This window comes from Saccharicrinis sp. GN24d3 (genome assembly GCF_052400645.1).
In the GTDB taxonomy this organism is placed as follows: domain Bacteria; phylum Bacteroidota; class Bacteroidia; order Bacteroidales; family Marinilabiliaceae; genus Saccharicrinis.
Genome location: NZ_JBQTGI010000016.1, coordinates 1 through 57671, shown reverse-complemented (window position 1 = coordinate 57671; position 57671 = coordinate 1). Strand labels below are relative to the sequence as shown.

Annotated in this window: 37 protein-coding genes (1 of these 37 running past the window's edge); 16 read left to right on the top strand and 21 right to left on the bottom strand. The window is 40.3% G+C overall.

The features are described 5' to 3' along the window. On the bottom strand, positions 1-875 hold the 5' portion of the coding sequence (locus ACT29I_RS18275; RefSeq protein WP_444794081.1) for a glycosyltransferase family 4 protein. It extends 304 nt beyond the left edge of the window; 875 of the gene's 1179 nt are visible here — the first part of the coding sequence; its start codon is at positions 873-875; the stop codon falls past the left edge of the window. A 76-nt stretch (positions 876-951) separates the two neighbouring features. Next, positions 952-2127 (bottom strand): glycosyltransferase family 4 protein, encoded by a 1176-nt coding sequence (locus ACT29I_RS18270; RefSeq protein WP_444794080.1) that lies wholly within the window; start codon positions 2125-2127, stop codon positions 952-954. Positions 2128-3751: 1624 nt separating this feature from the next. On the opposite strand from ACT29I_RS18270, the gene ACT29I_RS18265 reads away from it, so the two are divergent. Continuing rightward, positions 3752-4858, top strand: a complete 1107-nt coding sequence (locus tag ACT29I_RS18265) for a nucleotidyltransferase family protein (RefSeq protein ID WP_444794079.1) — start codon at positions 3752-3754, stop codon at positions 4856-4858. A gap of 2641 nt (positions 4859-7499) precedes the next feature. Beyond that, positions 7500-8468: an ROK family protein gene (locus ACT29I_RS18260; RefSeq protein WP_430937276.1), complete on the top strand. Its 969-nt coding sequence runs from the start codon at positions 7500-7502 to the stop codon at positions 8466-8468. A 601-nt stretch (positions 8469-9069) separates the two neighbouring features. On the opposite strand, the gene uvrB is transcribed toward ACT29I_RS18260, so the two are convergent. Further along, positions 9070-11073 carry an excinuclease ABC subunit UvrB gene (gene uvrB / locus ACT29I_RS18255; RefSeq protein WP_430937278.1) on the bottom strand — a complete coding sequence of 668 codons (2004 nt, stop codon included), beginning with the start codon at positions 11071-11073 and terminating at the stop codon, positions 9070-9072. Positions 11074-12225: 1152 nt separating this feature from the next. Here uvrB and ACT29I_RS18250 point away from each other — a divergent pair. Then, positions 12226-12609, top strand: coding sequence for an endonuclease domain-containing protein (locus tag ACT29I_RS18250; RefSeq protein WP_444794078.1), 384 nt, complete (start codon positions 12226-12228; stop codon positions 12607-12609). A 1453-nt stretch (positions 12610-14062) separates the two neighbouring features. Here ACT29I_RS18250 and ACT29I_RS18245 read toward each other — a convergent pair. Further along, positions 14063-14866 carry an outer membrane beta-barrel protein gene (locus ACT29I_RS18245; protein WP_444794077.1) on the bottom strand — a complete coding sequence of 268 codons (804 nt, stop codon included), beginning with the start codon at positions 14864-14866 and terminating at the stop codon, positions 14063-14065. Between the two features lie 450 nt (positions 14867-15316). Next, entirely contained in the window at positions 15317-17206 is a 1890-nt protein-coding gene (locus tag ACT29I_RS18240) for an AMP-dependent synthetase/ligase (protein ID WP_444794076.1), read from the bottom strand. A 389-nt stretch (positions 17207-17595) separates the two neighbouring features. Here ACT29I_RS18240 and ACT29I_RS18235 point away from each other — a divergent pair, with 389 nt between their 5' ends. After that, complete coding sequence (locus ACT29I_RS18235; RefSeq protein ID WP_444794075.1) at positions 17596-18936, top strand: tetratricopeptide repeat protein; 1341 nt, start codon at positions 17596-17598, stop codon at positions 18934-18936. Between the two features lie 458 nt (positions 18937-19394). Here ACT29I_RS18235 and rbr read toward each other — a convergent pair whose 3' ends face one another. Then, the gene (gene rbr, locus ACT29I_RS18230) at positions 19395-19970 is read right to left on the bottom strand and encodes a rubrerythrin (RefSeq protein ID WP_430936150.1); all 576 of its coding nucleotides are present in this window, start codon (positions 19968-19970) and stop codon (positions 19395-19397) included. A gap of 553 nt (positions 19971-20523) precedes the next feature. Next, the gene (locus tag ACT29I_RS18225) at positions 20524-22779 is read right to left on the bottom strand and encodes an inorganic phosphate transporter (protein WP_430936148.1); all 2256 of its coding nucleotides are present in this window, start codon (positions 22777-22779) and stop codon (positions 20524-20526) included. A 597-nt stretch (positions 22780-23376) separates the two neighbouring features. Between ACT29I_RS18225 and ACT29I_RS18220 the strand changes: the two genes are divergently transcribed. Next, the gene (locus tag ACT29I_RS18220) at positions 23377-24015 is read left to right on the top strand and encodes a LysE family translocator (RefSeq protein WP_430936146.1); all 639 of its coding nucleotides are present in this window, start codon (positions 23377-23379) and stop codon (positions 24013-24015) included. Positions 24016-24188: 173 nt separating this feature from the next. On the opposite strand, the gene ACT29I_RS18215 is transcribed toward ACT29I_RS18220, so the two are convergent. The 5 genes from ACT29I_RS18215 to ACT29I_RS18195 form a co-directional block, all read right to left on the bottom strand. Then, positions 24189-24998, bottom strand: coding sequence for an SDR family oxidoreductase (locus ACT29I_RS18215; RefSeq protein WP_430936144.1), 810 nt, complete (start codon positions 24996-24998; stop codon positions 24189-24191). Positions 24999-25170: 172 nt separating this feature from the next. Beyond that, positions 25171-26568, bottom strand: coding sequence for a D-xylose transporter XylE (gene xylE / locus ACT29I_RS18210; RefSeq protein ID WP_430936158.1), 1398 nt, complete (start codon positions 26566-26568; stop codon positions 25171-25173). Positions 26569-26662: 94 nt separating this feature from the next. After that, positions 26663-27988 (bottom strand): xylose isomerase, encoded by a 1326-nt coding sequence (xylA, locus tag ACT29I_RS18205; protein WP_430936142.1) that lies wholly within the window; start codon positions 27986-27988, stop codon positions 26663-26665. 127 nt (positions 27989-28115) lie between these two features. After that, entirely contained in the window at positions 28116-29594 is a 1479-nt protein-coding gene (locus ACT29I_RS18200) for a xylulokinase (protein ID WP_430936140.1), read from the bottom strand. 973 nt (positions 29595-30567) lie between these two features. Further along, a complete protein-coding gene (locus ACT29I_RS18195) occupies positions 30568-31803 on the bottom strand; it encodes a DEAD/DEAH box helicase (protein WP_430936138.1) in 1236 nt (411 codons plus the stop codon). Between the two features lie 277 nt (positions 31804-32080). On the opposite strand from ACT29I_RS18195, the gene ACT29I_RS18190 reads away from it, so the two are divergent. Next, positions 32081-32380, top strand: coding sequence for a hypothetical protein (locus ACT29I_RS18190; RefSeq protein ID WP_430936136.1), 300 nt, complete (start codon positions 32081-32083; stop codon positions 32378-32380). Between the two features lie 36 nt (positions 32381-32416). Here ACT29I_RS18190 and ACT29I_RS18185 read toward each other — a convergent pair whose 3' ends face one another. Beyond that, positions 32417-33865: a sensor histidine kinase gene (locus tag ACT29I_RS18185; protein ID WP_444794074.1), complete on the bottom strand. Its 1449-nt coding sequence runs from the start codon at positions 33863-33865 to the stop codon at positions 32417-32419. Between the two features lie 160 nt (positions 33866-34025). On the opposite strand from ACT29I_RS18185, the gene ACT29I_RS18180 reads away from it, so the two are divergent. Further along, positions 34026-34751 (top strand): YkgJ family cysteine cluster protein, encoded by a 726-nt coding sequence (locus ACT29I_RS18180; RefSeq protein ID WP_444794073.1) that lies wholly within the window; start codon positions 34026-34028, stop codon positions 34749-34751. Positions 34752-34968: 217 nt separating this feature from the next. Further along, positions 34969-36435, top strand: coding sequence for a sensor histidine kinase (locus ACT29I_RS18175; RefSeq protein WP_430936130.1), 1467 nt, complete (start codon positions 34969-34971; stop codon positions 36433-36435). A gap of 8 nt (positions 36436-36443) precedes the next feature. Here ACT29I_RS18175 and ACT29I_RS18170 read toward each other — a convergent pair whose 3' ends face one another. Genes ACT29I_RS18170 through ACT29I_RS18160 form a run of 3 tightly spaced genes read right to left on the bottom strand, consistent with a single transcriptional unit; the run spans position 36444 to position 40010 of the window. Then, complete coding sequence (locus ACT29I_RS18170) at positions 36444-36671, bottom strand: Imm17 family immunity protein (RefSeq protein ID WP_430936128.1); 228 nt, start codon at positions 36669-36671, stop codon at positions 36444-36446. Beyond that, positions 36671-38842, bottom strand: coding sequence for a DUF3352 domain-containing protein (locus ACT29I_RS18165; protein ID WP_444794072.1), 2172 nt, complete (start codon positions 38840-38842; stop codon positions 36671-36673). Before ACT29I_RS18165 ends, ACT29I_RS18170 begins: the two co-directional genes overlap by 1 nt. A gap of 46 nt (positions 38843-38888) precedes the next feature. After that, complete coding sequence (locus tag ACT29I_RS18160; protein WP_444794071.1) at positions 38889-40010, bottom strand: lactonase family protein; 1122 nt, start codon at positions 40008-40010, stop codon at positions 38889-38891. A gap of 249 nt (positions 40011-40259) precedes the next feature. Between ACT29I_RS18160 and ACT29I_RS18155 the strand changes: the two genes are divergently transcribed. After that, on the top strand, positions 40260-40775 hold the full coding sequence (locus ACT29I_RS18155) for a hypothetical protein (RefSeq protein WP_430936122.1): 516 nt from the start codon (positions 40260-40262) through the stop codon (positions 40773-40775). A 499-nt stretch (positions 40776-41274) separates the two neighbouring features. On the opposite strand, the gene ACT29I_RS18150 is transcribed toward ACT29I_RS18155, so the two are convergent. Further along, positions 41275-43125 carry a T9SS type A sorting domain-containing protein gene (locus ACT29I_RS18150; RefSeq protein WP_444794070.1) on the bottom strand — a complete coding sequence of 617 codons (1851 nt, stop codon included), beginning with the start codon at positions 43123-43125 and terminating at the stop codon, positions 41275-41277. 172 nt (positions 43126-43297) lie between these two features. Further along, complete coding sequence (locus ACT29I_RS18145) at positions 43298-44575, bottom strand: carbohydrate porin (protein ID WP_444794069.1); 1278 nt, start codon at positions 44573-44575, stop codon at positions 43298-43300. 1108 nt (positions 44576-45683) lie between these two features. Here ACT29I_RS18145 and ACT29I_RS18140 point away from each other — a divergent pair. Further along, the gene (locus ACT29I_RS18140) at positions 45684-46259 is read left to right on the top strand and encodes a hypothetical protein (RefSeq protein ID WP_444794068.1); all 576 of its coding nucleotides are present in this window, start codon (positions 45684-45686) and stop codon (positions 46257-46259) included. A 104-nt stretch (positions 46260-46363) separates the two neighbouring features. Here the strand turns inward: ACT29I_RS18140 and ACT29I_RS18135 are convergent, their stop codons facing one another. From ACT29I_RS18135 to ACT29I_RS18125, 3 genes are all read right to left on the bottom strand, one after another. Next, positions 46364-47647: a voltage-gated chloride channel family protein gene (locus tag ACT29I_RS18135; RefSeq protein WP_430936114.1), complete on the bottom strand. Its 1284-nt coding sequence runs from the start codon at positions 47645-47647 to the stop codon at positions 46364-46366. Positions 47648-47653: 6 nt separating this feature from the next. Beyond that, positions 47654-48133, bottom strand: a complete 480-nt coding sequence (locus tag ACT29I_RS18130; RefSeq protein WP_444794067.1) for a PaaI family thioesterase — start codon at positions 48131-48133, stop codon at positions 47654-47656. Positions 48134-48378: 245 nt separating this feature from the next. After that, positions 48379-48885, bottom strand: coding sequence for a ferritin (locus tag ACT29I_RS18125; RefSeq protein WP_444794066.1), 507 nt, complete (start codon positions 48883-48885; stop codon positions 48379-48381). 221 nt (positions 48886-49106) lie between these two features. On the opposite strand from ACT29I_RS18125, the gene accC reads away from it, so the two are divergent. From accC to ACT29I_RS18095, 6 genes are all read left to right on the top strand, one after another. Continuing rightward, complete coding sequence (gene accC, locus ACT29I_RS18120; protein ID WP_430936108.1) at positions 49107-50612, top strand: acetyl-CoA carboxylase biotin carboxylase subunit; 1506 nt, start codon at positions 49107-49109, stop codon at positions 50610-50612. A 95-nt stretch (positions 50613-50707) separates the two neighbouring features. After that, complete coding sequence (locus tag ACT29I_RS18115) at positions 50708-51226, top strand: biotin/lipoyl-containing protein (protein WP_444794065.1); 519 nt, start codon at positions 50708-50710, stop codon at positions 51224-51226. A gap of 46 nt (positions 51227-51272) precedes the next feature. Next, on the top strand, positions 51273-52808 hold the full coding sequence (locus tag ACT29I_RS18110; RefSeq protein WP_430936104.1) for an acyl-CoA carboxylase subunit beta: 1536 nt from the start codon (positions 51273-51275) through the stop codon (positions 52806-52808). A 33-nt stretch (positions 52809-52841) separates the two neighbouring features. Next, entirely contained in the window at positions 52842-53804 is a 963-nt protein-coding gene (gene tal, locus ACT29I_RS18105; protein WP_444794064.1) for a transaldolase, read from the top strand. 870 nt (positions 53805-54674) lie between these two features. Further along, complete coding sequence (locus tag ACT29I_RS18100) at positions 54675-55352, top strand: haloacid dehalogenase type II (RefSeq protein ID WP_444794063.1); 678 nt, start codon at positions 54675-54677, stop codon at positions 55350-55352. Between the two features lie 178 nt (positions 55353-55530). Further along, positions 55531-57648: a polysaccharide lyase family 8 super-sandwich domain-containing protein gene (locus ACT29I_RS18095; RefSeq protein ID WP_444794062.1), complete on the top strand. Its 2118-nt coding sequence runs from the start codon at positions 55531-55533 to the stop codon at positions 57646-57648. Positions 57649-57671 lie beyond the last annotated feature (23 nt).

The following is a 57671-nucleotide window of genomic DNA, read 5'->3' as shown; positions in this document are numbered from 1 at the left end:
TCGCATCGCCTGTAAGCATCCAAAATTTCCTCGTAAGGAACCTGTACCAGGTTTTCAACTTCAAGTTTGTATTTATCCACCAATGCCTGCTGCTGTTCAGTCATCTTTCCAACAATAATTAGGCGGATGGACGAAGGCTTGTGGCAAGTTGCTTGTGGCTCGTTTTCACTATTGACCAATGACTGCTGACTACCTTCCCTTCGATCATTAAGTGATTCTTTTGCGACGGGATGTTGAGCGAAGTGAAATCCCGATTCTTTCGAGTATATTTGGCTTCGGGGTCGCTTCTCTGTCAGTCCGACAGACGGGGCTCCAACTGCCTCCAATATCCCCTCCACATTTTTATTGGGCTTTGTCCCCATGATTAGAATGGTTGGCTTTTCTTTATTAAACGCTTTGGGAGAATAGGTAATTTCATCCGGCAATGGATTTGGGATAACCACAATCTTAGAAGAATCACAGTCTGTCCATTTTACTAATTGTTCTTTGGTATGATAGGATATAGCAGTAACTACCCGTGCTCTCTTAACCGGAATTGTCACCCACAAATACTTTAAAATTTTAAACCGCCATCCCTTATAGTCAGCCAAGGATTCCAGGTCGTGATAAGTAACAATAAGTCCTTTTTTAGGCAGAGCCAATGCAATAAAAGTTATATCTCCTGTAATGTGGTTGATGTCACCTTTGTTTTTTCTGGCTTCAAAAAGAGCTTTCAATCTACCGAGCCAACCAGATGTTCCATTTTTAAGTTTATAAATAGTAGGTTCTACCTGCTCCGGTAAGTGAGCGATGACTTGTTCAAACACTTTTTCGATACTAAAGTATTGTGCTTGTGGTTTACGAAAGAAGAAGGTGACTTTTGTTTTGTTAGGCATTGTTTTCCCCGTTTAGTTTTGTTTATCCCCTACTCACCCTGACAGCGTCAGAGACCGGTTAGCGCAGGTAAAAAGTTTAGATATTAAACAACCGATCATACGATTTAACCAATCCCGGATCATGGATAAACCTTTCTGCCCTCTTCCTGGCACCCTCGCACCACCCTTCAAACTCCTCTTGTTCCATCTCCTTCAACAAATTCAACACACCCTCCCAACTGTTTCCTTGACTTTCGACTTTCGACCTTCGACTTTCAACTAACGAAATATCCCAGCCTGCTTTACGACCAGTTAGTCCTCTCCACGGTGTCTGGTCACTGATTAAAACAGGCCGGCCGGCCATCAGGCTTTCCAATATCACATGGCCAAAATTCTCACCTCTGGAGGGCAAAAACAGGGCATGGTAATTTTGAATGGTATCCCCTACCCGATCAGCTTCAACAGTACCTTTATGGGTAACTTTAATGTTTTCGGGTAATTTAACAATAACGCTTTTGCATTCTTCCCAATACTGTTGGTTATAGACCTGTCCGTACAAATCAAAGGAGATCCTGCCTTCCACTTTTCCCAGCTCCAACAAACATTCAATGGCAAACAAAGTATTTTTTTCCGGCGAAATACGGGCCAGGCTAACCAGTTTTAGTTCCCCGCCAACTTTATTTATACTTTTCTCTTCGGGCAACGTCTTCTTAGGTAAGTTATCCGCTACCTGAACCTTTAACCCTAGACCCAAAATCCCATTTATATCTTCCTTTTCCTTTTCGTTGGTGGCATGAAAAGTTACTCCCTTATATAAATTGAATAGTTTTACCAACTTCAAAAACAGCTTCTTCTTACCTCCCTTAACATCGATAGCACTCTGTGCCAACATACCCCTGGAAGCCACTACTTTTTTGCCCGAAAACTTTCTCAATGCAATCAATGGCATAATTGAAAATTTCCAGGAATAGATTCCATTTATGTAGGCAACATCAAATGTAGTAGATGAAATAATATTTTTAAATGTTGATAGGTTCTGGTTTTCAGCAGCGGCATAATATACTTTTACCCCCTCACTAAAGTCAGTCCATTGATTGGGCTCGATACCTTTGTAGGGCATAATTTCCGTATAATCCGTATTCCTGGTAACAATATAAAACGCATATTCATCTCTTAGATACTCCACCATATTGGCCATGGATCGTACCGGCCCGCCGGCCTTATACCCCGGCAGAAACCAGTCGATAAAAATCAGGATCTTCTTCTTTTGCATGAAATTTACTTTAGGCTTTAAAGATAGAGAATAAGTTGAAAGAATATAAAGTTTGTAAAGTTGAAACGTCACAAAGCCGAAACCACCTGGGACTTCCCCTTTAGGGGCCAGGGGTGAACCATAGCATGTTACAAGGAAAAGGAAACCCGGATGAATTGCAACAAAGCAACATCGTACGGGAGATTGACATTTACTTCTCCATTACCAATCCCCCTGCAAGGCTATAATTGCAGCATGAAGTATTTACCGCCCCCTTTGCCAAGGGGGAGAATATTCCGAAACGCATTACCTACCTGTTGGAACGAAGTAGCCTGTCTGATACAAAAAAAATCGTTTAAACTTTGGCGGAAAATCGGCACATGGCACCCTCCGACCCTCACAGTGCAATGGACTTCCCCTTTAGGGGCCAGGGGTGAACGGTGGCATGTTACATGAAAAAAGATGACCCGGATGAATTGAAGCAATGCAACATCGTACGGGCGATTGACATTAGATGGTATCCCTCCAGGGCCAATCCCCCTGCAAGGCTTTAATTGCAGCATGAATATTTACCACCCCCTTTGCTAAGGGGGAAATTATTCCTAAACCCATTACCTATCTGTTGAAACGAAGCAGCCAGTCTCGATACAAAAAAGATCGTTTAAACGTTGGCGGAAAATCGGCACATGGCACCCTCCGACCCTCACAGTGCAAAGGCTTCCCCTTTAGGGGCCAGGGGTGAAAGTGGTATGTTACATGGAAAAGGGAACCCAGATGAATTGCAACAATGCAGCATCGTACGGGAGATTGACATCAGTGGTATCCCTCCAGGGCCAATCCCCCTGCAAGGCTATAATTGCAGCATGAATATTTACCACCCCCTTTGCCAAGGGGGAGAATATTCCGAAACGCATTACCTACCTGTTGGATCGAAGTAGCCTGTCCCGATACAAAAAAGATGGTTTAAACGTTGGCGGAAAATCGGCACATGGCACCCTCCGACCCTCACAGTGCAATGGACTTCCCCTTTAGGGGCCAGGGGTGAACGTGGCATGTTACATGAAAAAAGATGACCCGGATGAATTGAAGCAAAGCAACATCGAACGGGCGATTGACATTTACTTCTCCATGACCCATCCCCCTGCAAGGCTATAATTGCAGCATGAATATGTACCGCCCCCTTTGCTAAGGGGGTGATTAACCCTAAATTCATCAACTACCTGTTGGATCGAAGTAGCCTGTCCGATACAAAAAAGATGATTTAACCGTTGGCGGAAAATCGGCACATGGCACCCTCCGACCCTCACAGTGCAAAGGACTTCCCCTTTAGGAGCCAGGGGTGAACCGTGGCATGTTAGAATGAAAAGATGACCCGGATGAATTGCAACAATGCAAAATCGTACAGGGGATTGACATTAGATGGTATCCCTCCATGACCCATCCCCCTGCAAGGCTATAATTGCAGCATGAATATGTACCGCCCCCTTTGATAAGGGGGAGATTATTCCGAAACCCAATACGCAGCACAAGGGATGTAAACCACTTTTTGGCAGGCATGAAGAAGTTGAAATGTAAAAGCGAATTCCCTAATTACACAACGTAAATCTGTGGATAAAAGAAAAAATAGAATTATTTTGTGCCGACTATGACAAAACAGGGATACTTTACGAATGAAGAAATCATTCTCCTGGATTGGATCCAGGGAAAGATTACCCGACCCAACGAGGCATTTTCTATAGAGAAGGCACATTTGTTTGCCCTAAAAAATGGATTATCACCTTATCTTTTTCATCGCATCAAAGACAATAAAGAGATTATCCCCGATGAACTCTACCCGATTTTAAAAAAGGACTATTTTAACGCCCTGTTCCGAAACACGCGCATTCAAAATGTCTGGAAGGAAATTCAGGAATTGCTGAATGCACATCATCTTTCGTTTGTACCCTTAAAAGGTATTTTCCTCGCTCAATACATTTATCCGGATTTTAATACCCGCCCGATGAGCGATCTGGATATTCTAATTATGTACGGACAAGCGCAACAGGCTTTCGATTTACTCGTAAGCAAAGGAGCCCAACACTCAGGCGAAAAACAGGCAGCGCACGATAAAAAGACAGGTCATCATTTACCTGGAATTATTTTCAAAGGTGTCTTGATTGAATTACATACCAGCCTGTTTCCCCTGGACGTAGATTATCAAATTCCCAATGACCTTATCGAAAAGAGCCTGATCAAATACGACAATGTATTCACATTACCTCCCATGCTCAACTTTTGTTACCTGTGTATGCATGCATATTCAACCATGCGAAGAGGAGGGATTCGCTTAAGCTGGTTTCTGGATTTGGTATTGCTTTCTCAGTCAGAATATTTTAAAGCAGATAAGTTAGAGCTGACGAAGATCATCCAGCAGCTAAATATCCAAGTCCCTGTTTTGGATGTAATGAAGAAAGCCGAGTTTCTGTTCGACTATCGTTTTGAATTTGTTCCCAAAAGCCTTCAAGGCTCCTTGTCAACCACTGAATCATCTGTTTTTGTGCGGCTTATACAAGAATCCGGTCAGCAAAACACGGATTACAGTTACGCCATAGCATTTGAACGATTAAAGAATACCAAAGGACTGGGGAACAAATTACGGTTTATTAAAAGTGTCCTACTAAGGGGTGACAACACCAGGGTGACTTCTTTGATCAAAAGACTATGGACGGTTACTACAAGATCTTTTCGAATGTTTCTTTCAAAAAGCAGGTAATGCAGGCAAGGGTGTGACACTTCCCCTCCAACAATCGACAAAGCACAGTCCAGCCGGAAAGCGTTGCCAGTGCAGGCGATCGACATTCCCCCATGCAAACCTGCACCAATATTTATCGTCGGGAAGGAGGGCAGTCTCGAACCAGTCTGGCCACCATAACGCTATGGGGGAATTCACATTAGATGGTATCCCTCCAGAACCAATCCCCCTGCAAGGCTATAATTGCAGCATGAAAATGTACCGCCCCCTTTGCTAAGGGGGAGATTAGCCCTAAATTCATCACCTAGCTGTTGGAACGAAGAAGCCTGTCCCGATACAAAAAAGATCGTTTAAACGTTGGCGGAAAATCGGCACATGGCACCCTCCAACCCACAAAGTGCGAAGGCTTCCCCTTTAGGGGCCAGGGGTGAACGTGGCATATTACAAGGAAAGGGGAACCCAGATGAATTGCAACAAAGCAACATCGTACGGGAGATTGACATTTACTTCTCCACGGCCAATCCCCCTGCAAGGCTATAATTGGAGCATGAATATTTACCGCCCCCTTTGCTAAGGGGGAGATTATTCCGAAACCCATTACCTATCTGTTGAAACGAAGTAGCCTGTCCGATACAAAAAAAAACGTTTAAACGTTGGCGGAAAATCAGCACATGGTACCCTCCGACCCTCACGGTGCGAAGGACTTCCCCTTTAGGGGCCAGGGGTGAACGGTGACATGTTACATGGAAAAAGATGACCCGGATGAATTGCAGCAATGCAGCATCGTACGGGAATTCACATTAGATGGTATCCCTCCAGGGCCAATCCCCCTGCAAGTCTCTGTTTTTAGCCACTGTATTTACCGCCCCCTTTGCTAAGGGGAAGATTAACCCTAAATTCATAACCTACCTGATGAACGAAGTATTTAAACTTTGGCGGAAAATCGGCACATGGCACTCTCTAGACCCTCACAGTGCAATGGACTTCCCCTTTAGGGGCCAGGGGTGAACGTGGCATGTTACAAGGAAAAGGGAACCCGGATAAATTGCAGCAAAGCAACATCGTACGGGAGATTGCCATTAGATGGTATCCCTCCAGGACCAATCCCCCTGCAAGGCTATAATTGCAGCATGAATATGTACCGCCCCCTTTGCTAAGGGGGAGATTATTCCTAAACCCATTACCTATCTGTTGAAACGAAGCAGCCAGTCTCGATACAAAAAAGATCGTTTAAACGTTGGCGGAAAATCGGCACATGGCACCCTCCGACCCTCACAGTGCATAGGCTTCCCCTTTAGGGGCCAGGGGTGAACGTGGCATGTTACAAGGAAAAGGGAACACAGATGAATTGCAGCAATGCAGCATCCTTCGGGGGATTGACATCAGTGGTATCCCTCCATTACCAATCCCCCTGCAAGGCTCTGTTTTTGGCCACTATATTTAACACCCCTTTGCTAAGGGGGAGATTAACCCTAAATTCATCAACTACCTGTTGGATCGAAGTAGCCTGTCCGATACAAAAAAGATGATTTAACCGTTGGCGGAAAATCGGCACATGGCACTCTCTAGACCCTCACAGTGCAATGGACTTCCCCTTTAGGGGCCAGGGGTGAACGGAGGCATGTTACATGAAAAAAGATGACCCGGATGAATTGCAACAAAGCAACATCCTGCGGGCGATTGACATTAGATGGTATCCCTCCAGGACCAATCCCCCTGCAAGGCTCTATTTTTAGCCACTGTGTTTACCGCCCCCTTTGCTAAGGGGGAGATTATTCCGAAACCCATTACCTACCTGTTGGAACGAAGTAGCCTATCCTGATACAAAAAAGATGATTTAACCGTTGGCGGAAAATCGGCACATGGCACCCTCCGACCCTCACAGTGCAATGGACTTCCCTTTTAGGGGCCAGGGGTGAACGGTGGCATGTTACATGGAAAAAGATGACCCGGATAAATTGCATCTATGCAACATCGTACGGGCGATTGACATTTACTTCTCCACGGCCAATCCCCCTGCAAGGCTTTAATTGCAGCATGAATAGGTACCGCCCCCTTTGCTAAGGGGGAGATTAACCCTAATTTCATCAACTACCTGTTGGAACGAAGTAGCCTGTCCGACACAAAAAAAATCGTTTAAACTTTGGCGGAAAATCGGCACATGGCACCCTCCGACCCTCACAGTGCGAAGGACTTCCCCTTTAGGGGCCAGGGGTGAGCGAGGCATGTTACATGAAAAAAGATAACCCGGATGAATTGCAGCAATGCAGCATCGTACGGGGGAATTGCCATTAGATGGTATCCCTCCAGGACCAATCCCCTTGCAAGGCTATAATTGCAGCATGAATATGTACCGCCCCCTTTGCTAAGGGGGAGATTAACCCTAATTTCATCAACTACCTGTTGGAACGAAGTAGCCTATCCGGCTTTAAACGAAAGCCGGTGGGATGAATAAAATGATCTATTCGGTTTAGGGTTTCTGTTTTTTTTCTATTTTTGAGCTATATAGGTTAAACATCCGGAACACTTTAGATCAAACCGATTTCGGAAATACCGGTATACTTGTCCGGGTATTGACGGATAATCTATATTTTTTATAATTTAAGTAGTATTACCTGTACAATAAATAATAACACATTTAAATCAAAAAACTTTATTAAACATGAAAAAAGTATCTGTAGGAGTAGATATAGGTGGAACCAACACCGCTATTGGGATTGTAGATGAATCCGGAAATGTAGTCACCAAAGGAGGTATTGAAACACCAAGCCACGGAGATATTGAAAAATATATGGACGATTTAGCAGCTGCCATTCGTGATTTGATTAGTTCGGCTGGAGAAATACTAACCGTATTAGGAATTGGGGTTGGTGCTCCAAACGGAAACTATTACAGCGGTACCATCGAATATGCGCCCAACTTGTCGTTCAAAGGCGTTATTCCCATGGTGGAACTATTGAAAAAACGCTTCCCTGAATTGGATTATATAGCATTAACAAACGATGCCAATGCTGCCACCATCGGAGAAATGATTTATGGAGGGGCCAAAGGCATGAAAAACTTTGTCATGTATACATTGGGCACAGGCGTAGGTTCCGGCATTGTTGTCAACGGAGATTTGGTGTACGGCCATGATGGTTTTGCCGGAGAATGCGGACATACTACTTTAATACCCGGCGGCAGAGATTGCGGTTGCGGGGCTAAAGGTCATTTAGAGGCATACTGTTCCGCGCCCGGAATGAAGCGTACCGCCTTTGAATTAATGGCCAAATACAATGCTACAGATTCTAAACTGGCAGATAAATCGTTTAACGAATTGGATTCTAAGATGATTTTTGATGCTGCGGAGGCCGGCGACAAAGTGGCTTTAGAGGTATTTGAGCTTACCGGAAAATATCTGGGACAAGGGTTAGCCGATACCGTTCACCATTTAAGCCCCGAAGCGATTTTCCTATTTGGAGGGCCTACTGCGGCAGGTGATTACATCTTTAAACCAACCAAAGAAAGCCTGGAAGAGCATTTGCTTCCTATCTTCACGGATAAAATAAAAATCCTTCCGTCTGAACTAAACAGTGGTGATGCTGCTATTGTGGGAGCAAGCGCCCTAGTTTATAAGGAAATGGAAAAATAATGAAGTCGACAGTGAACATCAGTGAACAGTGAGAGGTTGAAAGGCAATGCCATTAACTTAATTCATATCGGCACCCTATCCCTGCACCTTTGGCGCTGCACTTCCCCCAAACCTATGGGCTAAAGGGTAACACTGATTGACATGGGGTAAAAAACAGTTACTTAAAAAAAGCTGTTTCTTTTCACGAGCGTATCTTATTCTTCCCCTGGTTTTGATACCGGGGGAAGTACCACGCCTAAGTGGGGCGAAGAAGATGTTTTTATAAGAAGCATTTACGCTATATACATGGCGCCTAAGTGGGGCGAAAAAATAGGATAGTTTATTTGTTAAATTAGAGGCAGTTGGGTGAAAGGTGCAGTGTTGGAATTTTTCCATGATTTGTATCTTACTTTTTAAGTATGTTTTAGACCTATAAGCATCGTAGTACCTCGGAGCGTCACAGAGCTGGCGGATTGCAGCTTTCAGGCTACCGACTGAGGACTGCTGAGAAAGCAAGCCGTCGACTGATTTTCCATCAAAATTAAATTTCTTGCGAATGGGCGTCACCACGTTCCGACGTATACCGAATACTGACTGCCAAGCGCCGACCATTGACGGATAGCTACTTCTCCTTTAATAGCTTCTGTAATTTAAACATCTCATCCCGGTATTGGGCGGCAGTGATAAAGTCCAACTCTTTGGACGCTTTTTGCATGGCTTTTTTAACTTTCTCTATCGCTTTCTCAAGACCATCTTTACTCATATAACTTACTACAGGATCCGCTGCCACATCCACACCTTCCGGTTCAACATACGCTCTTTCTTCAACGGCACCCTTAGCCAGAACCCCGGTATGCTTCTTGTTGATTTGCTGTGGGGTGATTCCATGGTCTTCGTTATATTTTAATTGTTTTTCTCTTCGATGGTTGGTTGAATCGATGGTCTTCTGCATCGAATTCGTGACCTTATCTGCATACATAATCACCAAGCCATTGATGTTACGCGCAGCACGACCCGCTGTTTGCGTTAAGGAGCGTTCCGACCTTAGGAAACCTTCTTTGTCCGCGTCCAATATGGCCACCAATGACACTTCCGGTAAATCTAATCCTTCCCTTAATAAATTAACGCCCACGAGCACATCAAATATGCCTTTGCGCAGATTTTCCATAATTTCCACCCTGTCCAGGGTATCCACATCGGAGTGAATATATTCGCAATTGATATTCAATTTTTGCAGGTACGAGGTTAACTCTTCCGCCATCCTTTTGGTCAGCGTGGTCACCAACACCCTCTCTTTTACCGCTATACGCTTACGAATCTCTTCCAACAAGTTGTCAATCTGGTTCAGGCTCGGGCGAACCTCTATAATAGGATCCAACAGGCCCGTTGGACGAATCACTTGTTCCACAATAACTCCTTCGCTTTTTTCAATCTCGTAATCCGCAGGAGTGGCAGAAACATATATTGCCGTGTTCACAATATCCTCGAATTCTTCAAATTTCAGCGGTCTGTTATCCATTGCGGCCGGTAAGCGGAAGCCATGTTCCACCAATGTTTCCTTTCGCGATTTATCGCCGCCGTACATGGCTCTGATCTGTGGTATGGTCACATGGCTCTCATCGATCACCATGATAAAATCATCCGGGAAATAGTCCAACAAACAGAAGGGGCGTGTGCCTGCATTCCTTCCGTCAAAGTAACGCGAGTAGTTCTCGATACCCGGGCAATAGCCCAATTCGCGTATCATTTCCAAATCGTAGGTAACCCGCTCTTCGATGCGTTTAGCTTCAAGATGCTTCCCAATATCCTTTAAATAAGTAACATGATCCATCATATCGTCCTGGATCATTCTGATGGCCAACTGGGTGCGTTCTTTTGTAGTCACAAACAGGTTGGCCGGGTAAATCAATATGTTCTCCTGTTGCGAAATAGTGGTCCCCCCAACAGGATCAAAGATCGTGATCTCCTCTACTTCATCGCCCCAAAACCCGATACGGTATGCATTATCGGCATACGCCGGGAATATCTCTACGTTATCCCCTTTCACCCTAAAATTACCGTGATTGAACTCAACCTCATTCCTCGAATACAGACTATCCACCAATAACCTTAACAGCTGGTTTCTGCCTATATCCTGCCCCACCTGAAGGTTGACCACATTGGCATGGAAATCCTCAGGGTTTCCTATTCCATAAAGGCACGAAACGGAAGATACCACAATCACATCTTTTCTTCCAGAAAGAAGGGCCGAACTGGCACTAAGCCTTAATTTTTCAATCTCCTGATTAATCGATAAATCTTTTTCGATGTAAGTATCCGTTACCGGCAGATAAGCTTCGGGCTGGTAATAATCGTAATAAGAAACAAAATACTCGACGGCATTTTCCGGAAAGAAATTCTTAAACTCCCCATATAGCTGTGCTGCCAGCGTTTTGTTATGACTAAGTACCAGGGTCGGCCTTTGCACTTTTTCGATGACATTGGCCACCGTAAAAGTTTTTCCCGAACCGGTAACACCTAACAATGTTTGATGCGGTATATTATCGTTGATTCCATGTACCAGTTGTTTGATCGCTTCCGGTTGATCACCCGTTGGCTTAAAATCCGATATAATTTTAAATTCCATATGAACTGCGCTAATGCGCTGAAAATATAAAAATTAAAATCCAATGCCAATCAATAGATGAAATAAAATGACAATAATTCTGAATGATTAAAGAAAACTTCCCCATAAGTATAGGGCATCTTTACCCATATTACTTTTTAATTAAACCAGGTGCCCATTTATTTTCATCGTGGTATTAGTTCACTGCCTGTGGGCCAATGCTGTTAAACCAAGTGGTATATTATTGTATGTCTTGTAAGCAAACATCATCCAACCCTTCCTCCAGATAGCTCAGCGAAGGCCTGTCGTGACGGAAAGCGGTGCCCAACGGAGGGGTGAATGGATCCTTCCCCCCTTGGAGACCTGTTCATATCTTTATCGCCGGGAAGGAGGGCAGTCTTGGACCAGTCTGACCGCCATAACGCTATGGGGGGGATTGACATTAGATGGCATCCCTCCATTACCAATCCCCCTGCAAGGCTATTATTGCAGCATGAATATTTACCACCCCCTTTGCTAAGGGGGAGATTAACCCTAAATTCATTACCTATCTGTTGGAACGAAGTAGCCTGTCCCGATACAAAGAAGATGATTTAACCGTTGGCGGAAAATCGGCACATGGCACCCTCCTATCCAAACAGTGCAAAGACTTCCCCCTTTAGGGGCCAGGGGTGAACGTAGCATGTTACATGAAAAATGATGACCCGGATGAATTGCAACAAAGCAACATCGTAAGGGAGATTGACATTAGATGGCATCCCTCCAGGACCCATCCCCCTGCAAGGCTCTGTTTTTAGCCACTGTATTTACCGCCCCCTTTGCTAAGGGGGAAATTATTCCTAAACCCATTACCTACCTGTTGGAACGAAGTAGCCTGTCCCGATACAAAGAAGATGATTTAACCGTTGGCGGAAAATCGGCACATGGCACCCTCCGACCCTCACAGTGCAAAGGACTTCCCCTTTAGGGGCCAGGGGTGAACGGTGGCATGTTACAAGGAAAAAGGAACCCGGATGAAATGCAATAAAGCAACATCCTGCGGGCGATTCACATTAGATGGTATCCCTCCAGGACCAATCCCCCTGCAAGGTTCTGTTTTTAGCTACTGTGTTTACCGCCCCCTTTGCTAAGGGGGAAATATTCCTTAAATTGTAACTTCACCCTCGCAATTATATGAAGCAATCCCATTACAATAAAAAACTAAGGCATTTTGCCAAAAAGTTACGAAATGATTCTACAGATGGGGAAATAATCCTCTGGAAGAAAGTCCTGCGAGCAAGACAAATGTATGGTTATCAGTTTAACCGCCAATTTCCCGTTGAAAATTATATCGTCGATTTTATCTGTAGGAAACTAAGGATAGTTATTGAGGTAGACGGTTATTCTCATCAATTTAAAATAGAAGAGGATAAAGAAAGGGACAAAAGATTGTTGGAAATAGGCTATCAAACGATAAGGATTCAGGAATATGATATTAAAACTGACTTGAAAAATGTGATAATTGCCATTGAATCCCTGGTTCTGGACCAAGAAAAAGATTTGGGGTTTAAACAATAACTTCCCCCTTGGAGACCTGTTCATATCTTTATTGTCGGGAAGGAGGGCAGTCTCGGATCAGTCTGGCCACCATAACGCTATGGGGGGATTGACATTAGATGGTATCCCTCCAGGACCAATCCCCCTGCAAGGCTCTGTTTTTAGCCACTGTATTTAACGCCCCCTTTGCTAAGGGGGAGATTAACCCTAAATTCATCAACTATCTGTTGAAACGAAGTAGCCTGTCTGATACAAAAAAAAACGTTTAAACGTTGGCAGAAAATCGGCACATGGCACTCTCCTATTGCAAATACTTCCCCTTTAGAGGCCAGGGGTGAACGGTGGCATGCTACAATGAAAAGATAACCCGGATGAATTGCAACAATGCAGCATCGTACGAGCGATTGACATTTACTTCTCCAAGACCAATCCCCCTGCAAGGCTATAATTGCAGCATGAATATTTACCACCCCCTTTGCTAAGGGGGAAATTATTCCTAAACGCATTACCTATCTGTTGGAACGAAGTAACCTGTCCCGATACAAAAAAGATCGTTTAAACTTTGGCGGAAAATCGGCACATGGCACCCTCCTATCCAAACAGTGCAAAGACTTCCCCTTTAGGGGCCAGGGGTGAACGTAGCATGTTACAAGGAAAGGGGAACCCGGATGAATTGCAACAAAGTAACATCGTACGGGCGATTGACATTAGATGGTATCCTTCCTGGGCCAATCCCCCTGCAAGGCTCTGTTTTTAGCCACTGTATTTATCGCCCCCTTTGCTAAGGGGGAAATTATTCCTAAACCCATTACCTACCTGTTGGAACGAAGTAGCCTGTCTCGATACAAAGAAGATGATTTAACCGTTGGCGGAAAATCGGCACATGGCACCCTCCGACCCTCACAGTGCAAACGACTTCCCCTTTAGGAGCCAGGGGTGAACGGTGGCATTACAAGAAAAAAGATGACCCGGATGAATTGCAACAAAGCAACATCGTACGGGAGATTGACGTTAGATGGTATCCCTCCAGGGTCAATCCCGCTGCAAGGATTTAATTGCAGCATGAATATTTACCGCCCCCTTTGCTAAGGGGGAAATTATTCCTAAACCCATTACCTACCTGTTGGAACGAAGTAGCCTGTCCCGATACAAAGAAGATGATTTAACCGTTGGCGGAAAATCGGCACATGGCACCCTCCTATCCAAACAGTGCAAAGACTTCCCCTTTAGGGGCCAGGGGTGAACGGTGGCATGTTACAAGGAAAGGGGAACCCCGGATGAATTGCAACGATGCAACATCCTGCGGGGGATTGACTTAGTAGGTTATCTTCCGCATCAAGGCAAAATGAACAAACAACACTTGAAAAGATAATATAAAGCCAATTCTCCAAAACGAATCCTCCTATATCGACAACGTACGAAGGCTTGCCGGAAAGCATTAGCGATAAAAAAAGCTCCCTTAAGGAGCTTTTATTTATTTTTTGTAAAGTCTTGTTTTTCGTTTGCTAGGTCGTCTATACTTTGTTCTGGACCTCTTATAAAGGCTACGCGTTTTTAAGTAAGCCTTTCTGTTGTATTTGGGCGAGTTCCTCCATTGACTGTCGTCAAACAAGTAGGTGATACCTAACGTAGCCACATAGAAAAAATCGTTACTATCGGTAGGATAAGTCACAGATCCGTCAACACTATACCATTCTTTATGTCCATCTACTTCATCTCCGAAAATTGCTGAACCCACAAATTCCGCGGTAACGCTAATATGACTATTCCAAAAATAGTTTACTCCACCTCCAAACGAAATAACGGGAGAAGCTCCACTCACCTCTCTCCAGACTGTTCCAGCTTCTCCATGTCCGGCCTCACCCCAGTATTCGGTTGCACTATACTGAAGAATACCTGCCTGCCCAATGATGTATGGCTTAAAAAGACGTTGCTTAAACAAACCTAGACTTAAGTCCAATGGTCTAAAGGTAGCGCCCAAGGAAAACTGAATAAAAGAGTTATCAAAATTTGCATATGGCAGGTTGGTCTCCGCAAAAAGTTGCGTCCCCTTCATGGAACCATAATTCAGGTCGGCCCTGGCGTTTAAATAAGGCAGTAATTCCTTTTCTGCAGCTACACCAAACACATAATTTGTCCTGTCTTCAGAAACCAAATCGCCGAAAAACATATTGACCCCGGCTTTAGGCTGTATCTTAAAACCTTCGAGAAACTGCCTCCTCTTGGTCCTGTACTGTGAGAATACAGAAACAGAAAACATTAATATTATGCAGCCCATCAGAGCCTTTTTAAGGTGTTGTTGCATTTAGATTAGTTTATCGACAGGTTTATTACGTATAAAAATGACAAAAAGTTTAAAAAAAGAAAATCTTTTCAATATTTTATACTTATTTGATGCTTTAAATTGTCTGCAAATCTCTTTATAGCTTAGGATATAACGTAATTTACCTATAATTAAAATAGTGATAAAATGCACTTCAACCATCATCTTACCACTACCTATAATACATCTAATAAGTGCAAAAATAAAATTTAATCTTAATCCAAAGGCACTAATCTGTATTTTTTTATGATATTTTTAGTTGAGCGGCCTTAATTTGTCGAGCAAGATCAAAATTTCAATTACCAACATGCGTTTAAACCCGGATAAAATGGTTTTAAGTGATGCCATCCGTTGCCCATATCTCTGTATGTTATCGTATATATTCCCGGCACTTACCGAATCAACTTAAAATCCATTTAGCATCTTTTTTAGGTTTTCGATATTTACCGTATTTGTTATTATTTTGCCCTCCGGTGAATAACACATATCAATTTCCTTTTGAAAAAAGGTGCCTACCTTATCCCTGACCATCTTCATCGTGCTATTTATCAGTTTGTTTTGTTCTGTAAACGGCTCTGAAGCTACGGCAAAAGTGGAAGGAAGCCATCGCTGCGGAAATAAGGTTTCATGCCTGCCTCCTTTTTTGAATTTATTTAGTTCCCTTTCTATCAAAATTAGTATTTCCTCAGTACTATTTTCCTTGCTCAAGGCTTTTATTTTTTCGATATTAGGCACCACGATGGCAGTCGTATAAGGATTTTGATTGTTGTAAAGCATCACCTGATCAATGAGGTCGCAGTGATCAATGATGGCTTCTTCTATACCCTCCGGGCTGTACTTTTCTCCGTCGGAACCAATCAAAAGGCTTTTAAACCTCCCTATAACATACAGATAGTTCTCTTCATCCAGGTATCCCAGGTCACCTGTATAAAGCCAACCCTGCTTTATGGTCTCTCGGGTGGCGTCCGGGTTCTTCCAGTAACCTTTCATTACGTTTTCCCCTCGAATGACGATTTCCCCGAGTTGACCGGTTCCAAGCGCTTTTCCATTGTCATCGCAAACCTGAATCTCCAGATTATTGACAATCTTCCCCGAAGAACCCAGTTTGTGGTATTTGGGTGTATTGGCCGAAATAATAGGCGAAGCTTCGCTTAATCCATACCCCTGGTACATAGGGATTCCGATGGCATAAAAGAATTGTTGGAGTTCAAAATCAAGAAGGGCTCCCCCACCAATAAAAAAAGTCAGGTTACCTCCAAAACCAATCTTGATCTTGTTAAATATTATTTTATCAAACAGGCTCAACAAAGGTTTGGCCACCCATTTTATTCCTGCACCTTTGTTGTTGCCGGTACCATTGTACCAATAAGATAGCTTCAATGCGAACCTAAATAATGAAAATATTGCCTTTCCCTTCTGCTCAATGCTTTTTTCTATATTCTTTTTAAAGTTTTTGGCCATTGCCGGAACACTCATCAATACATGCGGCTGTATCTCACGAATGTTGTTGGTGAAGTTTTTCAGGGTCTCCAACTGTGTTTTCCCCACCTGAACGGAAGCTATACTTGCACCTGTATCCATAAACGAATAAAGGGCAGCGGTATGCGCAAAAGCATGGTCCCAGGGCAATACCACCAAAGTTCGGTATGCAGCCGGGATATTAATGTAGCTAAATGCCTGCTCTACATTAGCCGTATAGTTTCGTTGCGAAAGCATGATGCCTTTGGGCTGGGCCGTTGTACCGGAGGTGTAGGTGATGGTTGCAATGTCATCCGGGTTCACATCTTGGGTAAGTATCTCGTAGGCTTGTGGATCTTTGTCTAGTATTTCTTTTCCTGTTTCAATGATAGTTTGAATATCCATTTCGTCCTCTTCCAGCGGTAAATCCGGCGTGAAAACCACTATTTTTTTAAGCTCCGGAAGATCTTTTTTTACGATCCTTATTTTTTCCAGCTGATTTTGAGATACCAGTATATATGTACTCTCAGAGTGCTTTAAACGAAATATTAAATCATTATCGGGTTCCAACTTTACAGAAAGGGGAACAGTAATGGCCTTGTTGCTCAATACTGCCAACTCACTCATCAACCATAAATTTCTGCCTTCGGAAAGTAAAGCCAGCCGTTCACCGGAAGAAACACCTAATTCCCTTAACCCCAATGCCAACTGCCGAACAAGGACATATGTTTCTTTATAACTTGTAGGTTTAAAGGTCTGATGGTTCTTTTCCCACAGTAAGGTATTGTCCGGAAATTGTTCTACTTTTTTCTTGAAGAAACTGATAATTGATTCCATATGATGGTTCTGATAAATATAATTTCACAAATATAGCCCAAATAATTCAAGATTTATTTCTGTCTCTGACAACGACAGTGATTCATTATAACGATTTTCAAAAGTCAAAGCCTATTTCAGTCGGCACGAAGTCATGTTTAGGTTTTGTTCATCCAATTGGCTTTTAGATGAAATCCAATGATAATTTTGGGATAATTTACTGTCCATAATCGAACATTTTTTGACAACAACCGAACAGTTTTAAAGACCGACATAAACACCCCAACCCTCCTATCTATCTCACTGTATGCCTATTAATACACACTGGCAAGATTATTGATTTCATCAGCAATACGCACTAAACTTCAATAAAAACTAAATTAATTAAGACTCACATAAACCGGATGACAATGAAAAGAAATATGGCATTATTGGGTGTATTGCTTTTGGGTATAAGTGTATTCGCTAAAAACGAAAACGGATATCAAAGCGAAGAAGATAGCATTGAATGCTTAAAAAAGTTTTCCCTCTATTCTTTAAACCTGAAAAAAAGAATGTACGACTACGCAGTTGAACCATGGAATTATATGTTTACAAATTGTCCGCAAACCAGCGTAAAATTATATTCCGACGGAATTAAAATTTACCATCATTATTACTCTACGGCAAAAACCAAGCTGCGTAAATCGGAAGTGGTGGATACCATTATGATGATTTACAACCAACGTATACAGTATTATTCATCCCACCCCAAATACCCCGAGGGATGGATTTTGGGAAGAAAAGCCCTGGATTTAATGAAGTACAGAAGAGGCCAGCCCCAAGCCGTGAAAGATGCCTATGATTGGTTTTCAAAATCGTTCGAGTTACAAGGAGACAAATCGGAAGATGCGGTGCTGTTTACCTGGCTAAAGACTTCAAAGAGCCTGCTGGATCATGGCGACCTTAACGAACAACAGTTCTTAAACGACTTTTTAGCCATTTCCACCGTTTTGGATGTACAATTGGCCAAGGCCAGTCCGAAAGTAAAACCACGTATATTAAAAATAAGAAAAGGGTGTGAAGATGTATTGATCAGAAGCGGAGCGGGGGGATGTGGCGTGGTCGAACCATTATTGACCGACCAGTTTAATGCGGACAGCGAAAACCCGGATAATATTGCAAGAATATTGAACCTGTTGGATAAACTGGAATGCAACCAATCAGCACTCTATTTTAAGGCCGTTGAAAAAAACTATGCCATCAGCCCCTCTCATAGCTCGGCGCACCATTTGGCAAAGATGTTTGTTAAAAAAGGGGATTTTACAAAAGCTGCAGAATATTACCATAAAGCCATTGTTATATGTGACGATAACGAAGCCCAGTCAACATATAATTACGAACTGGCCGTGCTGGAATTTGCACACAACAAGAACTATCAGAAGGCAAGGCAATATGCCCGCGAAGCCATATCCTTACATGGAGACTGGGGAAAACCATATTTGTTGCTAGGAAATATTTATGCCGCCGGAAGCAAGAACTATGGCAAAAATGACTTTGAGCAAGCCACGGTTTATTGGGTAGCTATCGACAATTTTTCAAAAGCAAGGCAAATTGACCCGGAATGTGCAGCTGAGGCAGAAAAGCAAATTGCCCTGTACTCAAAATATATTCCAGATCAGGAAACCGGTTTCTTTCATGGTTTACAGGAAGGGGATTCGTATAAACTGGGAGCCTGGATCAATGAAAGTACTAAAGTGAGGTTCAGGTAAGGAGTTATTGGTCATGGGATAGTGGGCATGGCTGAACAATGCGGATCAAAGGTTGGGAATACCGGCATTTATAATAGGCTGAAAACCTTACATCACAAAACAAGGGGCCTCGCCCCTTGCCATTTCATCATGTTATTCTCATACGGCAAGTCTGAAACAAAGCTATTAACTACCATGCTTTCAGACTTATTGCAATATCATTTAAATTTAATGTTTGATACGATTCACGTATGACCATTGACCCATGACCAGTTTAACCCGGATTATGTATTGGAGGTTCGTCATGAGCATTGCAAGTACAATAAAACAAGGCATTACCGAAACGAGGCATAACTTGTCCCGATTACTTTCGGGAGCATCGTTCTGGTGAGTTGAAGTGATGCAACGAAGTGTCTTGTTTTAAAGTAATTTCAATGGGTAATAGAATTTCTAATGCATATTGCGGCTTCAACCGCATACTAATAATTATTTTCTTTAACCTGGAAATAAGCGCGGTCGTGCAAGCAAGCCGGACATTTCTGTGGGGCCTTTGTTCCTTCATGAAGGAAACCACAATTACGACACTTCCAAACTACTTTGCCATCCTTTTCAAATACCTTGCCTGCTTCCAGGTTGCTGTACAAAGTAAGGTATCTTTCCTCGTGGAAAGCTTCTACCTTAGCAATCATCTTAAAGGCCACTGCCACTTCTTTAAACCCTTCTTCTTCCGCAATTTTAGCAAACTCAGGATATAATTCCGTCCACTCCTCGTTTTCGCCTTCAGCAGCAGCTTTCAGATTGTCGAGTGTGGTGCCAATGATACCGGCAGGATAGGTAGCGGTGATTTCAACCATCCCACCTTCCAGGAATTTAAAAAAGCGTTTAGCGTGCTCCCTTTCTTGCTCGGCTGTTTCCGTAAAAATGGCCGAAATCTGCTCCAGTCCTTCTTTTTTAGCTTGTTTGGCGAAGTATGTATATCTGTTTCGCGCCTGTGATTCCCCGGCAAAAGCTTTCAGTAAATTTTGCTCTGTTTTTGTTCCTTTTAAACTTTTCATAATTGCTTGTTTAATTATTGGCTGTATTTATATTTGAAAAGTAAAGGTACTAAATTATGTAGGGGAGTAGGTCGATCCATGGGCAATTTAGAATGTTTCTAACTTTTATTCAAAAGGAATTATAACCTGCAGTCAACAGCCAGCAGTTGTCGGTACGACAGACCGGGAACTGTTATCCGAGATCTGTCTTCAGGAGCTTGATAAATCTTTTAATGTCAGCAATCGTCCTCCGTCGCGAGTGCAATCAGGATAGAAAATCTCACTTTGCTGTGGTTTAACCCGGATACCTATTATAAAGGTATATAATGGGCATTAAAAATACGATAAAACAAAGCGTTGCCGAAACGAGGCATAACTTGTCCCGATTACTTTCGGAGGCTCCGCTCCGGTGAGTTGAAGCAACTCAATGAAATGCCTTGTTTTGAAGCAGTTGATCTGCGTAAGAGGATTTCTAATGCATATGGCGGGTTTAAGTCATGTTTAGATTGTGTTCATCGAACCGGCCATTTGAAAAACAAGGAGAAACTGCCGTTGCAGCATCTCCAGTAGGTTTTTATAGATTGTTATGTTTTCCAAAGTCACGTTGCGCTTTTAATACATTTCCTAAATGCAGGATCATATTTTGCGTCTCGTGTAAAAAGTTCAAATAAAGCATGCTAGTATGTGTACTTGATTTTTCCTTTTTGATTCTGCGCAACTGTTTTTTACGTAAATCTTTCAGATTATCCATTGTTGCCAACAACTCGGAAGAAAGCGGATCTAAATCAGTGTAAGATCCTTTGTTAATCATATTAATCACTTTACTGATTAAAACTTCTACCTCACCTTTTAATACACTAACATCTTTAAATTGATCGGAAGTAAATGGTGAATGATTATTATCTAAATGTTCGTAAAACGGCTGTGCTATATAGGTAAGTGCATGAGCTGATTCTCTTAGGTAATCGATTACCTGCACGTAATGTAAGCTTGAGTCAATATCAGATTCCTGTAATTTTTTAACCGTTTTGTAGATATTGTTTTTGTACTTTTTAATGGTTTTATTAACCTGGCTAATTTCTTTTTGTTTTTGCTTTAACTCTTTTCTGTTTTCCGCTTGAAAACAAGTTAATGATGCAGAATAAAGATCTGAAATCTGTCTTAACGAAGCTGTTACATTGCGTGTGCACTTGTCGAACAATACTTTGGCCAGGGCTTTTTCTTCAACTTCCTCAAGATCGACTTCTTCAGTTACCAACCTGCTTGCGCTAATTTTCTTGCTTATAATCTGAGTCCTGTAAATTAAGATTAAGGATAGGATGATAAGTGCGAAAACGGCATATATTCCACCAAAATAAATAATATTGGCCATAATGAAAGCGACAGTAAATGCGGAGAAAGCAGTCAAAAACCATCCTCCAATTACCGAAAGCACACCTGTTACTCGATAAACAGCGCTTTCGCGCCCCCAGGCACCATCGGTTAATGAGCTACCCATAGCTACCATAAAAGTGACATAGGTTGTGGACAAAGGCAACTTATAAGATGTGGCCATAGAAATAAGAATACTTGCCACCACCAGATTCACAGACGCTCTCAACATATCAAAAGCCGGAGCTTCATCACCTAATTCGTTTCTTTTCTTTTCGTAATTGGATGGATCGAACTGTTTGTCGATACCGGATTTAATATGTACGGGGATAAACTTGTTGAAAGTATTTGACATGTTAACAACACCATGGACAATAACACGCGAAAGGTATGAAGATCCAAACCTTTCCTCTCCTTCATGTTGCCGGGCCAAATCAAGCGATGTTTTTACAACGCTGCGCGCTTTTCTCGATGTCCATAGTGTGGCTACCATGATTAATCCGGCGATCACAAGTAGGTAAGTGTCCGTTTTCACTTTCCCGGCCAACGATTCCATTAATAAGCTATCTGCCGCAACGCCGGAAGCTTTGAATATTTTAAAGGATTCAAAACCGGCCAAAGGCACACCCACAAAGTTAACCAAATCGTTCCCGGCAAATGCCATAGCCAAGGCAAAGGTTCCGACCAATACGGTTAATTTAAGTATATCTGTTTTAAAGATTATACGCATTAACTGCAATAAAATCGTCCATCCCACAAAACAGATGCTGATAATTTGAATGGTATTTGCCTTCACCCAATCTTTTGAGGCATCATCCATAAAAGAAGCGCCTTTGACCCCCTTAATCAAAATAAAATAGGTAATGGAAGTAATGGCAATTCCTCCCCAAAGAGCGCCCATATATTTAAGTCGCTTGTCGTAATTAAAAGAAAAAACAAGCCGGGTCAGATATTGAACAATGGCTCCTGCGGAAAAGGCCACTACCACAGATAGCAGTATACCTGAAATAATGGCAAGCGCCTTGGCCGTGTTTATATACTCACTGATAGGAATGTCAGGATTCTTCGTAAACTTGATAACTGAAACAGCAATGGCACCTCCCAACAGTTCAAAAACAATGGAAACGGTAGTTGAGGTTGGCATCCCAAAGGTGTTGAACAGGTCCAGAAGCAATACATCCGTTATCATTACTGCCAAAAAGATGATCATGATTTCGGAGAAATAGAAGTGTTGCGGATTGAAAATCCCTTTTCGTGCAACCTCCATCATACCGCTTGAAAAAGTAGCTCCAATAAAAATACCCAGGGCGGCGATAATCATGATTACCTTAAATGGTGCGGCCTTAGACCCCAGTGCCGAGTTAAGAAAGTTAACAGCATCGTTACTGACACCAACCACCAAATCTGAAATAGCCAGAACAAACAATACGACTATCAGAATCACATAAGCATTTTCCATTATAGTTAAATTATAGTTTATTTTGCGGCGCAAACATAGGTAGTTATCACACTATACTTGTTTGTTAAATATTAATTTAATGTTATCTGAATGTTAAGTTGTTAAATATCCGAAATATATTAACGATCAATTAATTAATATTTTGTACTTATGTTTGCTTTAAAAATCCTGTCCTTTGATACTCAATAAGTTTAATTTTCTATGACTGATGTAGCCCTACTATTAGTGTTAAGAAAAAGTTATTAAACCTGCCGTCATATATTCAAACATGTTTCTAATATAGGTATGGTCCGATGTCAACAACAAAGGCTCAAATAAAATTTTAATCTGTAGATTTTTATTCTATTTTTGCTCACCCTTACAATATAGACAGAAGTTGACAGTATACCAAAATCATTCAATATTGATTGGTAAAACGCAGATCACATTCAATGTGCAATGTAAGTAAAAATCTCTTTAAATATGAATGCAAAAGTATCACTATCATTTAATATTGTGAAATATAATAAATCAGTACGGCTTGGTTTGTAAAACAAAGTTCACTAAATTATAAAATGGTTTGTTGTAATTAAAGGAACTCAACTTGATTTTTAATACATGCTAGTACAGTATTTAATCGATGGCATCATAATCGGATTTTCTGCCTCCATTCCTCTTGGACCAATCGGAGTGTTGTGCATTCAGCGCACGTTAAACAAGGGGCGCTGGTCTGGCTTTATATCCGGTATGGGAGCTGCCTTCAGCGATACCATATATGCTGTTGCCGCAGGTTTTAGCCTTTCCTTTATTATTAGCTTTATTGAAAAACAACTGCTTTACATTCAAATTTTCGGTGCCATATTATTGATTTTACTCGGAATTAATATTTTTTACAGTAACCCTGCAGTACAGTTACGTAAACAACGAAAAGGAAAGTCTAATTTATTCCAGGATTTCATCTCCACTTTTTTCATCACCATATCCAATCCATTGGCTATTTTTTTATTTCTGGCCTTCTTTGCCAGTTTTGGTGCGGTAAAGCCCGGTGTTGATGCCTTCAGTCACTTCGTTTTAATCGGGGGAGTGTTGTGTGGGGCTTCCCTTTGGTGGTTTATCCTTTCCTCCCTAATCAATCTTTTCCGTTCAAAAATTAACCTTCGCCGACTTTGGTGGCTGAACAAGATTACCGGTGCCGCCATCGTTATTTTGGTCATTATCGGCTTTATTATATTCATGATCGACAGCCCGTTGGATTAATTCATACGCATTGACCGGCAGTTACTGGTCCACTGGAACCCTTGTGTATCGTAAAAAATATAGCTTAGGCATTCACGGCGTTGTATTTTGTTCGGTAATACATTAACAACTTATCCTGATTATTAAATAACATATTCCGTTTGGCTAACGACAAATAACTATGAGAATATTGACTATGAAAGCGGCGAATCAGGCTCTTTGGCCATATGGTTATAGGTTAGTTTTTCCAGGGTTCGGGGCATCCATTTTTTCAACCATACGGTCAGCTTTCCCTCCACAAAGGTCAGTATAAGGGTAGCTTTACGCTTTTTGATGGCATTGGCCACGCGCAAGGCCACTTCTTCCGCAGTCATCATTTTGTCTTCTTTCCTTGGGGTTTCTCCCTGCTGGGAACCATCATTCGTTAAAGCTGTTTTTCGTATGTTAGAAGCGGTAAAGCCGGGAGCCGCAATTAAAACATGCAAACCATTTTTGAGGTTCTCTACCCGCAGGGTTTCCAGAAAACCATGCATAGCATATTTACTCGCCGAATAGCCTGAACGGGCAGGCAAGCCGATAAAACCTGCAATAGAAGAGATACCTGTTACCGAACCTTTGGATTCCAGCAAATACGGAAGTGCATATTTGGTGCAGTAAACCGTTCCCCAAAAATTGACATCCATTAATTGCTTGAGCACAGAAAGATCCACATCTTTAAAAAGTGCCCGCATCGACAATCCGGCATTATTGATCAATACATCTATCCGCCCAAAAACCTCCACGGACTTTTCCACCAGCTTCTTACAATCCTCTTCTTTGCTTACATCGGTAGTCACGCTGATGACTTCGGTACCTGCTGATTTTAGTTCCTCTCCCACTTGTTTTAGCTTATCGGCAGACCTGGCCGCCAGTACCAGTTTCGATCCGCGGCGAGAAAACTCTTTGGCCAGGGCTAGCCCAATTCCAGAAGAGGCCCCTGTGATAATGACTACTTTATTTTGCATGGTAAATTATTTTGTCGGCAAAAGTAAAAAAAAAAGGTAAGTCCACCGAACGTGCCGGCCAACTTACCTTTAGGGGTAAAAAACAACTATCTTTATTATAAATTCTTAGTATATAGAGAAAAACACGAATCAAGAACCCTAAAGGGCTTTAACCCATGATTGGACTACAACACTACTTCTCCCACAAGCCTTCCATTTCTTCCAAGGTCTTCCCTTTTGTTTCAGGAACCATTTTCCAGACGAATATTGCAGACAGAATACTCATTACACCATAAAACATGTAAGTGGCTCCTCCGCTAAACTCCATCATAGCAGGATAAGTTGATGAGATAAAGTAGTTGGCTGACCACTGCGCCGCAACTGCAATTGCAATTGCCTTACCTCTTATCTTATTGGGGAATATCTCACCGATTAACACCCAGCAAATAGGACCCCAACTCATCATAAATGAAGCCGTATAAATAATAATAAATACCAATGTACTTATTCCAATTACCTCCATAAACGCTAACATACCAATCGCAATCATACCAATCGCCATACCAATAGAACCCGTAACTAACAAAGGTTTGCGTCCCCATTTATCCACCGTTAAAATAGCCACCACCGTAAATATGACATTTATTAATCCCATTACAATCGTTTGTAACATGGAAGCATCTTTAGCAGCGCCCATACTTTCAAAAATACGAGGGGCATAATACAAGGCCACATTAATCCCTACAAATTGCTGAAAAACAGAAAGGAGTATACCTATTACAATAACTATCTTACCATAAGAGAACAATTTTGCAGAATGCTTTTGTACTGTTCCTTTAATTTCTTCCAGAATATTTTGAGCTGCTTCTTTTCCATTAATCCTTTCCAGAATAGACAAAGCTTTACTATCGTGTCCTTGCATTGCTAAATATCGGGGTGTCTCGGGCACCAACAATACCAGTAATCCGAATAAAGCGGCAGGAATTGATTCCGATAGAAACATATAACGCCAACCAATATTATTAATCCATTCTATAGATTGTCCTTTTGCAATTCTCCAGTTGACAAAATACACCACCAACATACCAAAAATGATAGCAAATTGGTTAAACGAGATAAGTCTTCCTCTAATATGAGCCGGAGCAATCTCACTAATATACATTGGACTAACCGCTGAAGCTAAACCAACACCGATACCTCCAATTATTCTGTAGAAATTGAACATATAAAGCAAACCCATGGTCGCTTTACCTGGTTCAAAAAATAGAAACTCCGGTTTTCCAGACCCCAAGGCGGAGATGAAAAATAAAATGGCTGCAACCAATAGCGATTTCTTACGTCCTAAACGCGACGCTAATAAACCAGAAATGGCTCCACCAATTATACAACCAATTAAAGCACTTGACACAGTTGCTCCATGCACAAACGAGCTTAAATTCAGACCTTTAATCAAGAAAGCCTGAATGGACTTTTCAGCCCCGGATATTACCGCTGTATCATAACCAAATAACAAGCCCCCTAAGGTGGCTACCAATGTTAATAGTATGATATAGCCTATATTATTTTTTTGATTCATATGATGTAGATTAATATTAGTTTTTTGTGATTTATAACTTACAAAGTTGAGGTGAGGAATAGAAATAAACCGGGGCGGTGATCAGTCCGCCCCGGTTTAAAAATATAATCTACATATACCAATTCATCATTTGCTCGTAAAGCTCTTGCTTTCCGCTTAACATGGCCGGCTCACCTACTTCTTTACCAATTTTGGCAAGATCTTCAAGTGTTAAACCACCCGCAGCAAACTCAGCACCTTTGCCTGAATTAAATGAAGCGTAACGATCTGCCCTCATTTTCAAGTAATCCGATTCTTGCATGATTCTATCAGCGATAACCAATGCTCTGGCAAACACATCCATACCACCAATGTGAGCGATAAAGATATCTTCCAGGTCAGTTGAATTACGACGCACTTTTGCATCGAAGTTGATACCACCATCAATTAAACCACCACCTTGCAATACTTCAAGCATAGCACATGTTGACTCGGTGATGTTTGTTGGGAATTCATCCGTGTCCCATCCGTTTTGGTAATCACCTTTGTTGGCATCAATAGAACCTAACATTCCATTGTCCGCAGCTACCCTTAATTCGTGTTCCATGGTGTGCCCGGCTAAAGTAGCATGGTTCACTTCGATGTTTAATTTAAAATCTTTATCTAAACCATAGTTTTTCAAAAATCCAATAACAGTATGTGCATCCTGGTCGTATTGGTGCTTTGTTGGCTCCATAGGTTTAGGCTCAATAAAGAAAGTACCTTTAAATCCTTGCTTACGTGCATAATCACGAGCCATTCCCAGCATACGGCCAAGGTTATCCAACTCTTGTTTCATATTGGTATTGTGCAGGCTCATATAACCTTCACGTCCTCCCCAGAATACATAACCAGTACCGCCAAGAGCGATAGTCGCATCGATAGCATTTTTTATTTGAACACCTGCGTTAGCCACCACATTAAAATCAGGGTTGGTAGCAGCTCCGTTCATATAACGAGGGTCAGAGAATACATTAGCGGTACCCCAAAGCAACTTAACGCCCGAAGCAGCTTGCTTTTCTTTAGCTACATCAACAATTTGCGCTAATTTTTTCTCAATATCTAAAACTGAGCCACCTCCAACAAGGTCGGTATCATGGAAACAATAATGAGGAACACCTAATTTTGTGATAAATTCGAAAGCAGCATCCATTTTTTGCTTGGCAGCATCCATTTCGCTTGAAGCCACATCCCAGGCAAATTTTTGTGTTCCCGGACCAAATGGGTCACCACCGTCACCACAGAAAGTATGCCAGTAAGCAATGGCAAAGCGCAAGTGCTCTTTCATCGTTTTCCCGGCCACCACACGGTTTTCATCATACCATTTAAAAGCCAAAGGATTTTTCGATTCCGGTCCTTCAAACTTAATTTTTTCTATTCCTTTAAAGTATTCCTTATTACCAATTAAAACGTCCATTACTTCTGTTTTAGAGATTAATAATTATATTATTTGTTTAAATTCTTATATGTAAAGGGCATCAGCTCCAAAATCAATGGGCAAGCACTAACTCCAAAGAGAAGAGCTTCGATAATGCTTTTGTTGTTTACAATTTATTCAGTGCTTCTTTCCATCTTTCGTAGGCTTCTGATGTTGCTGCAACATCAGCCTGATTTGGCTCTATGGTATCTACCTTTTTCAATCCTCCGAATGCTTCTTCAAACGATTTATAGATTCCGGCACCAACACCTGCCCCTCTGGCAGCCCCAGCCGAACCATCCGTATTGTACAACTCAATAGTCGCTCCGGAAATATTGGAAACCGTGTTCTTGAAGATGGGACTCAAAAACATATTGGCTTGCCCTGCGCGAATTAATTCACTCTTAATTCCCATATCGGCCATGATGTCCATTCCATATTTGAAAGAGAAAGCGATACCTTCTTGCGCCGCACGGTACATATGCGCAGGACTGTGAACATTAAAGTTAAGGTGATTGATTTGAGAACCATAGTCCACATTTTTAAGAATACGCTCGGCGCCGTTTCCGAAGGGTAGTATAGTTAAACCTTCCGATCCGATAGGTACACCAGCCGCCATGTCATTCATTTCCGGATAGCTTACTTCTTTACCTACATTCTTATTCATCCAGGAGTTTAAGATACCTGTTCCGTTGATACACAATAGTACGCCTAAACTTGGCGTTGGCATTTTATGGTTTACATGCGCAAAAGCATTTACCCTGGAATCGTTATCGTAAACATTTTTATCGGTAACACCATAAACAACACCCGAAGTACCTCCCGTGGCCGCTACCTCACCCGGATTCAGGACGTTTAACGAGAAGGCGTTGTTTGGTTGGTCACCTGCTCTGTAGGTTACTTTAATTCCTTTGGGTAATCCAAATTCCTCTGCAACAGCATCAAGAATCGTTCCCTGGTCGCAGAATGAAGTTTTGGCTTCAGGTACAAAAGATTTTTCCAACCCATAATACGCCATCAGTTTGTCAGAAACGCCATCTTTAGGAAACTCCCAAAACATACCTTCCGAAAGACCGGATATGGTGGTTAACGCTTCTCCCGTCATACGGAAAGCAATATAATCGCCCGGCAGCATGATTTTATCAATCCGGCTGTATACGTCGGGTTCGTTTTCTTTTACCCACTTTAATTTTGAGGCAGTAAAATTACCTGGAGAATTCAACAGGTTTTGCAAACACCACTCCTCTCCTAAATCTTCAAATGCTTTATTTCCATATTGCGAGGCACGACTATCGCACCAAATAATGGATGGCCGCAATACCTTGCCTGCTTTATCTACTACAACCAAACCATGCATCTGGTATGAAATACCAATGGCTTTAATCTCATCTTTTTTAACATCGGCGTGAGCCAATGCCTTCTGACCTGCCTTTTTTAGGTTTTGATACCATAATTCAGGATCCTGCTCCGCCCATCCCGGCTTTACCGCAGTAATCTCCATTTCCCTTTCGGGGTATTGTGCAGAGGAAACTGTTGCTCCGCTTTCAACATCAAGCACCGATACCTTCACCGATGAACTTCCTATATCAAATCCTAATAGTTGCATGACATTATTTTTATCCGTTCTGGTCTGTTCTGTTTGCAAATTTACATGCTTTAATGTTTTACGCAAGCCATTTTAAGTTTTTTTTTTAGCGACAGCCATTTCAAAAACTGGTATTACCAGAAACTACAAGGCCTGCACGACCATGATAAAATATTAATTTAGATTGAAGCTAAACAACTGGCCATTAACCAGAACAGGAAGCAGAACAGCATAGGATTCCTTTAAAACATTTCCTCTTTGCAACCTTTCTAATCGATTACGGGACGTATAGGCCGGTCATTGACGGAACGGAGTGAGACATATAGTTGTAACCAAAAAATCCTTACTTGGGGATTGGGTATGGCGAGCTAGCCCTTGATGAAAATCCCCTGCGTAATTATAGTTGTCAGAAGGAATCAAGACCTGGGGCTGTCCCGAAAATATTTTATTATAACAGTAGAACTTACCGATTGCAAAACAATAGACGTACAAATTCCCAACCCACCGCCTCGCGAAATAATTAAGATTCTTGAATCGGTATGTCCCTTCATTGCATTTGTCAGCGTACTTACCCATAACTTACGGGTTTAAGGGAATGGATTTTATACATGGCGCTTACAATTTGTAGGTTGACTTTGATTTTGTTTGACTATTGAGACAGACCCAAAAGGTTATCAAATTACAATACAACTTAATAGATAGTGTGGTTATCTTTAACCCGCAATATGCATTAGAAATTCTATTACACATTGAAATTACTTTAAAACAAGACACTTTGTTGCCTCACTTCAACTCACCAGAACGATGCTCCCGAAAGTAATCGGGACAAGTGATGCCTCGTTTCAGCAATGCCTTGTTTTATTGTACTTGCAATGCTCATGACGAACCTCCAATACATAATCCGGGTTTAATAAGAAGCTTGGCCAAAGGGAAAACTAAATAAAAAAGCCCTGGCTATTTCTAACCGGGGCTTATACTATAATTTATAGTAATCTTACTTCTTTTTTTTACGTTTATATTTTGCCAAATTTTCCTCGTGTTCATTAATGAGTGATTTCCAATCGGCATGGCTCTCTGCCGAGAAATCGATAGTATGCGAATAATCTTCCTTATCAATTTCCAAGCGTTTAATGGGTTTACCCAAAAAGCCTTCTATTTCAGCCAGTATATCCTTTTCCTCCTCGCTACAAAATGTAATAGCTTGCCCTTTTTCCTTACCCCTGCCTGTTCGGCCAACGCGGTGAACGTAGTTTTCGGACAGTTCGGGTAAATCATAGTTTACCACAAATTCCACGCTCGGAATATCGATTCCCCGCGCACTAACATCTGTTGCAATCAACACTTTGATCTCACCTTTACGAAACAAGTCCAACACTTTTTTACGCTCGTCTTGCTCTTTGCCTCCATGCAACGATTTAGCCTCGATACCTACTCTTTCCATAGCTTTTTCCACCCGCTCGCATCTCACCTTAGTGCGCACAAACACCAATATTTTACTGTTTTCATTTTCCTTGATTAAACGTTCCAGAAAAAAGCGTTTATCATCCATTTCAACATACGTTACCGAATGGTCGATATTGCGTGCGACAGGATCTTTTGGTGAGACCTGAATACGTATAGCATTGCGAACCAGGGAATATGCCAGCTTTTTAATGGTCTCGTTAATGGTGGCCGAAAAGAAAAGTGTTTGCCTTTTCTTGGGCAGATAGGTCATTAAATCGCGGATATCTTTGATAAAACCTAAATCCAACATATGGTCAGCCTCATCCAGAATAAGAATCTCAATCCTGTCGAGCTTGATAAAACCTCGGCTTGCTAAATCGAACATTCGACCCGGGGTAGCAATCAACACATCAATTCCCTTTTCCAGTCTGGCAATCTGCGGTCCTTCTTCTACACCACCGAAAACACAAAACGATTTCACCCTTGTATGCTTGCCAATGGTTTCAAAAACCTGATGAATCTGAATGGCCAACTCACGGGTGGGCACCATAACCAAACACTTAATACCATCCATGCGGCCTTTAATTTTACGCATGTGCAGCTGGTTAATTACAGGAATAGCGAATGCTGCCGTTTTACCTGTCCCCGTTTGTGCAATCGCCAATACATCTTCTCCTTTTAATATGGGAGGTATTGATTTAAATTGAATATCGGTCGGTCTTCGGTAATTTAGCTTTGCCAAGCTGGTTTTTATTTCTGATGCAATGGAATAATCCTCAAATTTCATAATCCTTTCTCGATAAAATATTGCGGCAAAGATACTTTTAAATACCGCTTTATAAAAGTTACATAACCAATGGGTTCCGATTTTTTTGTAATTATTACATATCCGAACCTAAAAGCCCTCCCTGATCCTTCATCTATTCGCCCCATACGTCTGAATTTATGTATGTTACACAAACCGCCCAAAAAAATAGGAATAATTTGTTATTTTTTTTCACAATACGCTTTCCTTTCAATTAGGTTCTTTGTACATTATCAATTGAAATCAAAAAAGAAATACAATGGAAAAGTGGGCACGAAAATTTCAACTGATTATCAACAAGCGAGATGGGCTTTTGACTCAACTTAACAAGGTTACAGGGAACGAATATTCTTACCTCTCATTAAAGAACTTGACGATTAACAGTTTTAAAGAGTCCGACGCAAAAATAATTTTTTCGCAGCTCCAAAATGCCATAGAAGAATATAATGATGCGCTAAAGGAACGTGATGAAAAAATGTTTGGCAAGTTCCTGGACAGCCTTATTCACGACAAGTCACCTACCAAGGAAAGCAGAAATTGGTGCGCCTATAAATATTAACCCGTTTCTGTTATCATTTTAAAGACAGCTCCAAAATTAATTACGGCTAAAACCTGCTGGCAAGGATACCTCAAAATGTGTGCCCTCGCCAGGGTGGCTATTTACATTAATGCTGCCATTATTCTTATCTATCATTTCTTTGCATAGTACTAATCCCAGTCCTGTGCCATTTTCGTTATTTGTTCCCAGGGAAGAAATGGTCTTATTTAATAAAAATATTTCCTCAACCTGTTGCTCATTCATGCCAATTCCGTTATCTATAACTTCAACCAAACAATCATTTTCAGACATATTAGCCTTAATAAGTACTTCTCCGTTATTTGGTGTAAACTTAACCGCATTGCTAATAAGGTTTATGAGTACTTTTTCAAACATCCGTTCATCGGTATAAGCCAAAACTTCCTCACTTACCGATTGATTAATGGTGATTCCCTTTGCATTCCACGTCTCAGATTGACCTTCAATTACTTTATCGATCATCTTTTTTATGTTAACAATAACCGGTTGAGGATGTAAAGCATTGTTTTGGGTCAAGTACCAATCCATCAAATTAGAATGCATATCGAGTGCATTATTTGCTGCTCTATGGATAGTTTTTATATTTTCCAACATCACTTCTTTATCAATATGATCAATGTCGTGCTTCAATAACTCAGACAATGAACTTTGAATGCAAAATGGAGGTCTTAAATCTTTACCGATAATAGAAAACAACTTGTCCTTGGTTTCATTTAACTTTTCCAACTCTTTGTTTTGACGTTGAATAAACTGTTTATGACTATCTAGCTGATTGTTCAGTTGCTGTTCTTTCATCAAACTTTGCATGGCCATTTCTTTTCGCAGCGTTTCCAGCACCAACTTAATCTCAATTTCCCGCCTTTCCTTATTTACAACATTTTGTTTCTCCACCAGTCGGTTAATCATCTTGGGGATACTAAACATAAAATACCCCATCAAAATAAAGTAGACACTTCTATACACTGCACCCTCCGGTCCGGCTGAGGCAACCTGTGAAAAAAGAGCCGGATCAATATCAGGGTATCGAACAAAATATATTATGTTCGAACAGATCACCACGTAGGCAGTGGTATAAATCACCAGCCAGCCATCGTACCTTAATACCGATAGCAAAATCAGGATGGCATAAACGAAAAGCGAAGGTGCCGTCGATACCGCAATAGGTGTAAAAAAATAACTGTAATTGAAAATGTGCAACGAAAGTATGGTTACATCAATTGTAGATGAGATATACCGTATCCAGGTAGCCCCTTTAAACCTTCGCAGTAATGCATTAAGTATGGAGTTATAGAAAATATAGACGACCGCCAAACTAAGAGAAATTAGTCCTCGCTCCACTTCTCCGGAAAGAAAGATGTATCCGATCAAAACAAGAATGGCACTCACCAATATCCATCTAAACCGAATTACCTGTCGCTCCCCCCAATCTGCATCTTCTGTCGATAAAAGTGAATGGTATCTCATCATATTTATTAGGTGCGTTAGAGGTTTTAAAACTACAATTGTACGCAAAAAACTACAAAATGTTTTCCTGATAACGCAATTATTGGTGTTTTGATGTTATACCTTATCATTTCTTCAAAAAAACGTACCTTGCCTCAAAATTCACAAACACATTTGGTGCGAGATGACGGATAAAAATAACGAGCCACAATTCAACGATAAAGAAAGAAACCTCACATTTTATAAAGACGGATACACTATTGCCGCCAGGGAAGTTACGGACTTTGATAGCTTAACACCTTTATTCAAGGGTATGCAAAGTCAGTACAATGCCATCAGCCAGCTCACCCAATCGTTTGCTATGCGAACCCACCAGCAGCACAAGCCCATTGCTTGCGAAAAAGGCTGTAACTGGTGCTGCCACCAGCCCGTATATATGACTACCCAGGAAGCCTTACTTGTATACGAATACATAATCCAAACATCTGACCGGAAACAACTAGAAACCTTCCGCAATAACGCCGAAAAAAAACTTAAAAAAACCAAAAATCTTCCTGAGGAGAAAAAGCAAAACATCATTCATCCATGTGCATTTTTATCCGATGGAGCTTGTTCTATCTATCCGGTAAGACCCATGGCCTGCCGTATCTATTTATCGGCCAGCAAAGTTTCTTGCAAAAAAAAATATGATAATCCCGGTAACAAGGATATTTTCCCTGAGTTGTTCGATTTTCTGTTAAAAGCAGGAAAGTATATGAATGAAGGTTTTGTGGGATTTTTAAAAGGCAAGGGACGAAAAATGGAGGAGCTCACCATTGAAGAGTTTATGGTTAAACTGTTTAAAAATCCTGATTTTTATAAGAAATGGCTTGTCGAGGATAGCTTTAATGCCGAAAGCAAGCATAAGTAAATAGTTTATCTTTCTTATCCTTGGTGTCCGGTTAAAATTAAATAGATTCCCTATCTGGCCTTCAGAAAGTTTCTTTGTCCGGAATGTACTTATGCAATACTGGTTATAGCTGAAATCCTATTACGTAATCCAGCGTAATAGGACGTAAAATTACTGTTTGAAGGCAAAGATCATTTCCTTCATCCACGGATTAATTCTATTGCCATAATCAATAGGCGTGAAATTAGGGTATGCCAATACTTTAAATAAATATGACGATTATTCCAAAGATTTCGTTCAATTATTATTACCTTTCCGCATCAACCTAATTTACAACATGAACTATTGGCTACAAAAGATCATTGATCAAGGTATTAAATCACATCCCGTTGGTAGTGATTCCTGGCGCGAACAAGTATTCAAAATAATACTGCTTATAATGGGCTTTTTTGGTATTATTCCCTACGCGCTCGGCATGTACCTATCCATTACCGAACACGTATATATTATTGCAGGATTGAACACATTTGCATACGGCTCTGTCCTTTACATTGTATTCTCAAAGCGCATTTCTCTTGTATATCGTTTTTATTGTACTATTGGAATTGTTTTAATCCTGGGTATAGGACTTACTCTTATACTGGGGCAGGTGGAGGCCGGTTTCCCCTATATTATTGAGTTTTCGGTAATTAGTGCTTTGTTGTTAGGATTGAGAGGGGCCATAAACAGTCTGATTATAATATTTCTATTTATCACATCCATCGCTTTAGGCCTGCACCTCAACTTGTTTGGTTATCTTACGATTGCCGATTATAAAGTTTTACCCTGGCTCACCAATTCCTTTAACGTTATGGCGGTGAGTTCTATGTCATCCATACCCTTGGCCATACTGGTAAGAGGGTTGGAATCAACCATTAACCATCAGATAGATTTACAGCATCAGCTCGAAGATAAGATTGAAAAACTAGGCGAAGCCAAATCCAAGGCTGAAGAAGCGGATAAGCTCAAAACCCTGTTTTTGGCGAATATGAGTCACGAAATCCGAACACCACTCAATTCAATCATGGGGTTTTCGGAATTGGTAATAAACGATTTATATAAAAATGACCTGGAACAAAAAGAATACCTGAATACCATTAGTCAGAACGGCAGTTATTTGCTAGGTATCATTGAAAACGTGCTTGATTTTTCCATGATTGAATCAAACCAGCTAAAACACTCTATATTACCTTTTAACTTAAACGAACTACTAACTGAAATCCAGAATACATATAAGCTTGATAATCTTTCCAAAAATCATATTCCTGTTGTATTTTACTACGGGCAAACCAAACCTCTGCATATACAAAGTGACCCCCTTCGCTTAAAACAAGTGTTCATTAATTTAATCAACAACTCGCTAAAATTCACTAAGCAGGGTGAAGTTACTGCAGGATACTGGATTAACAATGACACAGTGCTTTGCTATGTAAAAGATAAAGGTATTGGCATTTCAAAAGAAGATCAGTCCAAGGTATTTCAGCGCTTTGTTAAAATTGAAGGTGAACACCAGGTTAAAGAAGGTACCGGACTGGGACTTCCTATTTGCAAAGGAATTATTGAAACGCTGGGTGGCAAAATGTGGCTTGAATCGGAACCGGGAGTTGGCTCTACATTCTTTTTTACCGTGCCTTATAAAAACAAAGCCGATTACATCAAGAACTGAAAAACACTCTAAAAATTAAAAATACCCCATCCCATAAGCAAGTCTGCGCCAACCAACGAAAAGAATAAGCCCAAGATGGCATAAATAATCCTGGTTGCCGGCAGTCCAATGGCATTTACCAACATTTGTGCCTTACGCAGACCAAAAAAATATTTCCAATTGATAAGCGCCGCTACAAATAACACCAACCCAAACAGCAAAAACAACCCATTTAATAATATACTGTCTTCCCTCATTACCAATTCTCCTTTTTTAATAATTCACCTGTCCTTGAATAAAATTTCCAGCTACCCGTCCTGCTGTTCTTTCTAAAATGGCCGTTAATCTTTACCGCTCCATTCTGATAATAATAAACAGCATCGCCCCATCGCTGCCCATCTCTAAATTCCAAACTCGCTTTGATGTTGCCATCCGCATAAAATTCTTTGTACGTTCCATCCATTATGTCATCGTCTAACTGTATTTCGGCCCGGATGATATGCTTATCATTGTTGTAATAAAAAATAGCTGTTCCATCCACTAACCCATCGTTGTAATTAACAGCCGATTTAATATTTCCAGACATATAATAGGTTTTCCAGATGCCGTCCAATATGCCTTCATCCAGTTGTCCTTCATACATCAAAATACTATCCTGAACACGTTCCGGGTGGGTAATAAAATACGACAAATGCCCATTATAATCCGCAAACTCTTCCCCTAAACCAATTTTAAACTGAAGACTATCAAACTCCTCCAAAACAAGTTCTTCTGCCGACAGGTTCAATTGCTCCAGTGCCAAATTAAACTTCTCGCTGGTATCTTGTTTTGCAATCAGTTGGGTTCGCATCAGCTTGTTTTCGGGAAACATCTGCATTCCCACCAAACCAATATTCTGCATCAGCTCCTTGTATTTTTTAAGTTCTTGCCGTTCTTCTTTATTCGAATAGTAGTATAGATGCTCATACAATCGATGCATATTTACATAGCCTGTTAAGCAACTATACACCTCCAGTTGCTCATTAAACTTTGCAAACGAACTATTGCGATGAAGCGTGTTTCCCACAAGATAACTATCGATCAGTTCCATCAACCTATCTGAGGAATTACTGAAAACTACATAATCGTCAACAATAGTATAATATGGTTTTTCTCTGTTCCTAAAAAAATCACCCAATATCATCCTGAAAAAACCACTCACATTTAAGTAGTTAATGTTATGATTTCTATATTCCTTCTGCTTAAATCGAACCGCCGTCCTATGTTTTATACGTTTCGAAATATCATCGAGTTTTTCTTGTGCCTGTTCCACATCATCCGATCCGAGCGCGATCACAAAATCCAGTTCGCGGGCATTGTTCGACGGGCGTAACTTGGCCATGGCTATTTCACCATCCATCCACGCAAACACATCCTCTTTTAAATCAATGCCTAAAAACGACTCGGTCAACTTAACCCCGCTCATATAGCTTGAATACCCGTTTGGATCCAGATCGGAATATTGCAACAAAAAATCATCATAAAACGATGTAAAATCATTTACTTTAAAATTAGTGTAAAACACAGCTCCCGAAGGGATAACCTTATCCGCTTTCCGGGCGCCTGTACCTGCCGATGCCAATGTGTTAAATAAAGATGCGATTGAATCATCATAGCACGTAAAGCCATCCAGTATAAGCGACGATTGAGCCACATCTCCACCCAATACGGAGAAATCGATACCCCTTAAATATGAATTATCCGCTCCTTTGGCAAACATGCCCATCACTTTACCTATGTCTGCATAAACGTTTAGCTGTCTTTTTTCAAAAACAGGTGTAATCGGGTTTTTTTTAATTGAATTATCCAGCGGACTGTCAAATCTTCCTTTAATGGTCTTTTCAACCAACTGATAGGAAAGGCTCCCTATCAGTAAATTATCAATGGCTGCCACGTGCACTGTTTCCTGTAAATCTTCTACCACAATAGAATACAGGTTTAGACTGTCAACTACATTGATTTGCACAGGCATTTTTAACACAGAGGCTATTCTCGGAATCAGGTTACCATATTTTTTCACATCCATCACTACCATAAAGTCACTTTTATAAGCGGATAGCTGATGCATCGAAACAGACACCTTCTGATGGTTTAATACCTTTGTTAACAATGTATTTTCTTCAATGGCCGTGTTGAACGACTGCAATCCTTCCTTAAATTCCTGAAACAATTCTCCTTTTATAATCGTGTTCCAATAATCGGAATTTGTAACTTCCACCATTAACCCCGAAATGTTCCCGGTTTCTGCAATGAGTACGGCGTCATCGGGGATTATGGACAATGGAGAACGGTGGGCACTGCTGCCAAAGTGCAAATATGCCAACACACCTAAAACAACTAAAACCATTGCTAAAATTAAAATTCCAATAAACTTAAAAAACTGTTTCATTACAAAATGAGATAAGAAACTTAAAGCCGATAAATATTTTGGCTTATTACTTATAGAATTTAATGCAGATAGGACGTTCAACGTTAGCAACGTCGGGCAACATAGTTAACTTCCCTGTCATTTGGTTTCTTTTATATACCGATATATGATTTAAATCGCGATTGGCTACCAACAGGTAATTACCACTTGGATCGATAGCGAAATTCCTGGGCCATAGGATACCTTCGGTCACAAACTCCACAAATTCAATATTCATATCGTTTACTTTAAAGATGCCGATACAGTCAAATCCTCTGTTTGAAGCATATAAAAACTTGCCATCGGGCGAAAAATGAATGTCTGCTGCCTTGGCAAAACCGGAAAACGTATCCGGCAATAAAGTTACAGTTTGCAGTTCCCTTTTATAAATTCCCTTTGAATCCTTGGCAAAAGTGGTCACCGAACAATTCAGCTCGTTGAGTACAGCCAGCATTTTTCCATCAGGTGAGAAGTCGAAATGACGTGGTCCCGCGCCGGGTTTGCCTATCACGGAATCCACTGTCGCCAAGCCATTGGCTTCCATTTTATACACCATCAATTTATCCGCTCCCAAATCGGCTGCATAAATAAAATCGCTGTTTGGGTCAACATCAATCGAATGAGCATGGGGCCCTTTCTGTCGGTTTTCGTATGGTCCACTGCCGTAATGTTGAATCCGGTTTAACTGGCTCAGTCTTTCGGAATAAACCAATTCATCATTGTTTATTTTATAAGCACTTACTTCCCCGGAACCGTAAAATGCCAGCATCAACTCGTTTGAAGTTTTACTTAATGCCACGTAGCAAGGTCCTTTGCCATTTAGTACAGCCTCTGAATGCCGTGCCACCTGTCCCGAAGTTTGATCCACTTTATAAGATCTTACCACTGAGGTTTTATCTGCCCTTTGACCTACCGCATATAAAAATCCGTTTTCAGAATCTACTTCCAAAAAATTAGGGTTCAATATACTATCAGCCAACTGAGGTTGCGAAATCACTCCCGAAACCGTATCGAAAAAACAATACTCAATTCCTTTTAAAGAATCGTTATTTGTGGTTCCGATATACATCAGAACTTTTGTATTTACTGGCTGTGTGCTGCACGAACAAATTACAGCAAGTGCTATTAACAAAAAAGAGATTCTATACATACTATCTGGTTTAAAAGCTAAAAAACGCTTAAAGATAATTATTTTTTAAAGAGCCAATAACAAATAACCACGAGCTACCCCACTGTTCGTTTCCGTACATTACATTGTGTCAAAGCTATACAATTATCCATTAACCCAAAATTCAACCCATCCAACACAACACCTTCATTATATAGATTTTACAAGCGCTGGCACACCTATTGATAAAACCAAAGTGTGATTAAAACATTAACTTAAAAAATAAAGGTCATGAGAACTTTAAATTTAAATACCCGAATCAGAAACACATTTGCCCTTGTTCTTTCCATAATAGTTTTATCAACTACAGCATTCGCTGCAGAATATGAAAAAATGGAGCCTATGCCCATTGAACCAGTAGTATCTTATAACTTTGAATATTTAATCCATTCATTAAACGAAAACAATGTTGAAGAAACCTTAAATATTGAAGAATGGATGTTAAATACAGATACTTATGTGGAAGAGAAAACCGAGGAACCTGCCTTAGCATTAGAAGCCTGGATGACTGATGTGGAAGCATTTGTTCCTGAGACAACAGAGCCTGAACTTGCACTGGAAGCCTGGATGACCGACATGGAATCATTTTTACCAGAATTAAACGAACCAACTTTATCACTTGAAGAATGGATGACCGACGTACAAGCTTTTATAGCAGGGGAAGATGAACCTGAACTGGCGTTAGAACCATGGATGACAGATGTAAACACGTTTGTAATTTTTGAACAGACATATGCTTTAAAATAGTTGTAACAACTATATGCGGAAGACTTTAACCCGCAATATGCATTAGAAAATCTATTACACATTGAAATTGTTTCAAAACAAGACACTCCGCTGCTTCACTTTCAACTCACCATAACGATGCTCCCGAAAGTAATCGGGACAAGTGATGCCTCGTTTCAGTAAAGCCTTGTTTTATTGCACTTTCAATGTTCACGACGAAGCTCTAATGCATAATCCGGGTTTAACAGATTGAATTGGGCGGTTAGAAATACTATTTATGTCAAACCTTCATTTACGGTGTAAGTATTCGTCAACATGCTGTTTGACTTTGGATGAAGTAGTTTATAATCAAGGTACAAATCGATATGCTCTTAGTAATAATTTATTACTGAATACCACTTCTAACTTTTCGTTCTGATTTAGCTTCTCGAGCTGCTTCTCCCATAGAAGATTCTAATTCAAATGAACCTACGGTCCAATACAACTTTTGATCGAATCTTATCTCAAGTCCGTTTCACCGTTAATAACAAACCATTTTGAAAGATTTTTTAAGTTGTCCTGATTCTAGTTTTAAGATATATGTACCATTCATTAGATTTTGAAAAGAAATTAATGGATGATCAATTTTTCCGCTCGAAATAAGTTTTCCGTTTAATGCGTATATGAAATAACTTACTGGCCAATCGAATTTTCCATTTAAAAACACCTCGTCATTTGAAGGGTTTGGATAAATCTCCCACGCTAATGATTCAATATTTTTAATACTGGTAAACAATACCTGTTCTTCTAAAAACGAAATAACTTCTACTTTTGGCAAATTATCATCATTAAACATTCGGTTGAAACGATTTGACTCATCGGTTGTGGACTCAGATAAATGACTTACAAAATTGGGCTTGATACTTTGATAACATACTTCTATGCTAAAGTTTAACGTACTTCCGGAAAAAGGAAACAGGTACGTAATTCGATCATAACCGGAACCTTCAACCCCATCTTCACTTTTATTAAAATTGACATCATCATTAGCCTTACCCGTAATGGCAATAAGGTTGTAGTATGGTTGATCTGTATTGAATCCAACAGGCGGTATTCTGTTGTCTTTTAAATACTGTGAAGACTCCAGTAAAACAGTTGTAACTTCATCCTGGGCATTTCCTAAAACTGCTTCGTAAACCTGAACATTATCTTCGTTGGAAATTGTATCATGATGCTCTTCAAAACCTGCTTGCGTAAGAATATTACCCTGACTATCATATTTACCCGATTCAAAAATAATCTCTCCTTGATTATCCTTTGCTATAAAATGAATCCACATGCGTCTGCTCGGAAATCCGGTAGGTAATTTATGCCCTGTTTTATTCCTCAATTCTATATTTACCGACACCATATTATCGACAGAAGCAGCATTGGCATTAAGTTCGACGGTGTTTTCCTTCAAGTTCTTCAGGGCATAATAAGCGGTGGTATCGAGATTCGGAACTGCGCTGTTTATTCCCAGCTCAGCATAGTTATTTTTCAGCATTGAATTAACTACTGTATTGCCGCCTACAAAATGATGTTCAAAAACCGGATTGCGTTTGTTTTGCAAATTTGGAGGCAAGGAGGAAATTGTAAAATCTTCATCTACACGTGGCATATGGCATTTCTGACAGGACAAACCTTGTTCCGGATAAGTACTGTTCAACCATTCGTAATACGGCATTTGCTCTGGAAAATAGCCCGCCACATTACCATCTTGGTCAACGTATGGAGTAAACAGTGTATGACATGTGGCACACAGTGCCGAAGACTCAATATGTACCCCATGCACAGGTGTATACCCTGCAATATTTACCATCGATACGGTAAATGGGTTTTCATAAGGGCCAAAAATATTTTTTAAAGGCTCAACAATAAAATTACCAGAAAAGCTTTCTTCGGAAGATAAATTATCAGGTTCGATTTGATGACAAAGCGTACAACTCACCCCATCCTGACTTAAAGGGTCTGACAAAACTTCAATAAGACTATAATACGTTTGCCCATTATAAATGGCTTCCGTTCTACCCATAGGTGCATGACAAGTAGCACATTTGTCCTCTATCATCTCTTTTAAATGCGGATTTTCTTCAACCTCAGAACTCACTTTTGCCAGCCAATAAGGGTCTTTAGCTGAATTGCCCATCATACTCGACTGCCAATGATATATTGGAGAAACATCTCTCCCAACAGAATTTATCAATACCCCATCTGAACCGGAATGGCATAAGGCACAATTTCCGGAACCGGAAAATAAAGTAGAAGTTTCTGAGGGCAAACTACTCATCATATAAATAAAACTGCATACCACCAATGCAAGCAAACCTAAAATAAAAAATCTTTTTTTCATATTTTAAGCATTAAACCTATCCCTGCGTGTAATTTCGCCAAATAAATTTAGCATATTCTAATTCAGATTCCTATTTATTCACTATCAATTTACTTATGCTGTGGGTGAGGGAAAATACAAGTACCGCCAACGACAGTCTGTCCATATTGCTACTTTATTACTACTCGTAATATTAGAAGTTAAAATTTGTTCGAAACCCGAGAACATTTAATTCATTATTTGTTCCGTGACGGTTCCATACGTACTGAAAATGCGGCGATATGCTAACCCAATTATTCAATTGCAGTCTAATATAAAGCTCGGTTAACTTTTCATTTTGCAGTGTCTTTTCGGCTGGATAATTTTCTCCATACGCAATACCTACCGCCAATGGTTGCTTTTTTAAAGTTTGCACAAACCTGAATCCAGCACTCCATGATGATTTTACACCCCAATCATTTGCCAGAGAATCTTGATTTAATCCATAACGCCCAAAAATATTATACTTATCATAAAACACTTTGTCAAAGCTTACGCCAAAACCACAATCTTCGTCGGTGCCGGGTACCTGATAACCATACATGCGTATATTGGACTCAAATCCGGTCCCCGGTGCAAATGTCCACCCAAGACTTGCAATCTTGTATAAATCATGAAAAAGCTTATCTCCTGCATTGTCCCGACTTGATAAGCCAAACTGAATACGATATCGATTTAAAATGGTTGTTCTTAAACGAATTCCTGGTGAATTTGACGGTACAGCAAACGATGAATTATTGATAAAAGAGCCCGTAATAAATTGCATCGTTTCATCATTAGCAGAGGCATTAATGTCAAAATAATTAGTAATATCAATTTTGCCAATGGTAACCGTGATGATTTCTTTAAACAGGGTAAATTCCCCCCACACTTCCAATACATTTAGTCGGTCGATACTATCCGGAGATTGAGTAGAGCCTGCATCACCATTTAAACCAGAGAATGTTGGATATAAAATATCAGGCCCATTTCCACCAACAGCCTCCAAATCAACAAATAACAAGGCTCCTTTTCTGATAAATGTGGTTACAAAAATATCAAATGACCCTGTTCCATATGATTCTTTCACCTTTTTATCTAAGGAAAATTGGTTGATTGCTGTTATGTTTCCATTAAACATCAACTGTCCGGGGCGCTGTTCTATTACCTTTAAAAGGTCATCTATTCTTTTGTAACGGGAACGTGTTTCGAAGCTCGCGGATTCAACATCTTTTACTCCAATAACAGCTAATACCCGGTCAATACCTGAATTCCCATCAAAGATACTTTGTTTTATGTCCTGCATTTCCTTGTCCATTGCAACAATAGTTCTCTGTAAAGAATCTAATTGTATTTCTAAATAATGAACTTTCTTGGTGAGAGTTGTATCAGTTCCTTGAGCATTCAGCCAAACTGGTATAATCAAAACTATAAATAACAAAATATTTTTCATCTCATTATAATTTTAACTTTCAAATGTATTTATCTTATTCTATCCTTAATTTTATTTATATCCGATAGAATTTGCAAGTTTACTTCAATGGAATTAACAGGTTCATAAAAAGTTATCTTTCAGCTCTCTACATCTGTTTACTTGAGTCTTTGTTTTCGGATTTTATACGTCAATTCTTACTTCATTATATAAACCACACTTTACTTAATAATTTTTTTCTGTTACCAATTTCAGACCCAGTATTTGTCACGCGGAACAGAGCCGGATCACTCACTCAAATCGTCACCTATAAATGTAACCATAATAAGCAAACTATCAGCACCCTTCATCAAACTGTCAGGGAATTTACTTTTAAACACCATTTCCACCACATACCTCTATTTCTGATGCAATATCCAGTTATTTTCCAATTGCCAATATGATGAAACCGAATAATGATTTTTGTATTATTTTATTCACAGCATTCACACGATATATATGTATTCCGAATTGTATAATGTGGTATAAATCCGTAAGTATGAATTATAAAATCCAATAAACATTGAAACTACCTCTAAACAAGGCACTTCGTCACTTCACTTTATCTCACCGGAACGATGCAATGCCTCGTTTTATTGCCCTTCCCATGTTCATAACGAAGTTCTAATGTAGAATCCGGCAAACTAAACGGTTGTTAATCAAACCCACATCGGACAGCCTTAAAACACTATGTAATCTTCGCTAAAACACTTATGGTGGAAATGAACCCTTCGTTTGTCCATGATTAATGTTTTGAGATCATAAAACACTTGAACAAAGTTTAATGAATAAGTTACTATTATTAAACAGAATCGCTTTAATTAATAGGCTTTAATCTATAGCTTGCTAGGCAACAAGCTATATTAGACTCTGCCGGTGTGATAACCTAATTTTATAAAGATTCTGTTTGAACCCAATTCTTTTGTGTTCAATTTCGTACACCCTGTTGTTTCAAAGCCGTACAACTTAAGGTCATTCCAGTATTTACAATATCTATTTTATAACTCTGATTGAATGTAATATACAAACATTGGCACACCTATTGAAATAACTCAAAACGTGATTTAAAAAAACTAAAAATATAAGCACCATGAGAACTTTAAATGTAGAAACCCGAATCAGAAACACTTTTGCTCTTGCACTTTCTTTTATGGTTTTGTCAACCACTGTATGGGCATCCGGATTATCAAGAATGGAACCTATGCCAGTTAAACCTGTGATCACTTCCAATTTTGAATACCTAATCAGCTCATTATACGAAAACGATTTTGAAGAAACATTAGAAGTTGAAGGTTGGATGTTAAATCTCGAAACTTTTGTAGAAGACGATAATAAGGCACCTGCCTTAGCTATAGAATCCTGGATGACTGATGTGAATACTTATATTCCCGAAACAATGGAACCCGAACTTACAGTTGAATTGTGGATGACAAATATGGAAGCTTATAGGTCAGAATTAAGCGAACCAGCGTTAGCACTTGAAGAATGGATGATGGACGTTGATGCTTTTGAGGTTGAAATTGAAACCGGGTTGGCACTAGAATACTGGATGACAAATGAATATGCTTTCATCATCGATGAAAACGAACCGGAGCTTGCTATAGAAAGTTGGATGACCAACATTGATGCCTTTGTATGTACAGAACAAATTTTAGCACTAAAATAAACTGCTGTATTATTTGGTTCTCAAAATACAAAGCTCAATTCCTATATAATGCAATATATTGTCCCAAAGCAGTAATTGATACCCATACAATTACTGCTTTTACTTTACAATTGATTCAATTTCTTTCCTTTGTGCGAACCAAACAAGAAGTTTTTAGGACTCCCAATAACCTGCTCTCCATAAATGCCTGTATGTCCCGAAAACAAATAAGCCGTGGCACATGCTATCCCAATAAACACACCTGCCTCAGAACCAAACAACTCAATTCCCATTAAAGTACAGGCAATAGGAGTGTTAGTAGCACCGGAAAACACCGCTACAAAACCCATTCCTGCCAAAAGTGCAACCGGCAAAGGGATAAACAACGAAAGCGCGCTCCCTAAGGTAGCGCCAGTAAAAAAGAGCGGAGTAACTTCCCCACCTTTAAATCCGGCTCCTAAAGTAAATGAGGTAAACAAAATTTTGAGTAGAAAATCGGTAAATGGCAACTGCTGTTCAAAGGATTCCAAAATGACAGGCACACCTAAACCTATCCATCGTGTTGAGCCAATTAACCATACCGCAACTGCAATAACAACGCCACCTGCGACTGGTCTTAAAGGAGGGTACTTCAATATCTTTTTAAAGAAGGCTCCCCAATAATGTGTCGCATTGGAAAAAAGCATTCCGGCCAAACCAAAACTCACGCCAGCCAACAGAGCCCACAACAATTGTGGCGCCCATAAATCAGGGACAAAAGGAATTTCGTAATATGTATGATGAATAGGCCATAGATGGGCTGCCTCATTAGCAAACACGGCAGCTAAAAAACTGGGGATAATGGCATCGTAACGCATCCTGCCCACCACAAATACTTCAAGGGCAAATACGGCTCCCGCCAATGGTGTTCCAAAAATAGATGCAAAACCTGCACTTACTCCGGTCACCAATAATATTTTCCTATTCTCGGGCTTTAATTTAAAAATCTTTGTAAACTGGTCGGCAATGGCACCTCCCATTTGTATGGCCGTCCCCTCCCTCCCTGCTGAACCTCCGAAAAGGTGGGTTACCACGGTACTCAATAATACAAGGGGCGCCATCTTTAACGGAATAATTTTTTTAGGACTATGAAACTCTTCCAATATCTGGTTGTTTCCTTTTACCACCGATTGTCCGAAATAATGGTAAACCAGACCAATTACCAATCCTCCCAATGGTAAAAAAGCAATAATCCAGAAATTACTTTCACGCAAGTTGGTAGCCCATTCCAATGCAATTAAAAAAATGGCCGAAGCAGAACCTGCCAGCAAACCCACTATTCCACAAAGCAAAATCCACTTGCCCAAATACACCAGAGAAGGGATAAAACCTTGGGGAATATTTTGTTTTAGCCGTTTTTTAAGACTCATAATAGATTATTCGTAAAAAGCATTCTCACCGGGATATTGATATTTGTCTTTGGCTATATCCTGAGGAAAAAGAAAATAGGTTACTTTCCCTATGGAACAAACCTTACCCTGACTATCCTCAATAGTTGTTTCAAAAACAGCCAATCGTCGGTTCACGCTTTCAACACGGGCTCGTATGGTAATTTCATCATCCGTTATCATAAGCGGATTCTTGTATCGTACACTCAGGTTGGAAGTTACACCTGCAGTCTTGCATTGCGTATACACTGCCCAACTGGCCACTTCATCGTGCAGGGTAGCTTGAATTCCGCCATGCACCACATTCCTATAACCCTCAAACTGTTTCCCGGGAATCCACTTACAAACCACCTCTTCCCCATCTTCCCAAAACTCTAATTGTAACCCAATATTATTTAGGGGAGAGCAACCAAAACACTTATAATCGTGCTGTTTGCTATTTACAAACGGATTGATAATCTTTCTCATGCGCCCAAAATTAGTGGTTTTTACATTACAATGAACAAAAACGCCGGAAAAGAATAACTCCCTTCCGGCCTTTTGTTTTATTTGTTAGCTTACGTTTCAATACATCCAAGAAACTATCTATTCTTCGCCTTACGCCCTTATTAGCATAAACCAATGATCATAAAACAATAGTTATGGTAATGAAAAATAGTTACTATTGACTTTTGACCGGACTATGGGCTACCAAATACTGAACGTAGACTGAACTACTGCTGACTTCCAGGTATAGCACCTCTCATGCCCACCACGTCGCGATCAAATAAATAAAGATTCTGTCCGTTTAACAACTTCAGTTTATCGATGATATTCGTAACAGAAGCTTCTTCCTCAATTTGCTCGTTTACAAACCATTGTATCCAGTTGTGTGTCGTAAAATCTTTTTCATCCAAACAAACGCCAACAATTTCGTTAATGCTTTCGCTCACAAACCGCTCATGTTCTAAGGTCTGCTCAAAAATCTCCTCCACATTGGCAAATTCTGCAGGTGGTTGTTCTACTGCAGGAATTACAGCTTTCCCACCTCTTTCGTTAACGTATTTCATAAATTTTAATAGGTGAATCTTTTCTTCTTCGGCCTGGGCATACATCCATTCCGAAACTCCACCAAATCCGTTTGTTTCAGCCCATGAGGCCATTGACAAATATAAATTAGACGAGTACGCCTCCCTTTCGATTTGTCTTACCAAAATATCTTCTACCGGTTTTTTCAACATAATCCTATTTTTTATCTATTATTATTTTCTTTCCTATGGTCAAAATTATAATAATTCGGATAAAAAAGTATGTTTTTTCGCTTTACTGTTAGTTATTTAGAATACTTCTACACAACCCATTAAAGCTGTTTTTTTTAATCATCCCCAAATAAATAAAAGACACACAAGTATTTAATTCTCGAAATAAGTTCATATCTTATGCAGTTGTTAAGTGAAAATTGATGATAAAAAAAATCCTTGTTGCAAACAGAGGCGAAATAGCGGTGCGCATCATGCGTTCCTGTCGCGAAATGGGAATCTTATCTGTGGCAGTTTTCTCCGAAGCTGACCGAACATCCATGCATGTACGATATGCAGATGAGGCCTACTGTATTGGTCCTTCTCCATCAAACGAGAGTTACTTAAAAATGGATACCATTATACATGTAGCATTAAAAGCTCAGGTAGATGCTATTCATCCCGGCTACGGTTTTTTATCCGAGAATGCCGAATTTGCCAGAAAAATTGTGGAAAACGACATTTTGTTCATTGGCCCAAACCCCGACGCCATATCTGCCATGGGCGATAAGGTTACTGCCCGAAAGTTGATGGAGAGTTCCGGTGTTCCGGTTGTACCGGGAACAAAAAAATCGCTCGGTTCAATGGAGGAACTTCATTCCGTTGCCAACGAAATAGGATATCCGCTAATGATAAAAGCTTCTGCAGGGGGTGGGGGAAAAGGTATGAGGCTGGTTAAAAATAAAGCCGACCTGGATTCATCCTACAACATGGCAAAATCGGAAGCCTTATCGGCCTTTGGCGACGACACGGTTTATATCGAGAAATACATCGAGTCACCGCATCACATCGAATTCCAGATATTGGCTGATCAACATGGCAACACGATTCACCTTTTCGAACGGGAGTGCTCCGTCCAACGGCGCCATCAAAAAGTAGTAGAGGAAACCCCATCGCCCCATATGACCCCTGAACTGAGGGAAACTATGGGACAATATGCCATTAAAGCTGCACAATCCGTTAATTATATAGGCGCCGGCACCATCGAGTTTTTGGTAGATGACAAGCACAATTTCTACTTTCTGGAGATGAACACCCGCCTGCAAGTTGAGCACCCGATTACTGAAAGGGTTACCGGCATAGATATCGTTAAAGAACAAATAAACATTGCCGACGGCAAAACTTTGAGCTATCAACAAAATGATCTTATCATGCACGGCCATTCCATCGAATGTCGGATTTATGCCGAAGATCCGCAAAATAATTTCATGCCCAATCCCGGTTTGATCAAGCACATAAGTGAACCTCATGGCCTGGGAGTCAGAACAGACGGATATGTGTACAAGGGTTACGAAATTCCAATCTACTATGACCCCATGATATCAAAATTGATTATTTGGGCAAAAACCAGGAAAGAAGCCATAGACAGAATGAAAAGAGCATTGTATGAATATAAGATAACCGGGGTAAAGACCTCTATCCCGTTTCTGGAGAAAATCATGGACACACCTGATTTTAAAAACGGAAAATACAACACGCATTTTATCGAAAAAAACGAAGAATATCTTGAGATTGACGAGCCTTGCGAACTGGAGTGCCAGGACATTGCCATGTTTGTAACCTATCTGGATTTTATGAAGAAACAACAAACGAAGGTTCAGGATAACGTTACTAACAAACGTTCGCCCTGGAAGGAATTTGGAAAGAAAAGGAATATGTTAAGATTTTAACCGGCATGGCCGGAGCAGATAATTAATTCGCAAATTAACATGATAGTATTTTTCTGGAGTTCCATTCAGCTATTTAAAATTAAAATAAATGTATCATGCCTTTAGAACTAAAAATAAACGATAGAAAAACAAAGATAGAAGTACTTCAACAAAATGGCAGTGCTTATCATGTTAAAATAGATGGCAAAGAATATCATTTAGATGTGATGCAAGTCGAATCATCCGTATATTCCGTATTATACAAAGGTCAATCCGTTAACCTGGAAATGATTGAAGGAGACAATCCAAACCAATATAAAGTAAATACGCGAACCGACCATTTTTCTGTGGATGTTATCGATCCAGTTACCCGTTATAAAACAAGCCAGTCCAATGGTCTCAAAAGTAACGATCAGATCATTGAATCCCCTATGCCGGGAAGAATCGTAAAAATTCTCGTTGAAGAAGGTGATCTTATTGAAGAAGGCCAAACGGCCCTTATCGTTTCTGCCATGAAAATGGAAAGCGAATACAAAGCACCCATTTCGGGCGTCGTATCAAAAATTCATGTTTCCGAAGGGGATACCATTGACGGCGGTGTGCCCCTGGTCGAAATTGATCCGCACACAAAATGATATCCCCCTTAATTCAAATCTATTAAAAAACCTTTAAGTTAATCATATGCAATCATTAAACGAAAAGTATAAAATTTACGAGGACAAAAATAAGGAAGCAGAGATTGGTGGAGGACAAAAACGAATTGACAAACAACATAGTGCAGGCAAGCTGTCGGCGAGGGAAAGGATTAACCTTTTTCTTGACCCCAACACCTTTGTTGAGTTGGATAAGATGATCACCCATTCCTGCCATAATTTCGATATGCAGAAACAAGTTATACCGGGCGATGGAGTGGTAACGGGATATGGCAAAGTCGATGGACGTTTGGTTTATGTTTTTGCACAGGATTTCACTGTTTTTGGAGGCTCATTGAGCATAACCAATGCCAGTAAAATAATAAAAGTACATAAGCTTGCACTTAAAATGGGCGCCCCAGTAATTGGACTGAACGATTCCGGCGGTGCACGCATTCAAGAGGGCGTTCAAAGCCTGGCAGGTTATGGCGACATATTCTATTTGAACGTAAAAGCGTCTGGTGTTATTCCGCAAATTTCAGCTATCATGGGACCATGTGCCGGTGGGGCTGTGTACTCCCCGGCTTTAACCGACTTTATATTCATGGTGCAAGACAGCAGCTATATGTTTGTTACAGGGCCCGAAGTAATTAAAACCGTTACGCACGAAGAGGTCAGCAAGGAGGAACTTGGAGGAGCGGTTACACACAACTCAAAAAGCGGCGTGGCTCATTTTTTAGGCGATAATGACGAACATACGCTTATGATGATACGGGAACTACTTAGTTTTCTGCCGTCTAACAACATGGAAGAAACGCCCATCATCCCTACAGGTGATAAAATAGACCGTAAAGATGAGTCCCTTCAGGAATTGGTTCCCGCAGATCCGAACAAGCCCTACAATATGCTGGATTTAATTCGTACCGTTGTTGACAACAAGCACTTTCTGGAGGTGATGCCGCAATATGCCAAAAATATGATTACAGGATTTGCCAGGTTCAACGGCCGTTCGGTTGGAATAGTGGCCAATCAACCCGCATTTTTGGCTGGCGTATTGGATATCAATTCAAGCATTAAGGCAGCACGGTTTGTCAGGTTCTGCGATTCGTTTAATATTCCTTTGGTGACCTTTGTTGATGTTCCCGGATTTTTGCCAGGAACTACCCAGGAATATGGGGGTATTATCAAACATGGTGCCAAGTTGCTTTATGCGTATGCTGAGGCTTCTGTGCCGAAAATAACCGTAATCACACGAAAAGCATATGGTGGCGCATACGATGTGATGGCCAGCAAACATTTAATGGCCGATATCAACCTGGCCTACCCCACTGCCGAAATAGCCGTTATGGGACCCGAGGGAGCCGTTAATATTATTTTTAGGAACGAGGATCCGCAAGAACGTGTTAAAAGAGTCGACGATTACAGAGACAACTTCGCCAATCCATACAGGGCAGCCGAATTAGGGTATCTCGATGAAATAATTATGCCACGTGAAACCAGAATAAAGGTGATTCAAGCCTTAGATATGACACAGAACAAAAGCGAAACAAATCCTGCAAAAAAACATGGAAATATGCCTTTATAATTCTTAAATTTATAGTAAGACTAAAGGTTTTTTATGAACACGCTGGATCAATTAAAACAGTTTACAAAAGTTGTTGCCGATACGGGAGATTTTGAATCCATGAAATCTTTTAAACCCATTGACGCAACAACAAACCCTTCGCTTATTTTAAGGGCTGCACTTATTCCCCAATACAAGCCTTTAATACTTGATGCATTGGAATATGCCAAAACAAAAACGGATATTATTGAAATGCAACTTGGGTTTGCCTTGGATAAAGTGGCGGTGAACTTTGGACTGGAAATATTAAAAATAGTTCCGGGCAGGGTTTCCACGGAAGTGGATGCAAGGCTAAGCTTTGACACAAACGGCATCATATCTAAAGCTCGGGAAATCATCTCCCTGTATGAAAATGCAGGTATCGACCGCAGTAAAATACTTGTTAAAATTGCCTCGACGTGGGAAGGCATAAAGGCTGCCAAAGTGTTGGAAAAAGAGGGAATACACGGCAATCTCACCCTATTGTTTAACCTGGCTCAGGCCATAGCTTGCGCCGAAGCAGGGGTTCAGCTTATATCGCCCTTCGTTGGTCGTATTTGTGATTGGCACAAAAAAGAACGGGGCGTAGACCATATCGATCCCATAGATGATCCCGGGGTGCATTCCGTTACTGAAATCTACAACTATTACAAAAAGTTTGGATATGACACGGAAATAATGGGTGCCAGCTTCCGAAATACGGGAGAGATATTGGAACTGGCAGGTTGCGACCTTTTAACGATTTCACCTGCTTTACTTGGCGAACTTGAAAATTCATCGAAAAAAATAGATAAAAAACTGTCTGCTTCTGCCGCTCGACGAAAGGAGATTAAAAGGATAGATATAGATGAAAAAAGATTTAGGTGGATGCTGAATGAGGATGCTATGGCCACCGAGAAACTTGCCCAAGGTATCAGAAGCTTTAGTGCCGATATAATTAAACTTGAAAGTGTGCTGATGAAATTGCTAGACAATTAATACGGTGAAATTGGTTTTTTTGGAGCAACAAATGCAATCCCAAGCGCAAATATATGATATAAAGGTGCCATTATATTTTGTTATATATCGGGTACATCTCTAAACGCTTACTTATTGGAATACGACACCTAAAGTATATTTTCCTCCATCCATGATAAGTGTATCCTTAGTAAGCTCAATTTAAAATGGTGTATGCCTGATACTTTGATTGTAAAAACCTGTGTCATTAATGAACAAATAAAACTTAGGTAACAGTTAAATACATCATTATTTAAGGTACTTCAAAAGTATTAATTTGGGCAGGGGTAATCCTTTTTTGTTTCTTTTGAGCACGGCATCGTTTTGACGTAGTGGCTAATGTGCCAAATTAGTAATACGGTGAAATTGGTAACATCTCAAACTATAGGGATTTTTACTGATAAACTACTCCTAAGGCATATTTTCTTCCATTTATGGTAAGCGTTTTCATAGTAAACTAATGGGCACTACTATCGGTTTGGAGAGAAAGTAAAACAACAAGGTTACTGATTCTCACATGCACTCTTGTAAATATAATTGCATTTTTATTCACAATTATGGTTTATGTACCAATGAATGATTTGATCCAATCTAATTGAAAGAACTGGTTAATAAATGGGTCAAATTTGATTATCTAAGACTATTATTAGTCGGCGTTGGGTTAATTTCTTCTATATTTGGACTAAACGCTTAATAAAACAAATAGAAAATTGTTTTTTGTTAGATAAACCATCCAACCATCTGGCATAAACATTAGCGTTATGGCGAAGCTTACATCGGGATTCTTGATTCAATTACATTTGACAAAGTCAAAATCCTTTTGAGGATAATCTAAACAACAAATTACATAGCATGAAATACACCTTGGCATTCGATGTTTACGGTACATTAATAAATACATCTGGAATTTATGACTCTTTAAAAAGCATGATTGGAGCGCATGCAAAACCCTTTATGGATGACTGGAGAAATAAACAGTTAGAATATTCTTTTAGACGCGGATTAATGGATAAATACACTGACTTTTCAATATGCACCAAGGATTCATTGGAATACTGCTGCCAGATGTACGGGATTGATCTGAATAAAAAACAGAAAGAAGCTTTAATGGATGAGTATACCATCTTACCCGCCTTTCCTGATGTAAAGGCTGCATTGAAAAATCTAAAAGAATCCGGACATCGATTATTTGCATTTTCGAATGGAAGTGAAAAGGCTGTGCGAAAATTGTTAACAACTGCCCGGATTGTTGACTTATTTGATGGTATTGTAAGTGTTGAAAACGTGCAGTCCTTTAAGCCCAATCCTTTGGTATATGCGCATTTCAATAAGGAAACAAGTTCCACAAAAACGAATTCATGGTTAATATCAAGCAATCCTTTTGATGTGATTGGAGCAGTTTCATTTGGAATGTATTCAGCTTGGATTCGACGGACTAAAGACTCAATCTTTGACCCCTGGGGAATTGAACCAACACTAATAATTAATGAACTTACTGAATTATCACTAAGATTAGAGACGAAGGATTAAAACTATTGCCATCAATTTGTATATTGTAATGGCGGATAAACGCCAATACATGAATGTTTGCCGTCCGTTCGAACTAAGTAACGGTTCGGTTGAAAATCGCCATCAAACACCAAACTTTCATCAACAAAACCGTCAACGTATATTCATATCACTCCGCCAGTAATTAAATAATACAGAAATGTTGAACATAGACAACTTAAAACAACAGAAACGATTATCCCTCATGAGAATTCTTAAGCATGTTTTAATTATCGCATTAATTTTTTCCAGTCAACTTATTTATGCAGGCAATTGGGTTAAACTGAAACAAAATTTAAGAGATTTTTATTTGCTTGAGGCGGTTAGCGACAGAGAGGTACAAAACGTACTTGAAAGTATGAATAATGATTTTTCTTTTAGCGATATTGATTATAATATGCACCGCAGAAGCAACTGGAAGCCACGAGAACATCTGAATCGACTGATTACGCTGGCCACAGCATATGAAAATACAAACAGTAAGTATTACAAATTGGATGAAATAGCTGAATCAATTGTTGGCGGATTAAACTATTGGAGTTACAACCATTTTTATAGCCACAACTGGTGGCAACAGGAAATAGGTGTCCCCCAAAACATTGGACCAACGCTCATCATTTGCGAATCTATCATTCCTGATTCCACAATGACCAAATCGTTAGAAGTAATGGATAAATCTAAAATCCGCATGACGGGACAAAATAAGATATGGCTTAGTGGAAATGTTTTAATGCGTGAATTAGTGCGTGGTAACGACAGTTTGGTAACCGCCGCAGCCGATACCATTAAGTCCGTTCTGGTTCTTTCAAAGCCCTATCAAGAGGGTATTCAGCCTGACTATTCATTTCATCAACACGGCCCTCAACCTCAGTTTGGAAACTATGGATTGCATTTTGCAGAAGATATGATTAAGTGGATGTTCATTTTCAACAATACGGACATTGCTTTTTCTTCGGAAAAAGTGGACCTGATGCGAAAACTAATGTTCGAAGGCCAGCAAAAAGTGGTATACAAAGGAAAATACGAGACTTTAGCAACGGGACGCCAGATTTTTCCCGAGATGGTAAACGGCAAAAAGTATCGTGGCCCAATGGCCAAATATGAAATTTACAAAAAACTGGAGAAAGTATTTAACAAATTTGACACCCAAGACAATCCATGCGCTGCTCCCAGAGAGTACATTCATTTTCGAAATTCTGATTACAGTCTGTATCGAACAGGTTCGTTTTTTTCTGCGGTCCGGATGTCGTCACAACGAATAATCGGAGCCGAAGCCGGCAATGGCGAAAATCAACTGGGATATTATTTAGGTGATGGGACCAACCTTATCTATCGCCGGGGTGATGAATACCATGAAATTTATCCCGTGTGGAATTGGAAAAAACTACCCGGAACCACTACAGTGCAGGATACAGCCAAACTCCCTGTTTTAACTTGGTCGGGATATAAAAACGGATCTTATTTTGCCGGAGGTTTAAAAAGTAAGGATGTGGGCATCACTGCTTTCAAATACCGCCGAGATAGCCTACAGGCGAATAAATCCTATTTTTTTATTGGCAACAAGGTTTATGCCTTAGGATCAGCCATTAGTACCAACCGAAACTTTGATGTGGTAACTACCATTAATCAATGCTATAAAAATGGTGATGTTGTAGTTTCTAAAAATAAAGGCAGAATCACATCTGTATGGCACGATAGCATAGCTTACGTGAGCTTATGTGATCAACAATTAAATGTCAGACAGGACGTACAATCCGGCACCTGGAAAAGGATACTGACATGGCATACCGATAGTTTGATTTCTAAAGATATTTTTGATCTCGAAGTGAATCATGGCGAGAAACCAAATAATGGAAAATATGGGTATGTTTGTGTTGTGGGGATTTCTGCAAAGGAGGTTAAAGAAGTTATTAAGAATCGATTGGGTGCGAATATAGCTCATAAAAACGAAGTTCACGCTCTAAGCTTTAATCAAGGTAAAACACTTGCCATAAGCGCTTTTGAGCCCTGCGAAGTCGAAATTGGAAATCAGCAAAAGCTAATTATAAAGTCCCCTTGTTTATTATGTTTGAATAAATACAATGATGGATGGACAATAGAAGCGGTAGACCCCACGCAACAGCTGAAAATACTTTCTTTTGGAATTACCGGCAAGTACCGGTTGAAAGGTGCTCAGCGTTCTAATATTGCGGGTGATGTTACATTTTTTGATATCACACCTCCTGAAAATAGCTATGAAAAAGGAAAGAAAAGCTCTGTAATGTTAATTACAAAATAATTTTTTCACCCAAATTATTTGTC

Excerpts from the sequence above, each read along its gene's own strand:
- ACT29I_RS18270 (WP_444794080.1), bottom strand. The coding sequence starts at position 2,127 with ATGCAAAAGAAGAAGATCCTGATTTTTATCGACTGGTTTCTGCCGGGG.
- ACT29I_RS18265 (WP_444794079.1), top strand. The coding sequence starts at position 3,752 with ATGACAAAACAGGGATACTTTACGAATGAAGAAATCATTCTCCTGGAT.
- ACT29I_RS18260 (WP_430937276.1), top strand. The coding sequence starts at position 7,500 with ATGAAAAAAGTATCTGTAGGAGTAGATATAGGTGGAACCAACACCGCT.
- uvrB (WP_430937278.1), bottom strand. The coding sequence starts at position 11,073 with ATGGAATTTAAAATTATATCGGATTTTAAGCCAACGGGTGATCAACCG.
- ACT29I_RS18250 (WP_444794078.1), top strand. The coding sequence starts at position 12,226 with ATGAAGCAATCCCATTACAATAAAAAACTAAGGCATTTTGCCAAAAAG.
- ACT29I_RS18245 (WP_444794077.1), bottom strand. The coding sequence starts at position 14,866 with ATGGGCTGCATAATATTAATGTTTTCTGTTTCTGTATTCTCACAGTAC.
- ACT29I_RS18240 (WP_444794076.1), bottom strand. The coding sequence starts at position 17,206 with ATGGAATCAATTATCAGTTTCTTCAAGAAAAAAGTAGAACAATTTCCG.
- ACT29I_RS18235 (WP_444794075.1), top strand. The coding sequence starts at position 17,596 with ATGAAAAGAAATATGGCATTATTGGGTGTATTGCTTTTGGGTATAAGT.
- rbr (WP_430936150.1), bottom strand. The coding sequence starts at position 19,970 with ATGAAAAGTTTAAAAGGAACAAAAACAGAGCAAAATTTACTGAAAGCT.
- ACT29I_RS18225 (WP_430936148.1), bottom strand. The coding sequence starts at position 22,779 with ATGGAAAATGCTTATGTGATTCTGATAGTCGTATTGTTTGTTCTGGCT.
- ACT29I_RS18220 (WP_430936146.1), top strand. The coding sequence starts at position 23,377 with ATGCTAGTACAGTATTTAATCGATGGCATCATAATCGGATTTTCTGCC.
- ACT29I_RS18215 (WP_430936144.1), bottom strand. The coding sequence starts at position 24,998 with ATGCAAAATAAAGTAGTCATTATCACAGGGGCCTCTTCTGGAATTGGG.
- xylA (WP_430936142.1), bottom strand. The coding sequence starts at position 27,988 with ATGGACGTTTTAATTGGTAATAAGGAATACTTTAAAGGAATAGAAAAA.
- ACT29I_RS18200 (WP_430936140.1), bottom strand. The coding sequence starts at position 29,594 with ATGCAACTATTAGGATTTGATATAGGAAGTTCATCGGTGAAGGTATCG.
- ACT29I_RS18195 (WP_430936138.1), bottom strand. The coding sequence starts at position 31,803 with ATGAAATTTGAGGATTATTCCATTGCATCAGAAATAAAAACCAGCTTG.
- ACT29I_RS18190 (WP_430936136.1), top strand. The coding sequence starts at position 32,081 with ATGGAAAAGTGGGCACGAAAATTTCAACTGATTATCAACAAGCGAGAT.
- ACT29I_RS18185 (WP_444794074.1), bottom strand. The coding sequence starts at position 33,865 with ATGATGAGATACCATTCACTTTTATCGACAGAAGATGCAGATTGGGGG.
- ACT29I_RS18180 (WP_444794073.1), top strand. The coding sequence starts at position 34,026 with ATGACGGATAAAAATAACGAGCCACAATTCAACGATAAAGAAAGAAAC.
- ACT29I_RS18170 (WP_430936128.1), bottom strand. The coding sequence starts at position 36,671 with ATGAGGGAAGACAGTATATTATTAAATGGGTTGTTTTTGCTGTTTGGG.
- ACT29I_RS18165 (WP_444794072.1), bottom strand. The coding sequence starts at position 38,842 with ATGAAACAGTTTTTTAAGTTTATTGGAATTTTAATTTTAGCAATGGTT.
- ACT29I_RS18160 (WP_444794071.1), bottom strand. The coding sequence starts at position 40,010 with ATGTATAGAATCTCTTTTTTGTTAATAGCACTTGCTGTAATTTGTTCG.
- ACT29I_RS18155 (WP_430936122.1), top strand. The coding sequence starts at position 40,260 with ATGAGAACTTTAAATTTAAATACCCGAATCAGAAACACATTTGCCCTT.
- ACT29I_RS18150 (WP_444794070.1), bottom strand. The coding sequence starts at position 43,125 with ATGAAAAAAAGATTTTTTATTTTAGGTTTGCTTGCATTGGTGGTATGC.
- ACT29I_RS18145 (WP_444794069.1), bottom strand. The coding sequence starts at position 44,575 with ATGAAAAATATTTTGTTATTTATAGTTTTGATTATACCAGTTTGGCTG.
- ACT29I_RS18140 (WP_444794068.1), top strand. The coding sequence starts at position 45,684 with ATGAGAACTTTAAATGTAGAAACCCGAATCAGAAACACTTTTGCTCTT.
- ACT29I_RS18135 (WP_430936114.1), bottom strand. The coding sequence starts at position 47,647 with ATGAGTCTTAAAAAACGGCTAAAACAAAATATTCCCCAAGGTTTTATC.
- ACT29I_RS18130 (WP_444794067.1), bottom strand. The coding sequence starts at position 48,133 with ATGAGAAAGATTATCAATCCGTTTGTAAATAGCAAACAGCACGATTAT.
- ACT29I_RS18125 (WP_444794066.1), bottom strand. The coding sequence starts at position 48,885 with ATGTTGAAAAAACCGGTAGAAGATATTTTGGTAAGACAAATCGAAAGG.
- accC (WP_430936108.1), top strand. The coding sequence starts at position 49,107 with ATGATAAAAAAAATCCTTGTTGCAAACAGAGGCGAAATAGCGGTGCGC.
- ACT29I_RS18115 (WP_444794065.1), top strand. The coding sequence starts at position 50,708 with ATGCCTTTAGAACTAAAAATAAACGATAGAAAAACAAAGATAGAAGTA.
- ACT29I_RS18110 (WP_430936104.1), top strand. The coding sequence starts at position 51,273 with ATGCAATCATTAAACGAAAAGTATAAAATTTACGAGGACAAAAATAAG.
- tal (WP_444794064.1), top strand. The coding sequence starts at position 52,842 with ATGAACACGCTGGATCAATTAAAACAGTTTACAAAAGTTGTTGCCGAT.
- ACT29I_RS18100 (WP_444794063.1), top strand. The coding sequence starts at position 54,675 with ATGAAATACACCTTGGCATTCGATGTTTACGGTACATTAATAAATACA.
- ACT29I_RS18095 (WP_444794062.1), top strand. The coding sequence starts at position 55,531 with ATGTTGAACATAGACAACTTAAAACAACAGAAACGATTATCCCTCATG.